Source organism: Pseudomonas sp. NFACC13-1, from assembly GCF_900104425.1.
In the GTDB taxonomy this organism is placed as follows: domain Bacteria; phylum Pseudomonadota; class Gammaproteobacteria; order Pseudomonadales; family Pseudomonadaceae; genus Aquipseudomonas; species Aquipseudomonas fluorescens_AA.
Genome location: NZ_FMXV01000011.1, coordinates 57,672 through 113,692, shown reverse-complemented (window position 1 = coordinate 113,692; position 56,021 = coordinate 57,672). Strand labels below are relative to the sequence as shown.

At 61.7% G+C, this 56,021-nt stretch carries 54 protein-coding genes, 1 tRNA gene and 3 pseudogenes (2 of these 58 cut by a window edge); 40 read left to right on the top strand and 18 right to left on the bottom strand.

Going from position 1 to position 56,021, the window contains the following annotated elements; genetic code table 11:
* Together BLQ55_RS15600 and BLQ55_RS15595 are read right to left on the bottom strand one after the other, a co-directional pair.
* On the bottom strand, positions 1–322 hold the 5' portion of the coding sequence (locus BLQ55_RS15600) for a peroxiredoxin (protein WP_092255000.1). It extends 152 nt beyond the left edge of the window; the window shows 322 of its 474 coding nt (coding positions 1–322); it begins with the start codon at positions 320–322; the stop codon falls past the left edge of the window.
* Positions 323–332: 10 nt separating this feature from the next.
* The gene (locus BLQ55_RS15595) at positions 333–893 is read right to left on the bottom strand and encodes a glycine cleavage system transcriptional repressor (protein ID WP_003184325.1); all 561 of its coding nucleotides are present in this window, start codon (positions 891–893) and stop codon (positions 333–335) included.
* Between the two features lie 315 nt (positions 894–1,208).
* Between BLQ55_RS15595 and dapA the strand changes: the two genes are divergently transcribed.
* The 5 genes from dapA (at position 1,209) to BLQ55_RS15570 (ending at position 4,897) form a co-directional block, all read left to right on the top strand.
* A complete protein-coding gene (gene dapA / locus BLQ55_RS15590) occupies positions 1,209–2,087 on the top strand; it encodes a 4-hydroxy-tetrahydrodipicolinate synthase (protein ID WP_060738759.1) in 879 nt (292 codons plus the stop codon).
* 17 nt (positions 2,088–2,104) lie between these two features.
* Complete coding sequence (gene bamC / locus BLQ55_RS15585; protein WP_092254997.1) at positions 2,105–3,220, top strand: outer membrane protein assembly factor BamC; 1,116 nt, start codon at positions 2,105–2,107, stop codon at positions 3,218–3,220.
* Between the two features lie 4 nt (positions 3,221–3,224).
* Positions 3,225–3,983 (top strand): MBL fold metallo-hydrolase, encoded by a 759-nt coding sequence (locus tag BLQ55_RS15580; RefSeq protein ID WP_060738757.1) that lies wholly within the window; start codon positions 3,225–3,227, stop codon positions 3,981–3,983.
* A gap of 27 nt (positions 3,984–4,010) precedes the next feature.
* Entirely contained in the window at positions 4,011–4,724 is a 714-nt protein-coding gene (gene purC / locus BLQ55_RS15575) for a phosphoribosylaminoimidazolesuccinocarboxamide synthase (protein WP_057449754.1), read from the top strand.
* An 83-nt stretch (positions 4,725–4,807) separates the two neighbouring features.
* Positions 4,808–4,897 (top strand) — tRNA-Ser (locus tag BLQ55_RS15570).
* Between the two features lie 445 nt (positions 4,898–5,342).
* Here the strand turns inward: BLQ55_RS15570 and BLQ55_RS32540 are convergent.
* A pseudogene (locus tag BLQ55_RS32540) lies at positions 5,343–5,499 on the bottom strand (short-chain dehydrogenase); the annotation flags it as partial.
* A gap of 186 nt (positions 5,500–5,685) precedes the next feature.
* Between BLQ55_RS32540 and BLQ55_RS32895 the strand changes: the two are divergent.
* The 3 genes and pseudogenes from BLQ55_RS32895 to BLQ55_RS32535 all read left to right on the top strand — a co-directional run.
* Positions 5,686–6,507: pseudogene (locus tag BLQ55_RS32895) on the top strand (MCP four helix bundle domain-containing protein); the annotation flags it as partial.
* A 69-nt stretch (positions 6,508–6,576) separates the two neighbouring features.
* Positions 6,577–7,365, top strand: coding sequence for a methyl-accepting chemotaxis protein (locus BLQ55_RS32890; protein ID WP_371128537.1), 789 nt, complete (start codon positions 6,577–6,579; stop codon positions 7,363–7,365).
* A gap of 13 nt (positions 7,366–7,378) precedes the next feature.
* Positions 7,379–7,483: pseudogene (locus BLQ55_RS32535) on the top strand (dioxygenase); the annotation flags it as partial.
* A 53-nt stretch (positions 7,484–7,536) separates the two neighbouring features.
* On the opposite strand, the gene BLQ55_RS15555 reads toward BLQ55_RS32535, so the two are convergent.
* The 3 genes from BLQ55_RS15555 to BLQ55_RS15545 all read right to left on the bottom strand — a co-directional run bounded on the left by BLQ55_RS15555 (position 7,537) and on the right by BLQ55_RS15545 (position 9,210).
* Positions 7,537–7,905 carry a cupin domain-containing protein gene (locus BLQ55_RS15555; RefSeq protein ID WP_092204441.1) on the bottom strand — a complete coding sequence of 123 codons (369 nt, stop codon included), beginning with the start codon at positions 7,903–7,905 and terminating at the stop codon, positions 7,537–7,539.
* Positions 7,906–8,004: 99 nt separating this feature from the next.
* A complete protein-coding gene (locus BLQ55_RS15550; protein WP_092254994.1) occupies positions 8,005–8,811 on the bottom strand; it encodes an AraC family transcriptional regulator in 807 nt (268 codons plus the stop codon).
* A 207-nt stretch (positions 8,812–9,018) separates the two neighbouring features.
* On the bottom strand, positions 9,019–9,210 hold the full coding sequence (locus tag BLQ55_RS15545; protein WP_092204443.1) for a YegP family protein: 192 nt from the start codon (positions 9,208–9,210) through the stop codon (positions 9,019–9,021).
* A gap of 297 nt (positions 9,211–9,507) precedes the next feature.
* Here BLQ55_RS15545 and BLQ55_RS15540 point away from each other — a divergent pair, with 297 nt between their 5' ends.
* The 6 genes from BLQ55_RS15540 to BLQ55_RS15515 all read left to right on the top strand — a co-directional run bounded on the left by BLQ55_RS15540 (position 9,508) and on the right by BLQ55_RS15515 (position 15,302).
* Entirely contained in the window at positions 9,508–10,476 is a 969-nt protein-coding gene (locus BLQ55_RS15540) for a glycosyltransferase family 2 protein (protein WP_092204444.1), read from the top strand.
* A gap of 2 nt (positions 10,477–10,478) precedes the next feature.
* Positions 10,479–11,189: a class I SAM-dependent methyltransferase gene (locus BLQ55_RS15535; RefSeq protein WP_092254991.1), complete on the top strand. Its 711-nt coding sequence runs from the start codon at positions 10,479–10,481 to the stop codon at positions 11,187–11,189.
* A 44-nt stretch (positions 11,190–11,233) separates the two neighbouring features.
* On the top strand, positions 11,234–11,569 hold the full coding sequence (locus BLQ55_RS15530) for a GtrA family protein (RefSeq protein ID WP_092255083.1): 336 nt from the start codon (positions 11,234–11,236) through the stop codon (positions 11,567–11,569).
* Entirely contained in the window at positions 11,566–13,650 is a 2,085-nt protein-coding gene (locus BLQ55_RS15525) for a DUF6311 domain-containing protein (RefSeq protein WP_092254988.1), read from the top strand. The genes BLQ55_RS15530 and BLQ55_RS15525 overlap by 4 nt, the downstream gene beginning before the upstream one ends.
* Before the next feature lie 259 nt (positions 13,651–13,909).
* On the top strand, positions 13,910–14,833 hold the full coding sequence (locus tag BLQ55_RS15520) for a LysR substrate-binding domain-containing protein (RefSeq protein WP_092204447.1): 924 nt from the start codon (positions 13,910–13,912) through the stop codon (positions 14,831–14,833).
* A gap of 103 nt (positions 14,834–14,936) precedes the next feature.
* Positions 14,937–15,302, top strand: a complete 366-nt coding sequence (locus tag BLQ55_RS15515; protein ID WP_092204448.1) for a 5-carboxymethyl-2-hydroxymuconate Delta-isomerase — start codon at positions 14,937–14,939, stop codon at positions 15,300–15,302.
* Here BLQ55_RS15515 and BLQ55_RS15510 read toward each other — a convergent pair.
* Complete coding sequence (locus BLQ55_RS15510; protein WP_092254985.1) at positions 15,296–16,237, bottom strand: LysR family transcriptional regulator; 942 nt, start codon at positions 16,235–16,237, stop codon at positions 15,296–15,298. The genes BLQ55_RS15515 and BLQ55_RS15510 overlap by 7 nt on opposite strands.
* Positions 16,238–16,773: 536 nt before the next feature.
* On the opposite strand from BLQ55_RS15510, the gene BLQ55_RS15505 reads away from it, so the two are divergent.
* The 6 genes from BLQ55_RS15505 (at position 16,774) to BLQ55_RS15480 (ending at position 23,267) form a co-directional block, all read left to right on the top strand.
* Positions 16,774–18,141: a glutamine synthetase family protein gene (locus tag BLQ55_RS15505; protein WP_176814222.1), complete on the top strand. Its 1,368-nt coding sequence runs from the start codon at positions 16,774–16,776 to the stop codon at positions 18,139–18,141.
* A gap of 164 nt (positions 18,142–18,305) precedes the next feature.
* Positions 18,306–19,955 carry a phosphoethanolamine transferase gene (locus BLQ55_RS15500; RefSeq protein ID WP_092204451.1) on the top strand — a complete coding sequence of 550 codons (1,650 nt, stop codon included), beginning with the start codon at positions 18,306–18,308 and terminating at the stop codon, positions 19,953–19,955.
* Positions 19,956–20,023: 68 nt separating this feature from the next.
* Positions 20,024–20,665 (top strand): class I SAM-dependent methyltransferase, encoded by a 642-nt coding sequence (locus tag BLQ55_RS15495; protein ID WP_092204452.1) that lies wholly within the window; start codon positions 20,024–20,026, stop codon positions 20,663–20,665.
* A 121-nt stretch (positions 20,666–20,786) separates the two neighbouring features.
* Positions 20,787–21,920, top strand: coding sequence for a ribonuclease D (gene rnd / locus BLQ55_RS15490; protein ID WP_092254979.1), 1,134 nt, complete (start codon positions 20,787–20,789; stop codon positions 21,918–21,920).
* On the top strand, positions 21,917–22,210 hold the full coding sequence (locus BLQ55_RS15485) for a YcgL domain-containing protein (protein WP_092204454.1): 294 nt from the start codon (positions 21,917–21,919) through the stop codon (positions 22,208–22,210). Before rnd ends, BLQ55_RS15485 begins: the two co-directional genes overlap by 4 nt.
* A gap of 124 nt (positions 22,211–22,334) precedes the next feature.
* Positions 22,335–23,267, top strand: coding sequence for a D-2-hydroxyacid dehydrogenase (locus BLQ55_RS15480; protein WP_092254976.1), 933 nt, complete (start codon positions 22,335–22,337; stop codon positions 23,265–23,267).
* Between the two features lie 164 nt (positions 23,268–23,431).
* Here BLQ55_RS15480 and BLQ55_RS15475 read toward each other — a convergent pair whose 3' ends face one another.
* Positions 23,432–24,025 carry a nitroreductase family protein gene (locus tag BLQ55_RS15475; protein ID WP_092204664.1) on the bottom strand — a complete coding sequence of 198 codons (594 nt, stop codon included), beginning with the start codon at positions 24,023–24,025 and terminating at the stop codon, positions 23,432–23,434.
* A gap of 159 nt (positions 24,026–24,184) precedes the next feature.
* Here BLQ55_RS15475 and BLQ55_RS15470 point away from each other — a divergent pair, with 159 nt between their 5' ends.
* Complete coding sequence (locus tag BLQ55_RS15470; RefSeq protein ID WP_092173122.1) at positions 24,185–24,634, top strand: YcgN family cysteine cluster protein; 450 nt, start codon at positions 24,185–24,187, stop codon at positions 24,632–24,634.
* 32 nt (positions 24,635–24,666) lie between these two features.
* Positions 24,667–25,896 carry a hypothetical protein gene (locus BLQ55_RS15465; protein ID WP_092254973.1) on the top strand — a complete coding sequence of 410 codons (1,230 nt, stop codon included), beginning with the start codon at positions 24,667–24,669 and terminating at the stop codon, positions 25,894–25,896.
* Between the two features lie 105 nt (positions 25,897–26,001).
* Here BLQ55_RS15465 and BLQ55_RS15460 read toward each other — a convergent pair whose 3' ends face one another.
* The 4 genes from BLQ55_RS15460 to BLQ55_RS15445 all read right to left on the bottom strand — a co-directional run bounded on the left by BLQ55_RS15460 (position 26,002) and on the right by BLQ55_RS15445 (position 28,221).
* Positions 26,002–26,379: a YgaP family membrane protein gene (locus BLQ55_RS15460; RefSeq protein WP_092204662.1), complete on the bottom strand. Its 378-nt coding sequence runs from the start codon at positions 26,377–26,379 to the stop codon at positions 26,002–26,004.
* Positions 26,380–26,455: 76 nt separating this feature from the next.
* Positions 26,456–26,926, bottom strand: coding sequence for an RNA methyltransferase (locus tag BLQ55_RS15455; RefSeq protein ID WP_003198862.1), 471 nt, complete (start codon positions 26,924–26,926; stop codon positions 26,456–26,458).
* A 184-nt stretch (positions 26,927–27,110) separates the two neighbouring features.
* On the bottom strand, positions 27,111–27,485 hold the full coding sequence (locus BLQ55_RS15450) for a YajD family HNH nuclease (protein WP_003184246.1): 375 nt from the start codon (positions 27,483–27,485) through the stop codon (positions 27,111–27,113).
* A 49-nt stretch (positions 27,486–27,534) separates the two neighbouring features.
* A complete protein-coding gene (locus BLQ55_RS15445; protein ID WP_018607541.1) occupies positions 27,535–28,221 on the bottom strand; it encodes a spermidine synthase in 687 nt (228 codons plus the stop codon).
* Between the two features lie 72 nt (positions 28,222–28,293).
* Here BLQ55_RS15445 and BLQ55_RS15440 point away from each other — a divergent pair, with 72 nt between their 5' ends.
* On the top strand, positions 28,294–28,581 hold the full coding sequence (locus tag BLQ55_RS15440) for a hypothetical protein (RefSeq protein WP_092254970.1): 288 nt from the start codon (positions 28,294–28,296) through the stop codon (positions 28,579–28,581).
* 130 nt (positions 28,582–28,711) lie between these two features.
* On the opposite strand, the gene BLQ55_RS15435 is transcribed toward BLQ55_RS15440, so the two are convergent.
* Together BLQ55_RS15435 and BLQ55_RS15430 are read right to left on the bottom strand one after the other, a co-directional pair.
* Positions 28,712–29,185, bottom strand: coding sequence for a cyclic nucleotide-binding domain-containing protein (locus BLQ55_RS15435; protein WP_057449793.1), 474 nt, complete (start codon positions 29,183–29,185; stop codon positions 28,712–28,714).
* A 116-nt stretch (positions 29,186–29,301) separates the two neighbouring features.
* The gene (locus BLQ55_RS15430) at positions 29,302–31,356 is read right to left on the bottom strand and encodes a S9 family peptidase (RefSeq protein ID WP_092254967.1); all 2,055 of its coding nucleotides are present in this window, start codon (positions 31,354–31,356) and stop codon (positions 29,302–29,304) included.
* Between the two features lie 135 nt (positions 31,357–31,491).
* Here BLQ55_RS15430 and BLQ55_RS15425 point away from each other — a divergent pair, with 135 nt between their 5' ends.
* The 7 genes from BLQ55_RS15425 (at position 31,492) to BLQ55_RS15395 (ending at position 37,392) form a co-directional block, all read left to right on the top strand.
* The gene (locus tag BLQ55_RS15425) at positions 31,492–31,989 is read left to right on the top strand and encodes an MFS transporter (protein WP_092204658.1); all 498 of its coding nucleotides are present in this window, start codon (positions 31,492–31,494) and stop codon (positions 31,987–31,989) included.
* Between the two features lie 32 nt (positions 31,990–32,021).
* On the top strand, positions 32,022–32,798 hold the full coding sequence (locus tag BLQ55_RS15420; RefSeq protein ID WP_053120116.1) for a class II glutamine amidotransferase: 777 nt from the start codon (positions 32,022–32,024) through the stop codon (positions 32,796–32,798).
* Between the two features lie 12 nt (positions 32,799–32,810).
* Positions 32,811–33,353 (top strand): DUF2937 family protein, encoded by a 543-nt coding sequence (locus BLQ55_RS15415; protein WP_018607553.1) that lies wholly within the window; start codon positions 32,811–32,813, stop codon positions 33,351–33,353.
* A gap of 316 nt (positions 33,354–33,669) precedes the next feature.
* Complete coding sequence (locus BLQ55_RS15410) at positions 33,670–34,956, top strand: MFS transporter (protein ID WP_092204657.1); 1,287 nt, start codon at positions 33,670–33,672, stop codon at positions 34,954–34,956.
* 65 nt (positions 34,957–35,021) lie between these two features.
* Positions 35,022–35,774, top strand: coding sequence for a 5-oxoprolinase subunit PxpA (locus BLQ55_RS15405; protein WP_092254963.1), 753 nt, complete (start codon positions 35,022–35,024; stop codon positions 35,772–35,774).
* Positions 35,771–36,475 (top strand): 5-oxoprolinase subunit PxpB, encoded by a 705-nt coding sequence (pxpB, locus tag BLQ55_RS15400; protein ID WP_092254960.1) that lies wholly within the window; start codon positions 35,771–35,773, stop codon positions 36,473–36,475. The genes BLQ55_RS15405 and pxpB overlap by 4 nt, the downstream gene beginning before the upstream one ends.
* Entirely contained in the window at positions 36,472–37,392 is a 921-nt protein-coding gene (locus BLQ55_RS15395) for a 5-oxoprolinase subunit C family protein (protein WP_060738729.1), read from the top strand. Before pxpB ends, BLQ55_RS15395 begins: the two co-directional genes overlap by 4 nt.
* 104 nt (positions 37,393–37,496) lie before the next feature.
* Here the strand turns inward: BLQ55_RS15395 and BLQ55_RS15390 are convergent, their stop codons facing one another.
* The 3 genes from BLQ55_RS15390 to BLQ55_RS15380 all read right to left on the bottom strand — a co-directional run bounded on the left by BLQ55_RS15390 (position 37,497) and on the right by BLQ55_RS15380 (position 40,843).
* The gene (locus BLQ55_RS15390; protein WP_003198888.1) at positions 37,497–38,675 is read right to left on the bottom strand and encodes a vWA domain-containing protein; all 1,179 of its coding nucleotides are present in this window, start codon (positions 38,673–38,675) and stop codon (positions 37,497–37,499) included.
* 34 nt (positions 38,676–38,709) lie between these two features.
* The gene (locus tag BLQ55_RS15385; protein ID WP_003184225.1) at positions 38,710–39,555 is read right to left on the bottom strand and encodes an AAA family ATPase; all 846 of its coding nucleotides are present in this window, start codon (positions 39,553–39,555) and stop codon (positions 38,710–38,712) included.
* A gap of 211 nt (positions 39,556–39,766) precedes the next feature.
* A complete protein-coding gene (locus BLQ55_RS15380) occupies positions 39,767–40,843 on the bottom strand; it encodes a DUF748 domain-containing protein (protein WP_092254957.1) in 1,077 nt (358 codons plus the stop codon).
* Positions 40,844–40,990: 147 nt separating this feature from the next.
* On the opposite strand from BLQ55_RS15380, the gene cysK reads away from it, so the two are divergent.
* The 3 genes from cysK (at position 40,991) to BLQ55_RS15365 (ending at position 44,333) form a co-directional block, all read left to right on the top strand.
* Positions 40,991–41,965, top strand: coding sequence for a cysteine synthase A (cysK, locus tag BLQ55_RS15375; protein WP_092204651.1), 975 nt, complete (start codon positions 40,991–40,993; stop codon positions 41,963–41,965).
* A 226-nt stretch (positions 41,966–42,191) separates the two neighbouring features.
* On the top strand, positions 42,192–43,130 hold the full coding sequence (locus BLQ55_RS15370; RefSeq protein WP_092254954.1) for an aspartyl/asparaginyl beta-hydroxylase domain-containing protein: 939 nt from the start codon (positions 42,192–42,194) through the stop codon (positions 43,128–43,130).
* 339 nt (positions 43,131–43,469) lie between these two features.
* On the top strand, positions 43,470–44,333 hold the full coding sequence (locus tag BLQ55_RS15365; RefSeq protein ID WP_092254951.1) for a DMT family transporter: 864 nt from the start codon (positions 43,470–43,472) through the stop codon (positions 44,331–44,333).
* 121 nt (positions 44,334–44,454) lie between these two features.
* Here BLQ55_RS15365 and BLQ55_RS15360 read toward each other — a convergent pair whose 3' ends face one another.
* The gene (locus BLQ55_RS15360) at positions 44,455–45,363 is read right to left on the bottom strand and encodes a DMT family transporter (protein WP_092204648.1); all 909 of its coding nucleotides are present in this window, start codon (positions 45,361–45,363) and stop codon (positions 44,455–44,457) included.
* 130 nt (positions 45,364–45,493) lie between these two features.
* Here BLQ55_RS15360 and aceK point away from each other — a divergent pair, with 130 nt between their 5' ends.
* From aceK to BLQ55_RS15325, 7 genes are all read left to right on the top strand, one after another.
* On the top strand, positions 45,494–47,215 hold the full coding sequence (aceK, locus tag BLQ55_RS15355) for a bifunctional isocitrate dehydrogenase kinase/phosphatase (RefSeq protein WP_092204647.1): 1,722 nt from the start codon (positions 45,494–45,496) through the stop codon (positions 47,213–47,215).
* A gap of 206 nt (positions 47,216–47,421) precedes the next feature.
* Positions 47,422–51,333: an ATP-dependent RNA helicase HrpA gene (gene hrpA / locus BLQ55_RS15350; RefSeq protein WP_092255081.1), complete on the top strand. Its 3,912-nt coding sequence runs from the start codon at positions 47,422–47,424 to the stop codon at positions 51,331–51,333.
* Between the two features lie 337 nt (positions 51,334–51,670).
* A complete protein-coding gene (locus BLQ55_RS15345) occupies positions 51,671–52,792 on the top strand; it encodes a beta-ketoacyl-ACP synthase III (RefSeq protein ID WP_092254948.1) in 1,122 nt (373 codons plus the stop codon).
* A 189-nt stretch (positions 52,793–52,981) separates the two neighbouring features.
* Positions 52,982–53,593 (top strand): RNA polymerase sigma factor, encoded by a 612-nt coding sequence (locus BLQ55_RS15340; protein ID WP_092254945.1) that lies wholly within the window; start codon positions 52,982–52,984, stop codon positions 53,591–53,593.
* Entirely contained in the window at positions 53,587–53,823 is a 237-nt protein-coding gene (locus tag BLQ55_RS15335; protein WP_018607575.1) for an anti-sigma factor family protein, read from the top strand. Before BLQ55_RS15340 ends, BLQ55_RS15335 begins: the two co-directional genes overlap by 7 nt.
* A 292-nt stretch (positions 53,824–54,115) precedes the next feature.
* Entirely contained in the window at positions 54,116–55,426 is a 1,311-nt protein-coding gene (locus tag BLQ55_RS15330) for an OprO/OprP family phosphate-selective porin (RefSeq protein WP_092254942.1), read from the top strand.
* Between the two features lie 198 nt (positions 55,427–55,624).
* Positions 55,625–56,021, top strand: partial view of an RHS repeat-associated core domain-containing protein gene (locus tag BLQ55_RS15325; protein ID WP_256326587.1) — the 5' end (the start) only. 707 nt of this gene lie beyond the right edge of the window; 397 of the gene's 1,104 nt are visible here — the first part of the coding sequence; its start codon is at positions 55,625–55,627; its stop codon lies off the right edge, out of view.

Sequence of the window (56,021 nt, the reverse complement as noted above, 5' to 3'; positions counted from 1 at the left end):
TCAGCTTGATCACGTCGAACAGCTGGCAGACCGTCTCGTCCTTGTCGCTGATCAGTTCGAACGGGAACTCCTGCTTGCACTTGAAGTTCTCGTGGGACTTGAGACTGTCCCGGGAGACGCCGAGCACTTCGGTGTTGGCGGCCTGGAATTGCGCGTACTGATCGCGAAAGCCCTGGCCTTCGGTGGTGCAGCCGGGAGTGCTGTCCTTGGGGTAGAAATAGATCACCACCTGCTTGCCCTTGAGGGCGGCGAGGCTGATGGTCTGCCCGCTGGTGGCGGGCGCCTGGAAATCGGTAACCGGCTGGTCGACGGCAACGGTCATGAACGCTTCCTTACATTGGGTTTTGTGGGCGCCACGGTTCGATCAGGGCATCCAGGTTCATCGCATCGGCGAAGTCCAGGAACTGATCGCGCAGCCAGCTGATCTGGGTGCCGGCGGGCAGGGTCACGGTGAACGTGGCGTTGAGCATGGTGCCGCCGGTCTGTGGGGCCTGATAGGTGTCGCAGGTCAGGTTCTCCAGCTCGACGTGGTGGTCCATGAAGAACTGGCACAGCTCGTTGATGATGTCCGGACGGTAGGCCGAGCTCACGTAGGCCACATAGGGCAGGGCCTGTGGACGGTTCTCCAGGGCGGCGCTGCGCACGACGTTGACGGTAAAGGCATGCTTCTTGGCCAGCACCGGCAGGCTGCCTTCCAGGCGCGCCAGGGCGTCCCAGCTGCCGGAGATCTCGAGCACGAGTGCACTGCATTCGCCATGGCGGGTCAGGCGTGAGGTCACGACGGCGCAGCGATTTTCATGGCTGGCGCGGCACAGGACGTTAGTCAGCTCCATGGGGTTGGCGCCAAGGGCACTGATAACAAGGAATTGTTCGCGGACTGTGGGGGTGGACATGCAGCATTCCTAAAGCGATGAGCGGTCGGTACCTTTGCCGCTCGACACAGCGCCCGGCCCGGGAAAACGAACGGCTCAAGCCTTGTGCCCGGGGTTGCGCTGCATTCCGCGACAGCGGGAAAGCACCAGGACAAACCCGGGATCGGGGCTTGTGGCGTCGAAAACGGAGGCTGGAAACCGGCGTATGAGCTTGTCGGTACCGATCAAAGCCTGAAGGGTAGCGAAAACCATCGCCCAGGGGAATGGTAGTTCGCTTGTACAAGCATCTTGGCGCCAGTACCATTACCGCTCTCTTTTTCCGGCAGGAGCGGTTTCATGATTGCGGGCAGTATGGTGGCACTGGTCACACCCATGGATGCACAAGGGCATCTTGACTGGGCCAGCCTCAGCAAACTCGTGGACTTCCACCTTGAGAACGGCACCCATGCCATTGTCGCCGTCGGTACCACCGGCGAGTCGGCAACCCTCGACGTCAATGAGCACATCGAAGTCATCCGTGCCGTGGTCAAGCAGGTCAACGGTCGCATCCCCGTCATCGCCGGTACCGGCGCCAACTCGACTCGCGAAGCCGTCGAGCTGACCCGCAACGCCAAGGAAGCCGGTGCCGACGCCTGCCTGCTGGTCGTCCCGTACTACAACAAGCCGACCCAGGAAGGCTTGTACCAGCACTTCAAGCACATCGCCGAAGCCGTCGACATCCCGCAGATCCTCTATAACGTTCCTGGCCGCACCTCCTGCGACATGCAGGCCGAGACCGTGATCCGCCTGTCCACCGTGCCGAACATCATCGGCATCAAGGAAGCCACCGGCGACATGAAGCGCGCCAAGGCCATCCTCGATGGCGTGAGCAAGGACTTCATCGTGCTGTCCGGGGATGATCCGACAGCGGTGGAGCTGATCCTGCTGGGTGGCAAGGGCAACATCTCCGTCACCGCCAACGTTGCCCCGCGCGAAATGGCCGACCTGTGCGAGGCCGCGCTCAAGGGCGACGCCGAGACCGCTCGGGCCATCAACGAAAAACTGATGCCGCTGCACAAGGACCTGTTCATCGAGGCCAACCCGATTCCGGTGAAGTGGGCCTTGGTCGAAATGGGCCTGATGCACGAAGGCATCCGCTTGCCACTGACCTGGCTGAGCACCCCCTGTCACGAACCGCTGCGGCAGGCCCTGCGCCAGTCCGGCGTCCTGGTTTAATTGAGGAAGTACAACGCATGAAGCGAATGGCCGGACTTTCCGCACTTGCCTTGATTATCTCCAGCACCAGCGGCTGCGGATGGATCTGGGGACCGGAAGGTTACTTCCGCGACCGTGGTAGCGATTACCTGCAAGCGCAACAGACTGCACCGATGCAACTGCCGCAAGACGTCAACATCGCCAAGCGCCTGGATCCGCTGCTGCCGATTCCGCGCAACGTCGCGGACGACAGCGTCAAGGGCGAATACGTCGTCCCTCGTCCGCAGCCGCTGTCGGCCGTGGCCGACGCCAGCGACTACACCCTGCAGAAGAGTGGCGATTCCAGCTGGGTCATGGGCCAGCATCCGCCAGCCGAAGTCTGGCCGGTGGCGATCCAGTTCTTCCAGGACAACGGTTTCCGCCTGGACGAACAGCGCCCGCAGACCGGCGAGTTCACCACCACCTGGCAGCGCTCCGATGAACTGTCCGCCGCCATGGCCAAGCGCTTGAGCGCCGCCGGTGTCGCGGCCGACAGCGAAACCCGCGTGCGGGTGCGTATCGAGCCGGGCGTGCAGCGCAACACCAGTGAAATCTATGTGGTCAGCGCCGAGCGTCCTGCCGGCAGCACCGCCGACGTGGCCTTCACCAACCGTTCGGTCAACACCGGCCTCGACGCTGCGCTGGTGGATGACATGCTCGCCAGCATGAGCCGTACGGCGGAGCAGGGTGGTTCGGTCTCGATGCTGGCATCCAAGGAATTCGATGCGCCGAGCCGCGTCAGCCTGAGCGAAGACGGCAGCGGCAACCCGGTGCTCAACGTCGGCTCCGACCTGGACCGTGCCTGGTCGAGCGTTGGTCGTGCGCTGGAACAGGGTGAGTGGCGCGTCGAGGACATCAACCGCAGCCTGGGCCTGTACTACATCAACCTCGCCGAGAAGGCCGAGAAGAAAGACGACAAGCCTGGCTTCTTCAGTGGCCTGTTCGGCAGCAAGCCGGACAAGGAAGAGATCGAAGCCCGGGCCGAGCGTTACCAGGTTCGCCTGAGCAAGGTCGGCGAAAGCGTCCAGGTCACTGTCGAGAAGAACATCAACACCGTGGCGCCGGCCGATGTGGCCCGCAAGGTATTGAGCGTGATTCAGGATAACCTGGGCTGATCCGATGCGTTTTGCCGTTCTCGGCAGCGGTAGCCAGGGCAACGGCACGCTGGTCGCCAGTGCTGGCACGTACGTGTTGGTCGATTGTGGTTTCTCCCTGCGGGAAACCGAGAAACGCCTGTTGCGCCTGGGTGTGCACCCGGCGCAACTGAGCGCGATACTTGTGACCCACGAGCATGCCGACCACGTGCATGGCGTGGGTTTGCTGTCTCGGCGCTACAATCTGCCGGTGTACCTGAGTCGTGGGACACTGGCAGGCCTGCGCAAGCCCATCGAGCCAGCCGGCTTCGTGGTCGGTGGCGAGCAACTGCGTATCGGTAGCCTGGACATCAGCGTGGTCAGTGTGGCGCACGATGCCCGGGAACCGACGCAATATGTATTCAGCGACGGCGAGCGGCGCTTCGGGCTGCTCACCGACCTGGGGTCGTATTGCGACAGGGTGATGGACAGTTACCGGGACCTCGATGCATTGATGATCGAGTCCAACCACTGCCGTGACATGCTGGCCCGTGGTTACTACCCGTACTTCCTCAAGCAGCGGGTAGGCGGGGAGCACGGACATTTGAACAACCACCAGGCCGCGTTCCTGGTGGCCGAGTTGGGCTGGCAAGGCCTGCAACATCTGGTCCTGGCCCATCTGAGCAGCAAGAACAACCTGCCGCAGCTGGCCCGGCAATGTTTCGTCGACACCCTCGGGTGCGACCCGGACTGGCTGCAACTGGCCGATCAAGATTCAGGGCTCGACTGGCGACATATCGCCTAGCCCACTACTTAGCAAGCGGAGCCCATCATGGAAAAACGTGAAGAACTCTACCGCGGCAAAGCCAAGTCGGTTTACAAGACCGACGACGCTGACCGCTTGATCCTGCTGTTTCGTAACGACACCTCGGCGTTCGACGGCAAGCGCATCGAACAGCTGGACCGCAAGGGCATGGTGAACAACAAGTTCAACGCCTTCATCATGCAAAAACTCGAAGCCGCCGGCGTGCCGACCCAGTTCGACAAGCTGCTGGGCGACAACGAATGCCTGGTCAAGAAGCTGGACATGATCCCGGTCGAATGCGTCGTGCGTAACTACGCCGCCGGCAGCCTGGTCAAGCGCCTGGGCGTGGAAGAGGGCATGAAGCTCAACCCCTACACCTTCGAGCTGTTCCTGAAGGACGACGCCAAGGGCGACCCGTTCATCAACGAATCCCACGTCGTGGCATTCGGTTGGGGCACCACCGAGCAACTGGCCCGCATGAAGGAATTGTCCCTCAAGGTCAATGAGGTGCTGACCAAGCTGTTCGACGACGCCGGCCTGCTGCTGGTGGACTTCAAGCTTGAATTCGGCGTGTTCAGCGACGGTTCCATCGTCCTGGGCGACGAGTTCAGCCCGGACGGCTGCCGCCTGTGGGACAAGGACACCAAGAAGAAGATGGACAAGGACCGCTTCCGCCAGGGCCTCGGTGACGTCATCGAAGCCTACGAAGAAGTCGCCCAGCGCCTGGGTGTACCGCTGTAATCGACGCAAGCATCTGATAGCACGGAAAAAAATTCGCTCGGGGGTTCGCTTCCGGCGAATGTGCTGGTATGATGCGCGCCACTGGAGAGATGCCGGAGTGGCCGAACGGGACGGATTCGAAATCCGTTGTACTGGCGACAGTACCTAGGGTTCAAATCCCTATCTCTCCGCCATTATTGAATACGACTAAGCCCCTGAAATGGTTGAACATTTCAGGGGCTTTTTCGTTTGGTTTGGCGGGCAAAGGACTCGCCATGACGCCGTCTCAGCCTCAGGAGATGGCCCATTAAATAGGATGCTGGAGAAAGATTGGGGCAGACCACAATTGTGAATTCATATGTAATCAGCCTGCCTCTAATCGTGTCCCCGTTCTCTGCTGATCCGCTTGTAATCGATCCGGGCAAGCCGGAGGGGCTTCAGCATCGTGAATGAGGCTCGCCCCTGACTAAATGGCCCTCTGTGAGAGTCTAATACCAGTCAGTTAACCCCCAAATCCGTGGGAGCAAAGCTTGCTCGCGATTGGGGTGAGCCAGTCGACAACGGCATTGACCGGTCTGCCGTCATCGCGAGCAAGCTTTGCTCCCACAGGTTGTGTGTCGTTCGATCCTTAGACTGGCATTACCTGTGAGAGGCCGGCTCCGCATCCAAGCGCCGAGCTATGACATCGAGTACGTCGCAGCCATCCCTAGGGAATGCAGCTCAGTTGTGCAAAGTCCTGGAGGACCACTGAGTCACTCGGAATGTCTCCTCGCATTGCGAGGTTCTCTAAAAGCTGGAGAAATCATCAATCAGATGATGAGTCAGAAAATTCTCTAAATTATGTGGGCGGGAAATGTCAGAAAACTCCCCGCAGCTATTGCCTCCCCCCGCCTTTTTTTATCCCGCACGACCCCCTCCGCAACCTGCATGATCACAGCCCAAGGCTTTGTAACAATTGGACTAATGGTCTATAGCTCAAGGCATGGCTGCCGATAGGCAAGTTAATCCCCATGAAAGGAGTCACCCCATGCCACGGTTTTTCGCCGATCTGGGCTTTCGCTGGAAAATCACTCTGCCCATTGGGTTTCTGGCGCTGTTGTTGGTACTGATGGGGTGGTCGGGCATGCGTGGCATCGGCCAGGTGACTGAATCGAGCACGCAGTTGACCAAGCGCTACCTGCCGGCCATCAGCCTGCTGCTCAACGCGGATCGCGATCTCTACCAGGCCTTTGTGGCCGAGCGAAGCCTGCTCGGGGGCAATGCCGGCAGTCATGCCGAGGCGCTGCGTGCCAGTCATCGGGACAATCTGAAGCAAGCTTATGATCGTGTGCAGAAATATGCCGCGATGCAACCCAGTGCCGAGGCGTTGGCGCTGGTCAGTCAGTTCAACGATCGCTTTGCACAGTGGTCGCAGGTTTCGCGACAGGTGGTCGAGCAGGCCGCGAGCAATCCGCAGGCGGCCAGTGCGCTGAGTTTTGGTGACGGCGAAAGTAAGTTCGACACCATGCGTGATGCCATCGACAAGCTGGGTGAGCTGGAAGACGAAGCGTCGCTGCGCGAGGGGCAAGCGGCGATTGACCATGGCCAGGCGGTTGGGATACAGCAGGGCGGTATTCTGCTGATCGGCCTGCTGGGATGCATCCTGCTGATTGTTGTCTTGCCAATGGTCGTGCTGCGCCCCATGCGCCGCCTGTTGCATCGGGTCGAACAGATCGCCGAGGGCGGCGGCGATCTGAAAGGCCGTCTCGAAGTGCGTTCAGCTGATGAACTGGGGCAGCTTGGCAGTGCGTTCAACCGATTCCTCGATAAACTGCAACCGCTGATTGCCGAAGTGGGCCGGGTAACCGGCGAGGTCGATGCCGCGGCGCGCGCCATGGCCACGATGGCGGCGACCAACGATCGGTTGATCAGCAGCGAACATGCAGCCCTCGACCAGGTCAGTACCGCCGCGACCCAGATGAGCGCGGCTGTGCATGAGGTAGCCCATAACGCCGTGAACGCGTCGGACGCCGCGCAGCAAGCCAGTAGCCAGTCTCGCGACGGCACCGAGGTCGTCAATAACACCATCGAGTCGATCCGCCAGTTGGCCCAGGAAGTGGAGAGCGCTTCGGGCACGATCGAGGCACTGGCCCAGGAAACCTCCAGCATCGGCGCCGTGCTCGAAGTGATTCGGGGCATTGCCGAACAGACCAACCTGCTCGCGCTGAACGCGGCCATCGAGGCGGCACGGGCGGGTGAGCAAGGCCGCGGTTTCGCTGTCGTGGCCGACGAAGTCAGGGCCTTGGCGGCACGCACCCAGGACTCGACCAAGGACATTCAGGTGCGCATCGAGCGCTTGCAAAACGGTGTCGCCAAGGCCGTGCAAGCCATGCATGTGGGCAGCAGCAAGGCCCGGGACAGCGTCGAGCGCGCCGCAGGGGTCGATCAGGTGCTCAGCGGTACCAGCGGCTCTATCCAGCGGATCAACGACATGGCCGCTCAAATCGCCAACGCGTGTGAGGAGCAGAGCAGTGTCACCGAAGAGATCGCCCGCAACATCTCCGACATCCGCGACTTGTCCAACGAAGCGGCATCCAATTCCGCCCAGAGCATGCAGGCCAGTCAGCAGCTTTCGAGCCTGTCGAGAAACCTGGCGGAACTGACCGGCCGCTTCCGCACCTGAAGCCGGTGGTGTCGTGTCTACTGACGACCTCCTGGAAGCCCTGCATCAGCAGGGCTTTGTCCTGATGCCCGGTGTGTTGGATGCCGGGCAGATCGCCGACCTGTGTTGGCCGATCGATGCAGGTGTGTTGGGCGACCACCAGGAAGCTGAATACGATTGAGCCTGGCTCAGTCAGATCCAGACGTCGTTGACCGCCGTTCGCTCATTGGTTTCTTCGCCGGTATTGATCACGCCGCGAGGCTCGATCAACAGCAGTTTCACTTCCCGGGCGGCGCTGGGCTTATGTTCCACACCTTTTTTGACCACGTACATCTCGCCCGGGCCAATCGTCACTGCGCCGTCGCGAAAGTCGATACGCAGCTCGCCCTCCAGCACGATGAAGGTTTCATCCGTATCGGCATGGGCGTGCCAGATGAAGTCGCCTTCGAGCCGGGCGAGCTTGAATTGGTAGTCGTTCATTTCGGCCACGACTTTCGGCGTCCACTGTTCCTGGAACAGGGTGTATTTCTGGGCGAAGTTGATGGGGGCGTAACGGGTCATCGAGGCATCTCCTTGGTGGGTGGTGCGTCCTACTTTATTGTTCGAACCAGCGTGCGTATTGGATGATCGTGCAGCTTTTTGCGCTGCCAGGTCGCTGTCTTAGCGCAGCATGTTCAGCCAGCGTGCCGGTGAAATACCGAAGGCCTGGGTATGCAACCGGGTCATGTGGCTCTGATCGAAAAAACCACAGGCCAGGGCCACTTCGCTCAATGGCGTACCGTGGAAGGCCAGGCGCCGGGCTTCGCTCAAGCGGCGCTGGGTGATGTAGCGGTAGGGGCTGGTGCCGTACAGCGCCCGGAAATCCCGGGACAGACTCCATCGGTCCCTGCCGCTTGCCTGCACCAGATCGTCCAGGGTGATCACCTGGTCGAGGGCATCGTGGATGAACAGACGGGCACGTTCCGCCGCCGGGTAGTCGATCAGCCGCCGTCCGCGCCTGTTGCCCGCCGCAACGTCGAGGGCCTGGGCCACATCGTAGATGGCGTCCTCTTCCTCCAGCGGGTCGAGGGGATGATCCAGGCTGTTCAACAATCGACGGGTCGCGATGTTGAGGTGAGGATCGCTGGACAATCCACCTTCGATGAAAGGCAGCGGCTTGCCCCCCAACACCTGCTGGATCACCGACGGCTCTATATAGAACATCCGGTAGCGAAAGCCATCGCGGGTCCCTGCTTCGCCATCGTGCACCTCGTCCGGGTGCAGGACGATGGTGCCGCCGGGTTGGCTATGACGCTTGCTGTGGCGATAGTTGAAGCTCTGGACGCCCGAAAGCGTGATGCCGATGGCGTAGGTGTCATGGCGATGGGTGGTGTAGCCGTGCCCGCTGAAGTAAGCCTCGATGCGTTCCATTTTCCTCGATTCGGGCGCCCGCACCAGCCAGTCGCGGTTGTGGGTGGATCGAGTCATTGCACCGGCCTCCTGTTTTCGTCCGTATACCCTACCTGCCTGGCAACCATCGTCACAGCAAAAAAAGAATCGGTGTAGGCGCTGTCGAGTGCAACGAGGCTGCGATCTTTTCCCTGACACTTGAATCTCAAGCGAAAGATCAAGATCAAGATCAAGATCAAAAGATCGCAGGCTTCGCCAGCGCCTACGGACCCCGCCTGGCGCTGTTCAGATTTCTTTTACGGGCGTCTCGTCATGGACGTTCTTGATCAACCTGACGGCGTGAAGGCAGTCACTCTTGTTCACATAGGCTTCGCCACTGGCGATCGTTTCGTGGTTGCCGGCTCTCAAGCGCCAGCGCCATTGGCCTTTTCCGGTGCTCGGGGTGCCTCGGGTCTGTCGATAGATTTCAAAATACATCGGTTCGCTCCCTGCGATTCATTCACTCAAGACATGCGTTGAACATGTGGCTGCAAGCCTAGCCAAGTGGTTGGTTTTGGCTATGGGAAATTCGTTTCCATTGGTTATCAGATATTGCTGGGCAGGGGCCCTGATCGGAAGTTAGACCGTTTCCAGGGGGAAAGTCATGTTGCGAACATGTAGTCGGCTGAAGTTCTGACTTGATCCTTGCGTTGCCCTGCCTGGTCCTGCTTAATACGGTTCGACGCCCAGGGCCGGAAGCCCGATGGGACTGACTATAAGAAAAAGAGCCATCAAGTGACTGAATATCCAGGAGCGGATCTGCAAGGTCGTCTAGCGCTTTCGCTCGTCATTCCGGTCTATAACGAAGCCCAGTCCATCGAATTGTTCATGGCCAGGATCGAGCAGGTCTTTGCCCGTGAATCGCTGGTGAGCCTGGAACTGGTGTTCGTTAACGACGGCAGCGTGGACGATACGTTGGCGCTGCTGCTGGACAGGCAGAAGGCCGACCCGCGTATCCGCATCGTCGACCTGAGTCGCAACTTCGGCAAGGAAGCAGCATTGAGCGCCGGCCTGCAAGCCGCCCGTGGCCAGGCGGTGGTGCCGATCGACGTCGATTTGCAGGACCCTCCCGAAGTGATCCTGGAAATGATCACCCACTGGCGCAACGGCGCCGAAGTGGTGCTGGGGCATCGGATCAATCGCGACTCCGACTCCTGGGCCAAACAGGTTTCCGCCAACGGGTTCTACCGGCTGCACAACAAAATCGCCGACCACAAGTTGCCGGAGAATGTCGGCGATTTCCGCTTGATGGATCGCTGTGTGGTCGATGCCCTTCTAACCTTGCCTGAATCGCGCCGCTTCATGAAAGGGCTGTTTGCCTGGGTGGGGTTCCGGACCACCCACGTGGACTACGTCAGGCCTGAGCGGTCCGCCGGTGAAAGCAAGTTCAATGGCTGGCGCCTGTGGAATTTTGCCCTGGAAGGCATCACCAGCTTCAGCACCGAACCGCTGCGTATCTGGACATACCTGGGGCTTTGCGTCTCGCTGGTGTCCTTTGCGTTCGCCATATTCATCGTGTTGCGGACCCTGATTTCCGGGGTCGACCTGCCGGGCTATGCCTCGCTGATGGTCGCGGTCACGTTCCTGGGCGGACTGCAACTGATCGGTATCGGCGTGCTGGGGGAATACCTGGGCCGCACCTATATCGAATCCAAGCGTCGGCCGGTTTTCCTGGTGCGACGCATCTATGACGCCAAGGACTGACCATGGACCTGAAGGAAACCGACATCCTCGGTCCCGATATCGAGCAGCATTGGTACTACCGATCGAAAGCGCGGGCCATGCTCCACCTGCTCAAGGGCACCTCGGCCAGTACGTTGCTGGACGTGGGCGCCGGCTCGGGCTTTTTTTCCCATCACCTGCTGACCCATACCGCAACGGCCCAGGCCTGGTGCGTGGACATCAGCTATCCGGCCGACTCCGACGCCAGCACCGCCGGTAAACCGGTCCGCTACCGACGCGCCATCGACGCGCTGGACGCCGACCTGGTGTTGCTGATGGATGTGTTGGAGCACGTGGATGATGACGTGGGCCTGCTCAAGGCCTACGTCGACAAAGTGCCGTCCGGCAGCCGCTTCCTGATCACTGTGCCGGCGTTCCAGTTTCTCTGGAGCGGGCATGACGATTTTCTCGAGCACAAGCGCCGCTATACCCTCAGACAACTGGAAAGCGTCGTGGCGCAGGCCGGTTTGCGGGTCCAGCAAGGGGCGTATTACTTCGGCCTGGTATTTCCCATTGCCGCCGGCCTGCGCCTGTTGCAGCGCAAGGCCTCCGGGGCACCGGCCAAATCGCAGCTTGCGCGGCATCATCCGCTGGTCAATGGCGTGTTGAGGGCATTGTGCAGCCTGGAGCGTCCGTTCATGGGAGCCAATCGTATCGCCGGCCTGACAGTATTCTGCCTGGCGCAGAAGCCGTGACCTGGACGCACTCGCCGCTGCTGCGACGTGCCTTGCGCTTTGCCATGACCGGCCTGCTCGTCACCGCGGTCCATGGGGTGGCTGCGGTGCTGTTTGTGCACCTGATCCTGGCCAACCCGCCACTGGCCAACGGTTTCGCCTTTGTCGTGGCGACCGTGGTGTCGTACCTGATCAACACCCTCTGGAGCTTTTCCAGCCGCTTGCATGGTCGCACCCTTGGCCGTTTCGTGGTGGTATCGATCGGCGGGTTCTGGCTGGCGATGCTGGTGGCCTGGGTAGCCCAACGTGCCGGCCTGGATTACCTGGCGGGCATCGCGGCCGTGGCGCTGATCATCCCCGCGTTCACCTTCATCCTGCATAATTTCTGGACGTATCGATGACCGTTCGCGGCAAGCATCACCTGGTTTCCTTGTTGCCCATACTGCTGGGGACGCTGGCGTTCCTGCTGGTGATCGGCCCGCGGGTGCTGGACCCGACGAACATCGCCTGGTTGGGGGAGGGCGATGCGGCGACCCATTACATGGGCTGGGCGTTTTTTCGCAGTTCGCCCTGGACCTTTCCGTTGGGCATGAACCCTTCCTATGGGTTGGAGTTGGGCAACGGCATCATTTTTTCCGACTCCAATCCGCTGCTGGCATTTGTGTTCAAACCCTTCAACGCCTGGCTTCCCGAGACGTTCCAGTATTTTGGCCTGTGGTTGCTGGCCTGTTTCATCCTGCAAGCCTGGTTCGCCTGGAAACTGGTCGGCCTGCTGACGCCGTCACTGTGGATCAGGCTGTTGGGAGCCGGGTTGCTGGTGTTTTCGCCGCCGATGTTTCTGCGCATGGGCGGGCATCTGTCGCTGTCCGGACATTTCCTGATCCTGGCGGCCTTGTACCTGGCGCTGCGGCCCGGTCTGCAAAAACGCCGGCTGGCCTGGGGAGGGCTGTTGGCCGCCACCGCGCTGGTACACGCTTACCTGTTGGCCATGGTGGCGTTGATCTGGCTGGCCGACCTTGCAAGCCAGGCCAGCAAGGGCCGGCTGTCCCGGCGCGATGCCTGGATCGAGCTGGGTGGTTTGCTTTTGCTGGTTGCGTTCTGCTGCTGGCAGGCGGGTTATTTCAGCGTGGGTGGCGGGACCGTGGCGGGGGGGTATGGGCTGTATCGCTTGAACGTGATGTCGCTGGTCAACCCCGGCGGCTGGTCACACACCTTGCGCGACATGCCCCAGGGCCCCGGGGACTACGAAGGTTTCAATTACCTGGGATTGGGCGTCATCATGCTGGCGATCTGCGCTGGCGTGGCATTGCTGCAAGGCAACACCGGTCTGGCGAATGCCGTGCGCCACAGGCGACTGTTGCTGTTGGCATTGATCGGGCTGACGCTGTTTTCGCTGACCAACCACGTCGGCATCGGCATGCTGAATATGCACTACTGGCTGCCCAAGCCCCTTGAGCTTCTGGCAAACGTCTTTCGCGCGGCCGGTCGAATGTTCTGGCCAGTGTTCTACGCCATTGTATTTGCTGTCATCTTCGCGGTGATCCGCGGCAATAAGCCACGGGCCGCGGCGTGTCTGCTGGCCATCGCCCTGGTAGTGCAAGTGCTGGATACCCGCGCGGGGTGGGCCGGCCTGCGTCAGAGCCGGATGGTGCCGGCGGCCTCGAGTTGGCCCACGGCCATGAACGATCCGTTCTGGGCCAGTGCGGCCCGTCATTATTCGAAAGTCCGGACGCTGTTGCCGCAGAATCAGCCGGACAACTGGCTGCTGACCAGCCAATACGCCCTGGTGCATGGCCTGGAAACCGATGGCGTGTACCTGGGACGCATGAGCGACCGGGCGATCGAGCGAGCCCAGCGACGCGCCGATCAGATGCTTGCCAGCGGCCAGTACGCAGCCGATTCGCTGTACATCCTCGACCCTCGCGCCGCGCTCCAGGCGGCGAAAACCGTCAACCGCCAAACCGACCTGTTGACCCGTATCGACGGCCTCGTGGTGTTGGCGCCGGGCTGGAAAACCTGCGCCCAATGCCCGCCGTTTGCCGACGAAACGCTGGACGTGCAGGTCAAGCTCGGTGAGCGCCAGGTGTTCAGCCGAATCAACGCCATGTTGACCGAGGGCTGGGGGCGCGTTGAAGAGTGGGGCACCTGGTCTGAAGGGCCCGAGGCTGAGGTCGTTTTGCGCATACCGCCAGAAGCGCGGGCCATTTCGATCGAAGCGGCGGCGTTCGTGCAGCCCTCGCACACGCGCCAGCGGGTGGAGGTCTCGATCAACGGTATTGAGGCGCTGTCGACGCAGTTCACACGCCTGCAGGACAACACCCTTGAACTGCCCTTGACACCGGCCATTCGCGAAACGATTGGCGCGGATGGGCGGTTACGCGTGCGTTTCCAGTTGCCTGATGCCATCAGCCCCGAGGCGCTGGGGTTGGGGAGCGACAAGCGAGTCATGGCGCTGGGACTGAAATCATTGACCGTAAGGTAGGTCTTCTTCACTTGGGTCAGCGATTGCTTCGCTGGACCGCGCCCGTAGGAGCTGTCGAGTGCAACGAGGCTGCGATCTTTCCCAAGACGCTTGAGTCTCAAGCAGAAGATCGCAGCCCTCGGCAGTTCCTACAGCCCCGCGTGGAATCAAGGACCAATGCTTTGGCTGGTATTGCGCAGATGCTTCGCCTTTTTGCGCATAGACGTGTGGCCCCCGGCATTTCTACACTGCATCCAGTCAAGGAATCGGGGGGCAGGGGATGAACCGCAACGAATTGCGCAAGGCCGACATCAACCTGATGGTGGTTTTCGAAACGTTGATGCTTGAGCGCAACGTGACGCGGGTGGCGGAAAAATTGTTCCTGGGCCAGCCGACCATCAGCTCGGCCCTCAATCGCTTGCGCAAGATGTTCAACGACCCGCTGTTCATTCGCGTCGGCCACCGCATGGAGCCGACGGCCCGGGCCGAGGAAATCATCCAGCATCTCTCGCCGGCGCTCGATTCGCTGTCGGTGGCTTTGAGCCTGACCCACGATTTCGATCCCGCCAACAGCACCATGACGTTTCGCATCGGCCTGTCGGACGACGTCGAGTTCGGCCTGTTGCCGCCGCTGTTGAGCAGCCTGCGGCAAGAGGCGCCGCAAATCGTGTTCGTGGTCCAGCATGTCGATTACTGGCGCATCCCTGATTTGCTGGCGTCAGGCGACATCACCGTGGGCATCAGCCAGACGCGCGGCCTGCCGGCCAACGCCAAGCGCAAACTGTTGCGACACATTCAACCGCGCGTATTGCGTGCCGATGCATCGGACACGCCGCTGACCCTGGACGAGTACTGCTCGCGACCTCATGTGCTGGTGTCCCATACCGCCAACGTCGCCGGGTTCGCTGATGAATGGCTGGCCGAGATCGGACGCACGCGCAAGGTCGTGCTGTCGGTGCCGCAATACAGCGCATTGCCGGCGTTGCTGGCCGGCACCGACTTGATCGCCAGCCTGCCGGACTATACCGCCGTCGCCATGGCCGCTTCTGGGCACCTGTTCAACGAACCCTTTCCTTTCAAGACCCCGACCCTGGATTTGTCCATGGTCTGGCTGAGCCATGTCGACAGTGACCCGGCCGAGCGCTGGTTGCGGTCGCGGCTGGAGGCCTTCATGGGCGAACGCGTGCCCTTGACAGAGCCCTGACACCGGCCTGGGGCGAAACAAAACCTGCCTGAACGAATAAAGTCGAGGTAAGGTTATGACGGCTGAAACCCCCTCGTCATATTTTCGAATCGGAGTCGAACACATGCCTCACCTGCACATGGAGTACACCGCCAACCTGCCCGAGCTGAAGGCCGAGGTCGCACTGCTGCGAATGAACAATACACTGGTGGCCTCCGGTCAATTTTCCGCCGAGCACGACATCAAGAGCCGGGCCGTGAAGCTCAAGACTTTTCGGGTGGGCACAGGGATAGGCGAGCAGGGTTTCGTGCACGTGAAACTGGCCTTGATCAGCGGACGCTCGCCAGAAATCAAGAAACAATTGTCCGATAGCCTGCTGGCGGTGATCCAGGACCTGGGGCCATGGCCGGCCGGGGTCAGCGTGCAGCTGTGCGTGGAGATCCTCGACATCGATCGGGACTCGTATGCCAAGGCCTTGATCGGTCAATGACGATCAGGCGTCGCTTGGGCGCAGGCCTTGATGATCTGTTCGCGTAGCCAGGCGTTGGCACTGTCCTGATCGAGGGCCAGGCTCCACTGCATGTTCAAGGTAAACCCTGGCAGCCCCCTGGGCACTTCGTGGTGATTGAAAATCGCCTCGTTGGCCAGCAGTTTCTGGATGCGGCGGGGCAGGGTCAGGATGAAGTCGGTGCCAGTGATCATCTTCAGTGCGGCACTGTAGCTGTTGGCGCGAGCGGCGATTTGCCGGTGATGCGCCTGCTGCGACAACCAGCCATCCACCATGTTGGTCGCTGACGCCCAGGGCGTCGGAAACACGTGTCGACGCTGTACGAACGATTGAAGGCTCAGTTGCGTCTCAAGCGGCGTCGCCCGTTTATCCACGACGCAGACCAGGTCCTCCTGCAACAGCTGCCGGGATTTGAAATCGGTATGGTTGCTGTGGAAGTTCGGGCCGAAGCAGATCACCAGGTCCAGGCTGCCGTCGCGTAACTCTTCGGCGGGAATGTCGGCCTCGAGCTTGTGCACGTTCACCGCCACCGGCAGATTGGCGTAATCGAAGCCTTGCAGCAGTTGCGGCAGGATCAGGTGTTCGAAATATTCCGGTGCGCAGATATTGAAGGTAACGGCTTGTCGGGTCGGATCAAAGGTTGGCCTGCCGGCATGGCACAGGTTGATGCTTTGCAAAATGCCGCGCACATGATCGTACATGCCCTCGGCCTTGCAGGTGGGGCGCATGCCGGTGCGGGTGTTGATAAACAGTTCGTCTTCGAAGCAGGTTCGCAGTTTCTTGAGGCAATAACTGACGGTTGACTGGCTGACACACAATGCCTCGGACACGCCGGTGACACTGCTTTGCTCGTACACGGCGCTAAACACCATGAGGTCCTGCATGTCGAGCTTTCTGAGGGCGTTACTGTTCAGCATCCGTTCTGTCTCTCGCTGTGCTCCTTGCGCGGATCTTGCGCAAACCAGGCTGATGATCCTAACGGAACGATGGTGCCAGGAGAATGCCGGGCAGGCGCTTTCATGGTCGGGAACGGGACAGATAATGTAGGGAACACGACGTGTCGATCAATGGCCGATTCGTTTGCCTATGTTTAGTTTGCGCCGATCCAAGCTCCAGCAAATCCAGGTTTAACCGTCCAGGGCGCCGTGGGACGCTTGCCCGATGTGCTTCCTGTGATGCGCTCATGGACGGTTCGCCCCTGGCATTCCAATACCCTTCATACGCCGCGGTCGATCCGGTCGGCCGGTTCGCGCCTGCCATGGCCCCAGCCCTTGGTGCGTTGCCTTCCGAGTTGGCCTTTTGGGCACTCTGGCATTGCCGTCATGCGCGCCCTCCAGATACTCGTGTTTCCTGTTGATCACTGATCGTGCTCGCACAACGGCGAGCACCCATTGACGGCGCTTTGCCGCCCGTCCGACATGGAAATACGAGCCTTCTCATGAGCCTTGCGAAAATTTCTTTTGCCCCCGTGCAAGACGCCTTGGCGTTCCTCGCGCAGAACCCCGATATCGAGCTGTTCGAGTTGTTCATTCTCGATAACAACGGCGTGCCTCGGGGCAAGTTGTTGCATCGGGACGAGTTGCTGGCGGTCTACGAAAGCGGCCGGCCACTGCCCAGTACGATTCTCGGGCTGACCATCAATGGCGACGATGTGGAAAACTCCGGGCTGGTATGGGACGTCGGAGACATCGATTGCCGCGCCTATCCCATCAGCGGCAGCTTGCAGCGCATGCCGTGGCGCTTGATTCCCTCGGCCGCGGTGCAGGTCAGCATGCATCCCCAGGAAGGTGGACCGGCGACCATCGCCGATCCGCGTTATTTGCTCAGCCAAGTGATCGAGACCCTGCAGGCCGACGGTTATTACCCGGTGATGGCGGCGGAACTGGAGTTTTATCTGCTGGATGCGCACCGCGACGATCAAGGCCGGCCGCAGCCAGCGCGGGACGCCGACGGTGGAAGACCGCGTGCCACACAGGTCTATGGTTTACGCGAACTGGAGCAGATCGAGCCGTTCCTGGCCGACCTGTACGCCGCCTGCAAACTGCAAGGCATCCCGGCCCGGACCGCCATTTCCGAATACGCACCAGGGCAAGTGGAGATCACCCTCGAACATCGCAGCGATGCCTTGCAAGCCATGGATGAAGCGGTGCGTTACAAACGACTGGTCAAGGGCGTGGCCCACAAGCACGGCATGCAGGCGTGTTTCATGGCCAAGCCGTTCGATCATTTGGCAGGCTCCGGCATGCACATGCATGTCAGTCTGGCGGACCGCGAGGGGCACAACCTGTTTGCCAGTGAAGCCGGCGATGGCACGCCGCTGCTGCGCCATGCGGTGGGCGGGATGCTCGACACCCTGCTCGATTCGCTGTTGATGTTTTGCCCGAACGCCAACTCCTACCGGCGATTCCAAAGCAACAGCTACGCGCCGCTGGCGGCGACCTGGGGCGTGGACAACCGCACCGTGAGCCTGAGAGTGCCGGGTGGCCCGGCATTCTCGCGGCACATCGAGCATCGTATCTGCGGCGCCGATGCCAACCCTTACCTGGCCGCGGCGGCGATTTTGGGCGGCATTCATCACGGCATACGTGAACAGTGCGATCCCGGGAAACCTGTGGAAGGCAACGGCTATGCCCAGGTGATCGAACCGCTGCCCACCGACTGGCTCACCACCCTGCGTGCGCTCGAGGCTTCGGCCTGGGCGCGGCAGGCGTTTGGCGAGGCGTTCCTGGGTGTTTATCTGTCGGTCAAGCGCGCCGAATACCGTCAGTTCATGGGGGAAGTCGGCGAGCAGGATTGGCGCTGGTATCTGCATCAGGCCTGAAACAGATGCCTGGCTGGCTCCTTAAATAATTATTTAATAGCAACTTTTTCACGAAAAATTGATGGTGGGCTACCTAAAGTTTGTGTTGCCGTAGGAAACGATTTTTTCATGTTTGCTGCGGCACTTCTTTTTCCAAGAGCAACTTCAGGAAGCCGTCAACCATCATGCTGACCATTAAAGCCGTGCGCCCCGAGTGGGTGACGCTGGCCGCCAGTGCCTTTTTGTTAGTGGGCTTCAACATCGTGCTCTGGCAACACTTGCTGGCGATCACCACGGCTGATGCCCGGGGCCTGCTGATGTGCGCGGCGTTTGGCGTGATGATTTTCTGCGCGTTCAACCTGGTGTTGACGCTCGTGGCCTTCCGTCCGCTGCTCAAGCCCGTGTTGATGCTGCTATTCCTGATCAGCGCTGGCGTGGCATATTTCATGGCCCAATACGGCGTACTGATCGACGCCGGCATGTTGCGCAACTTCGCTGAAACCAATGCCACGGAAGTCCGTGACCTGTTGTCGCTGAAGTTGTTTGTCTATATCGGCTTATTGGGTGTCTTGCCAGGCTGGTTGTTGTTCAAGACCCCGATCAACTACCGTAGTTGGCCCAAGGAGTTATTAAGTAAGTTGCTGGTCGGCGTGGCCTCGGCCGCCGTGATCGGCCTGGTCGCCCTGGCCAACTACCAAGGCCTGTCTTCGTTGTTTCGTAACCACCACGAATTGCGGTTGATGGTCGTGCCGAGCAACTACATCGGTGCTTCATTCGGTTACTTGCGTGAGCAGGTCGCGTCGGCCAAGCAGCCCTTCATCACCGTGGGCGAAGACGCGAGCCGCAACCCGGCCTGGCAAACCCACGGTCGCAAATCCCTGACTGTCCTGGTGGTGGGCGAGAGTGCCCGGGCCGAGAACTTCGGCATCCTCGGTTATAACCGCGACACCACGCCGACACTGGACAAAGAGGCTGGCCTGATCGCCTTCACCGACGTGCATTCCTGCGGCACCGAAACCGCTGTGTCGGTGCCCTGCATGTTTTCCAACATGGGACGCAAAAACTACGACGCCAGCAAGGCCAAGAATGAAGAGGGCTTGCTGGACGTGCTCAAGCGCGCCGGGCTGGAGGTGATCTGGCGAGACAACCAGTCCGGCTGCAAGGGCACCTGCGATCGGGTCACGCTGCAGGATGTCAGCAATCTCAAGGACCCGGCCCTGTGCGCCAACAGTGAATGCCGCGACGAGATCCTGCTCCAGGGCCTGCAGCACTTCATCGACACGCTCGACAAGGACACGGTACTGGTGCTGCACCAGATGGGCAGTCACGGGCCGGAGTACTTCAAGCGCTATCCCAAGGAGTACGAGCATTTCACCCCGGTGTGCGAAAGCAACGCGCTGAACAATTGCAGCCGCGAGAGCATCGTCAATGGCTACGACAACACGCTGGTGTACACCGACCACGTGCTGTCGACCCTGATCGACCTGCTGCGGGCCAATCAGGACAAGGTCGACACGGCCATGCTGTACCTGTCGGACCACGGCGAGTCCCTGGGCGAATACAACCTGTTTCTCCATGGCACGCCCTACATGCTCGCCCCGGAGCAACAGAAGCACGTGGCGATGCTGGCCTGGTTCTCCGACAGCTACCAGAAGTCTTTTTCGGTCGACACCCATTGCCTGCAACTGAGTCGGGAAAAGCCCTTGAGCCAGGACAACCTGTTTCACTCGATGCTCGGGCTGCTGGAAGTCAACAGCCAGGTCTACAACCGGGACCTGGACCTGTTCGCCAACTGCCGCGGCGCGGTCATCGACGGCGTGCTCGCCCGGGAATGATCGCCTCCACCTTTTTTTCACGCCGGGTTGTTTAACCTGTCCCCATTCATTCCCCAAGAGCCGTTTGTATGTCCGGGCAGCCCCCTTCCACCGTCGAGCTTGAGTTCGCCAGGCAACACGACCGGGAGCACGCGCAAGTGTGCTGCCAGCCGGCGCCTCGGCGCCTGCGCCTGGCGTTCTGGCGTGACGAGCACATGGTGCGCAATGCCCTGAAGGTGGCGGGCGAGCCGGGGCTGGTGTTGGATGTGGCCTGTGGGGCAGGGCGGTTCTGGCCGGTACTGGCCGAGCATGCCAACCGGGTGATCCTGGCGGCGGACCCGTCGCCGGACATGCTCGAACATGCGCTCACCCACCATGGCGGCGCGTTGCTCCAGCGGGTCAGGACCTTCCCGAGTTCGGCCTTCACCCTCGGGCTGTCGGCCAACGCGGTGGATTGTATTCTCTGCCTGCAGCTGTTTCGCCACGTCAGTGCCAGCGAGCATCGCCTGGCGCTGTTGCGTGAGTTTCATCGGGTCAGTCGCGACACGGTGATCGTTTCGGTGCAAATCGAAGGACGCCTCAAGATCGGCCAGGCCCCACGACGGAGCATGGCCGACAAGGCTGATGTCGAAGCCGAGTTCCGCCAGGCCGGTTTCAGCGTGCTTTGGTACCAGGATTTCCTGCCCGGTTTTGCGCTGACGCGAGTTTATGTGTTGCGTAAGACCGGTTAATTCTTGATGTAGGACTATTCTTGCTTTTTCGCAGGCGATTTCTCTCAGGCGGCCGCTCTATGGATGCTCGCAATCGCCAGCGGCGATATATACTGCGCGCCATTCTTCAAGGGAGAGCCGTGTGGCCATCGATATTCACTGGATTCGCGACAACGATAGCCTCGGTCAGTTTTGCGCCGAGTGGCAGCAATTGCCATTCGTCGCCCTCGACACCGAATTCATGCGGGTCGACACCTTTTATCCCATTGCCGGTTTGCTGCAGATCGGCGACGGCAAGCGTGCCTACCTGATCGACCCCTTGACCATCGACAATTGGCAGCCCCTGGCCGCCTTGCTGGAAAACCCGGCGGTGCTCAAGGTGCTGCACGCCTGTAGCGAAGACCTTGAAGTGCTGCTGCGCCTCACTGGCAGCCTGCCCGCGCCGCTGTTCGATACTCAACTGGCCGCCGCCTACCTGAACCTGGGGTTCTCCATGGGCTATTCGCGGCTGGTGCAGGACGTGCTGGGCATCGAGTTGCCCAAGGGCGAGACCCGTTCAGACTGGTTGCAGCGGCCCCTGTCCGAGACGCAGATCAGCTACGCGGCAGAGGATGCCGTGCATCTGGCAGAGGTTTTCGTACAACTGCGCCCGAAGCTTTCCGACGAAAAATACCGCTGGGTCCTGGAGGATGGCGCCGAACTGGTGGCTAACCTGCGTCGCGAAGTCGACCCGTACGAGGTCTACCGCGAGGCCAAGCTGGCCTGGAAACTGTCCCGGGCTCAGTTGGCCGTGCTGCGCGAGTTGTGCGCTTGGCGCGAACGCGAGGCGCGGGCCCGTGACCTGCCGCGTAACCGCATCATCCGCGAGCATTCGCTGTGGCCCCTGGCCCGCACCCAGCCGGATAACCTCGGCGCGCTGGCGAAGATCGAAGACATGCACCCGCGTACCGTGCGCCAGGACGGCCAGTTTCTGCTGGACTTGATCCAGCGCGCCGCCAGCATTCCGCCCGAGCAATGGCCGCCGGCCGTGGCCGAGCCGTTGCCCCTCGAGGCTTCCGCCCTGGTCAAGCGCCTGCGGGCGTTGGGACAGGCTGAAGCCGAGCGCCTGGAGATTGCTCCAGAGCTGATGCTGCGCAAGAAAACCCTCGAAGCGCTGATCAAGAGCGGCTTTCCCGAGGGCCCTTATCAATTGCCCGATTCGCTGCGTGGCTGGCGTCGCGAATTGATGGGCCAGGCGCTGCTCGACAGCCTGGCCACTGCCGGAGAACAGCCTTGAAACGTATCTGCTCCATCTACCGCAGCTCGAAGAAAAACGAGATGTACCTGTATGTGCTCAAGAGCGATGCCTTGAAGCGAGTACCCGAGCCCTTGATGGCCGCCTTTGGCAAGGCGATCCATGCCTTCGACCTGGTGCTGAGCCCCGAGCGGGAACTGTCCCGGGAAGACATCGGCAAGGTGCTGGAAAACCTCGACACCCAGGGCTATCACTTGCAGATGCCGCCGGCCGAAGACGAGTACATCGAGCATTTGCCCGAAGAGTTGCTGCGCCGCAACGACCCGGTCTGACGGCAGTGGGGGCACCTGTCCTGGGTGCCTTTTGTAATACTGGAATGGTTTATTGACGACGATCGCAGGGATGGAGCGACACTCTGCCGGCGCTCGTCTGCACTGTTTTTGAAAGGTTTGATTCATGCGCGTTCTGATTGCCGAACACGATCACTCGGTGTATGCCCAGCTTCTGCGTCAGGCTGCACCCGATATTGAAGTCCTGACCAGCGGCGATTCCGCCGAACTGTCGCGACTGGCCGCCGATTGTCCGGTCTGGCTTGGCCAGCCTGATCTGCTGGCCACCCTGTTGCGTCAAGGCCACCAGCCCCGTTGGCTGCAATCGACCTGGGCGGGCATCACGCCGTTGCTGGCCGATGGCTTGAGCCGCGATTACCGCCTGACCCGGGCGGTGGGCATTTTTGGCCAGGTGATGGCCGAGTACGTGCTCACCTACATGCTCGGCCATGAGCGCGAGGTGCTGGCCCGGTTGGTCAGCCAGGTCGAGCGCAAGTGGGACAACCGCCAGGGGCAAGGCCTGGCCGGGCGCAAGGTGTTGATCGTCGGGACGGGGGACATCGGCCGGCGCGTGGCGCAGTTCCTGGTACCGTTCGGCGTGCAGCTGTATGGCATCGCCAGCGAAGCCAGGACATTGGCACCGTTTATCGAAGTCGGGGCGTTGAAGGACTTGCCTCGTCTGGTGGGCGAAATGGATTACGTGATCAATTTGCTGCCCAATACGCCGGACACCCATGACATCTACGACGCGGCGCTGTTCAAGCAATTCAAGCCGAGCGGGTTGTTCATCAACGTCGGTCGCGGCGTGGCGGTGGTGGATGCGGACCTGGTGCAAGCCTTGAAGGACGGACACCTGGCCGGTGCGGTGATCGACGTCTGCCGCCAGGAGCCATTGCCACAGCGCCATCCGTTCTGGACTGCCTGGGGGCTGCTGCTGACCGGCCACAGCTCGGCACCGACCTCGCCACCAATGATGGTGCAATTGTTCCTGGAAAACCTGCGGGCCTACCAGGCGGGCGAAGCGCTGCGCGGGGAAGTGGATTTCAGCCGGGGTTACTGAAGCCCATTTTCAGTGGTCACAAAAAATGTGTTCGCCACAGATCGAAATGTGGGAGCGAGCTTGCTCGCGATAGCGGTGCTTCAGTCAACATCAAAGTGGCTGACCTGACGCCATCGCGAGCGAGCTCGCTCCCTCAGTGGGTTTTCAGTGGGCACAGAATAGGGTTACAGGGTGAAGTCGCCTTCGGCCACCAGTTCGCTCAATGGCCGGCGCGGGCTTGGAACTTCGCGGGCCTGGAGGTATTCGGCCAGGGTCGATTTGTCCCCCAGCTTGCCAATCGCTACGGCGGCGTGCAGAGCGTAGCCTTCCGGGATCTTCAGTTCCTTGCGGGTCAGTTCCTGGTCGAAACCGGCCATGCCATGGGTGTGCCAGCCGCTGAGGCTGGCTTGCAACGCCAGGTGGCCCCAGGCCGCGCCGGTGTCGAAGGTGTGGCTCTGCGCCGGGGTTTCCTCCGTGGCCCCGGGCACCGCGAAGGTGGTTTTCGAGATGACGATCACCAGCGCCGAGGCGTGTTGGGCCCAGCCGCGGTTGAATTCGTTGAGCAAACCCAGGAAACGCTCCCAATTCGGCGTGTCGCGCCGTGCGTACAGGAAGCGCCATGGCTGCGAATTGTAGGCCGAAGGGGCCCAGCGCGCGGCTTCGAAAAAGCTCAGCAAGGTTTCTTCGGCAATGCTTTCGCCGGTAAACGCGCGGGGCGACCAGCGTTCGATGAACTGAGGGTGGATCGCGTAATCGGCAATGCGGGAATTGGCGCTCATGGGCTCACCTGGCTCGAGTTTGGAAAGACAATGCAGCAACCTACGTCCCGGCGCCCGGCCTGACAAGCCCCTGCCTACCGACAGTCGCCAATGCTTGGCCTGAGGAGGTCCCGGCACTAGACTGTCGGCCTTTCACTACCTGATGTTGATGCTTGAGCCATGGCCGCCAAAGTCGAACCGTTCTGGATACGCAAAACCCTCGATCAGCTCGATCCACAGGAGTGGGAATCGCTGTGCGACGGCTGTGGCCTGTGCTGCCTGCAAAAGCTCGAAGACGAAGACGACAACAGCGTCTACTACACACGCATCGCCTGCAAACTGCTGGACCTGAAAACCTGCCAGTGCACCGACTACCCTAATCGCCGTGAGTTCGTGCCCGATTGCATCCAGCTCACGCCGGGCAAGGCCGATGAGTTCAAATGGTTGCCGCCCACCTGCGGTTATCGGCTGGTCAGCGAAGGCAAGGACTTGCCGTTGTGGCACCACCTGGTCTGCGGTGATCGAGAGGCCGTGCACCACGAACGCATTTCCCAGTCCGGGCGCATGTTGGCCGAAGGCAGCGTGCCGGAAGACGATTGGGAAGATCATCTGATTTTCCGCGCCGGCTGAACCACCGGACGGTGCACCACCAGGGAGAACCCATGGCTGCAGGATTGAAATGGATGCTGGCAGCCGGGCTGCTGGCGGTGTACGGGCCGCTGTGGGCGGCGCAGAAAGTCGACCTGGATTACCACGTGCACCTGTTGCCACAGAGCGATCAGGCCGAGGTGCGCCTGACCCTGGCCCGAGGGGCGGCGGTGCGCAGCCTGGATTTCGACCTCGGCGACGGCAGCCGCTACAGCGATTTCAAGGCCGACGGCCAATGGCAGCTCACCCCCGGCAAGGAGGCGCGTGGCGTCTGGCGTCCGGCTACCGACAAGGCCAGCCTGAGCTACCGTGTGCGCATCAGCCATGCCCGCAAGAACGCCACCTTCGAAACCCGCATGACCCCGACGTGGGCGTTGCTGCGCGGCGACGATCTGGTGCCGGCGGCCAAGCTCGACCAGCAGGATGGCGTCGAACTGGTGGCCCGTCTTGAGGTGGAATTGCCCGATGGCTGGAAAAGCATCGAGACCCCCTGGCCGCGTATCGGCAAACAACGCTTTCGCATCGATAACCCCTCGCGCCTGTTCGACCGCCCCACTGGCTGGATGCTCGCCGGCAAACTGGGCAGCCGCCGCACACGCCTGGGCGAAACCGAAGTGACGGTGGCCTCGCCCCAGGGCCAGGGCATGCGCCGGATGGATGTGCTGACGCTGCTGACGTTCGTCTGGCCGCAGGTGCAAGCGTTGGTGCCGCGTCATCCGGCCAAGTTGCTGATCGTCGGCGCCGGCGATCCGCTGTGGCGTGGTGCCCAGGCCGGCCATGACTCGATTTACCTGCACAGTCGACCGCCGCTGGTCAGCGAGCGGGGCAGCAGCCCGTTGTTGCGGGAGTTGGTGCAGGCGCTGGCCCGGGTCAATGATCAGGATCGTAGCGACTGGATCAGTGAGGGGCTGACCGAGTACTACGCCATTGAACTGCTACGCCGCGCCGGCGGCCTGAGTGATGAGCGCTACCAGACCCTGAACGACCGGCTCGCCCGCGAGAGCAAGGGCGTCACCACCTTGCGCGGCGAGCAGATCGGACCGGCGGCGGTGGCCAAGGCGGTGTTGCTGTTGCAGGAACTGGACCGCGAGATTCGCCTGAAAACCCGCAACAAGCGTTCGCTGGATGATGTGTTGCAGGGGGCGATGCGGTTGGAGACGGTCGATACCAAGGAGTTTGTGCAGCTCAGTGAGAGCGTTCTGGGTGGGGCCTCTACTGTACTGGATACCCGGTTACTTCAGTGACACCGCTTTCGCGAGCAAGCTCGCTCCCACATTGGACTTTCGGCGTTCACAAAACCTGTGGGAGCGAGCTTGCTCGCGAAGGGGTCATCAGCGGCGCTGCAAAAATCAGAGCCCAGCCTTCGGCGAAACCAGCGAATCATTCCCGGTCACCGTCGCCGTGCCAGTCGCCGCCTCGGCATTGGCCTTCAGGCGACTCAGTTCCTCACCGGCCTCCTCGATACGGGCACGGGCGCTGTGCATATTCTGGCGATTCTTCTCCAGCAGGCTCTTGGCCGAGCAATGCCCGGTGATGCCCCGCGCCAGGGCCATGCCGCCGATCGCCAATTGAGCCAGACCAATCACCCCACCACGCCGCAAGCCCTTGCCCATCATCAGCACACCGCCGGCCAGTGAGCCAATGCGTTCCCAACCATGCACGTTTTGCGGCGGACGAGATTGGAAAGGGGTGCTCTCGATCGGCTCGAACGGATTGTTATCGCTCATGATCTGTCTCCAGTATGGGGTTGGTATAAAACTGACTGCCCGAGCGATTGCCTTGTTCAATCGAGTTTTGCACCGATCAGCGGAATTGCGGCCCCGAACGGGTGTTGTTGCCTTTGGCCATGCGGTCGTACAGCACGACGTTGACGGTGGCGGCCAGGTTCATGCAACCGGTGGTGGGGATGTACACCACGTCCTCGCACCAGTCGCGGATGTCCTTGTCCAGCGAACCGTCCTCCGGGCCGAAGATGTACAGCGCCCGGTCCGGGTGGGTGTATTCGGGCAGGGGGCGAGCGCCTTCCACCAGTTCCACAGCCACTGGCACACAGCCCAGGGGCAGGATTTTCTTCAGGTCGTCGATACCGATCAGCGGGATGTCGTAGTGGACTTTCTTGGTGTCGGTGACGAAGTCGGCGGCGCGCTCGTAGCGCTTGCCGGTGTAGAACACTGACGCCACGCCGTAGCAACCGGCGGCACGCATGACCGAACCGACGTTTTCCGGTGACTTGGGGTTGAACAGACCGATGCAGCTATAGCGTTTGTTGGCCACGGGCGGGGTGCCTTTGGGGAAAAGGCGCGATTATACGGGGAATGGGGGAGGGTGGTCAGGTTCGAGATGTGTGGTGTCTGTTTGATCGCCATCGCGAGCAAGCTCGCTCCCACACTGGATTTCGGCGTTCACAAAACCCTGTGGGAGCGAGCTTGCTCGCGATGGCGGCCTGACAGGCTGTAAATTACTCGTCTTTCTTCATCAACCCGGCCAGCGCGGCGAAGGGGTTGTGGGTCGCCTTGGCGATTTTCGGGGTGCTCAGGGAGCCGTCGCCGAAGTATTGCTGGTCGGTGTAGCGCGAGTGCTCGTTATCGTGGCAGTACAGGCACAGCAGTTCCCAGTTGGAACCGTCCTGGGGGTTGTTGTCATGGTTGTGGTCGCGGTGGTGGACGGTCAGTTCGCTCAGGCGCTTGCCGGAAAACTCACGGGCGCAGCGGCCACAGACATGGGGGTACATTTTCAGGGCTTTGTCGCGGTAGCCCATCTCCCGGTCGCGCTGGGCATCGGCGAGGATGCGGTCCAGCTTGGCGGTGTTGGACGGTGGCGTTGACGAACTCATGGGTTCACCTTTGTAGATAAAGACTGATGACGGTTGGGCACAGTTTAGCTTAGCCCTTGAGTTTCTCGGCAATCCAGATGGTGTGGCGGGTGCCTTTGTTGCCATGGGCGAACACTTGCACTTCCTCGGCCTTGAAGCCGGCTTTCTTCAGCTTGTCGGAGAACTGCCGGTCAGCGCTGGCCGACCACACCGCCAATACGCCCTTGGGCCGCAGGGCCTTGGCGCAGGCAGCCAGGCCACCGGCCGAATACAGCCAGCTGTTGGCTTTCTGGGTCAGGCCTTCCGGGCCGTTGTCGACGTCCAGCATGATCGCGTCGAAACCCTGGGGCTCGGCTTGCAGCACCTTGGCCACGTCTTCCATGCGGATCACCGTGCGCGGGTCTGCCAGCGGTCGCCCGGCTTTTTCACCCAAGGGGCCACGGTTCCACTCCACCACACCGGGCACCAGCTCGGCCACCACCACTTCGGCGGTCTTGCCCAGGTGCTTGAGGGCCGAGGCGAGGGTAAAGCCCATGCCGAGGCCGCCGATCAGCACGCGCGAGCCAGGACGACCGGCGACCTTGCGGCAAGGAATCTCTGCCAGGGCGTCTTCGGAACCGTGCATGCGGGTGTTCATCAACTGCCCGCCGTCGCCGCCCTGGATCTTGATGACGAAGTCTTCGCCGTACTCGAACAGGCACAGGGCACCGCCGTTATCAGGGATGGGTGTGGTGTCGAGCAGAACGAAACGTTTCATGGAAATCTCGTAGGAGGGCAAACCGCGCGGTAACGACTAGCCTTAAAGCAGACAATAGCCACGGAGCCATTGATGAAGTGCATCATTCTAACGGCCATTGCCCTGGCGGCGCTCTCAATAAGTTGCGCCCAGGCTCAACAACCGACGATTCCGGTCAACCCGCCCAGCATCCCGGGCTCGCCGGGCACCGCCACCCCCATGCCGTATCCGCCGGTCACGCCCAACGGTGTGCCCAAGGTGGGCACCGGAAGCGGTGGGCCGCCCTTGCTGCCGCCTATTGAAATGCCCAAGCCGCCCAAGGACCTGCCGATACCGGGCATGGAGCCGAAGCCGGTGAAGGCCAAGTCGCCGGGGGGGTAAATCGACAAGACGACTCAATAACCTGTGGGAGCGAGCTTGCTCGCGATAGCGGTGTGTCAGTCGACTTCAATGCTGGCTGATCCGCCGCCATCGCGAGCAAGCTCGCTCCCACAGGGTTTATGTGTTGTTGTCAGACCTGCTGCGACAACAACTGTCCATCGGCCATGCGCAGGCGCTTGGACAGGGAGACGGCGAGGGCGCGGATGATCTTGGCGGCGATCTTGGGGGCGTCGTTGAGCATTTTTTCCAGGGAGTCCTTGCCCAGATTCAGCAACTGGCAATCACTGGCGGCGATGCAACTGGCCGAGCGCCGTTCGCCGTCGAGCACGGCCATTTCACCGAAGGCCCGACCGCTGCGCAGCGTGGCGATGGTCACGGGTTGGCCGTCGGGACCGGTTTTCTGCACGGCCACCTGGCCGGTGTGGATGATGCACATGAAGCTGCCGGCATCGCCCTCGTGGAAAATCGCTTCGCCCTCGGCGATGGCGCTGATGCTGAAGTAGCCCGACGCGGCGGCGAAGTCGACGGGCAGCAACTGGTCGAACAGACCGCAGTCCATCAGCCAGTCGCGGATTTCTTTGTTCAGTAAGGTCGGTTCTGACATGTTGGCACGGTCTTTTTCTTGTGTCTGCTACGGGTTTGGATTGAAGAGGAACCCTTGTTATTTGATCTGGGATGCCCAGCGCATGGAGCTAAGACCCGGCCATCCCACAGAGTTCCTCAGCCCAACCCCAAAACCTTCAAGACAAATGCATATTCGAGCGCTACGTCACGCAATCCCTGGTAGCGCCCGCTCATTCCGCCGTGGCCGGCACCCAGTTCGGTCTTGAGCAGCAGGGGGTTGTCATCGGTCTTGGTGGCGCGCAATTTCGCCACCCACTTGGCCGCTTCCCAGTACTGCACGCGACTGTCGTTGTAACCGGCGATCACCAGCAGCGCCGGGTACGCCTGGGCGCGTACGTTTTCGTACGGGGCGTAGGCCCGGATCCGATCATAAACGTCCGGTTCCTCAGGATTGCCCCATTCGTCGTATTCGGTGACGGTCAGCGGCAGGTCCGGGTCGAGCATGGTGTTGAGCACATCGACGAACGGCACCTCGGCAATCGCGACCTTGAACAGCTCCGGGCGTTGGTTGAGCACCGCGCCGATCAGCAGGCCACCAGCGCTGCCGCCGCTGATCGCCAGTTGTTCGGCGGTGGTGAAGCCGTTGGCGATCAAATGCTCGGCACAGGCGATGAAATCGCCGAACGTGTTGTGCTTGTGTTCCTGTTTGCCGGCGCGATACCAGGCTTCCCCCAGCTCTCCGCCGCCCCGCACATGGGCGATGGCAAACGCCACGCCACGGTCGAGCAGGCTCAGCCGCGCATGGGAAAACCACGGGTCGAGGCTTTCGCCGTAAGCGCCGTAGCCGTACAGGTACAGCGGCACCGGCCGGCCGAGGGCTTCGCGCTTGACCACCAGGCTGATGGGCACTTGTGTGCCGTCTGGCGCCGTCGCCCACAGCCGTTGGCTGACGTAGGCATCGGCGTCGAACGGGCCCAGTACCGGGGTTTGCTTGAGCACAACCTGTTTGCCGCTGGCCAGGTCCAATTGACGGATCTGGGCCGGACGGTTCAGGGCCTCGTAGCGCAGGCGGATGCGGTCGCTGACGAATTCCAGGCTGTTCTGCACATGCAGGCTGTAGGCCGCGTCCGGCAACTGCACCCGATACGCCGGCAAGTCCTGGGGATGCACCTCGATGATCGGCAGGCCGCCCTCACGCAGGCTCAAGGTCATGGCCCCGGCGTTCAGGCTCAGGCCGTCGATCATCACCGTATCGCTGTGGGGGATCAGGTTCTGCCAGTCGGCCTCGGTCGGCGCCACGCCGGTGTCGGCGGCCTGGTACAGGGCGAAGTTGATCCCGTCGCGATTGCTGCGGATCAACCAGGTCCATTGGCCATCGAGCAGGCCGTGGTCGACGTCGTATTCGTGGTTTTCCAGGCGTGGCGCCAGGCAGGTGAAGGGCTGTTGCGGTTGCGCGGCGTCCAGTACCCAGACTTCGCTGGTGGTCTTGCTGCCCAGGGACAGGATCAGTTGCTTTTCCGAGCTCGAACGATAGCAATGCAGGAAGAAACGCCCGTCCGGCTCATGGAACACTTCTTCGGCGGCGGTGCCGTCCAGGCGATAGCGCCAGAGTTTGTGGGGGCGGTGGGTGTCGTCCAGCTCACCAAAAAACAGCGTCAGGCTGTCGTTGGCCCAGGTCATGCTGCCGTCGCAATTGTCGAAGGACAGTTCACTGACCTTGTCGTTGGACAATTCCTTCACGAACAGGGTGTAGATCTCGTCGCCCGTGGTATCCAGGCTGTAGGCCAGGCGCTGGTGGTCGGGGCTGATGCTGAAGGCGCCCAGGGCAAAGAATTCGCCGCCGGCCAGCGCGTTGGGGTCCAGCAGCAGTTGTTCGTGGCTTTCGTCCACGCTCAGGCTGTCGTCGGCCGGGCGTGGGCAGCGGTAGTGGCGCGGGTACTCGTCACCGGCCGTGGTGCGGGTGTAATACAGATATGGGCCCCAGGGCGAGGGCAGTGACAGGTCGGTCTCGAGGATCCGGCCCTTGATTTCCTGGAACAGGGTTTCACGCAGTTCGGCCTGATCGGCGAGTTGCGCCTCCTGATAGCTGTTTTCCGCCTTGAGGTAGTCGAGCACGGCGTCGGTGTCGCGCTCTTGCAGCCAGGCGTACGGGTCAACACCGGCGTCCCTGCGGGCAATCGGGGCGTTGGAAACGTGGGCAGATAGGGACATGAAAGGCTCTCGAACGTTGTACGAAAAGGGACACGCGGCCTGGACAGAAGCCACCACACAGGCCATTCGCCAGACGCCGGGGCAGCCTGACGCGCGAAAAGCCGTTACTATAAGCGTCTCTTTGCCTGCCTTGCCATGGACACCATGACCGAGAATGACTATCTGATCGCCTGGGGCCTCTACGCCTTCGCTGCCCTGGGCTGCCTGCTGGTGTGGATGCGCATGACCCGCTGGATGTGGCGCTGGTTGCGCGAACCGCTGCGCTTGCTGATGGCGGTGTTGCTGTTCAGCCCCACCATCGTCGACCCGGTGAAGGACAAAGTCGCCCCGGCCTTGGCCATTGTCGCCCTGGACATCCTGTTCAAGGTTGGCAACAACGTCTGGCGGGCGGCGTCCGATCTGCTCATGTACGGCATGATCGCCTTCGGCCTCTATTTGGTGGTCGTGCTGATCCGCTTCCCCATCGAGCGCGCCGCCAACGCGCGCAAGGAACGGGCGGCCGCCGCCAAAGCCGCCGCCGCGGCCGATGAGCCAGAGGACGAACCACCGTTCGGCGTGGCCGGTGACGACCGCTACGGTCGCCCGCCCGTGCCGAGCAACCCCCAGCGTTCGCGTATCGAACCGCGCCTGTAAGCAGGCCTGCCCCTTGAAGCGAGAGTTCGAGCATGTGTGAGTTACTGGGCATGAGCGCCAATGTGCCGACCGACATCGTGTTCAGCTTCACCGGGCTGATGCAGCGCGGTGGCAAGACCGGGCCGCACCGGGACGGGTGGGGCATCGCCTTCTATGAAGGTCGTGGCCTGCGCCTGTTCCAGGACCCGGCCGCCAGCAGCGAATCGGAGGTGGCGAACCTGGTGCAGCGCTATCCGATCAAGAGCGAAGTGGTGATCGGGCATATTCGCCAGGCCAATGTCGGTAAAGTCTGCCTGTCCAACACCCACCCCTTCGTGCGCGAGTTGTGGGGCCGCAACTGGTGTTTTGCCCACAACGGCCAGCTGGCCGATTTCCAACCGGGCGTGAGCTTCTACCGCCCGGTGGGCGACACCGACAGCGAAGCGGCCTTCTGCGATTTGCTCAACCGCGTGCGCCAGGCCTTCCCGGAGCCGGTGGAGGTAGAACAGCTGCTGCCGTCGTTGATCGAGGCCTGCACCGAATACCGCAGCAAAGGCGTGTTCAACTGCCTGCTCAGCGATGGCGACTGGCTGTTCTGCTACTGCTCGACCAAACTGGCCCAGATCACCCGTCGCGCGCCGTTCGGCCCGGCGCGGCTCAAGGACGTGGATGTGATTGTCGATTTCCAGGCGGAAACCACGCCCAACGACGTGGTCACGGTGATCGCCACCGAGCCCTTGACCGAAAACGAAACCTGGACCCGCTACGAACCGGGCCAATGGAGCCTGTGGCGACGCGGCGAATGCGTCAGCCATGGCCGGACCGAATAAGGACGTCACGCTATGTTGCTCAGTTATCTACGGCTGGTGTTGTTCGCGGTGGGCCTGTTGGTTGGGGTCCAGGTGCCGGGCTTCATCAATGATTACGCCAAGCGGGTCGAGGCTCACCTGATCGAGGCGCAGACCGGCCTGCAAGGTTTCCAGGGCACCGCCAACCAGTTCTTCAAGGGCGACATGCAGGCCCTGGTGGCCCATTACCGCGCCAGCGAGGACCCGATCTTTCGCAGCGATGCCGACAGCCTGAACACCTTGCTCGTGCGCCAACAGGCCCTGGACAAGCAATTCCAGGCCATGCAAGGGCCGTGGTACATCCGCCTGCTGCAAGTGGCGCTGGCCGCCGATCCGGACATTCGCAAGGAAACCTGGAACGGCTACAGCTACCAGATCCTGCTGACCCCCGAGGCCATGGTCTGGGGCATCAGCGGCGCGATGTTGCTGTCGTTCGGCCTGGAGTGCCTGTTCCGCCTGATCGACTGGGTGGTGCTGGGTGGCAAGCGCCTGCGTCAGGGGCGGCCGATTGAAGAGCGGGATCTGCGGGGGTTGTAAAACCGCCGCCGGCTTCTGTGGCGAGGGGATTTATCCCCGCTGGGGCGCGAAGCGGCCCCTTACAAGGCCACCACATGTGTCAGGCGGATCATTTCTATTGCTGCATTGGGGGGCTGCTTCGCAGCCCAACGGGGATGAATCCCCTCGCCACAACGGTGTTCAGCCAGGCCCGGCGTCTAACCCAATCAAGTTTTTCTTATGACCCAGCCAGGGTTTTATTCGTTGGACGGGATCGGCCACGCGCTCAAGAATCGGGGCAACGGTCTCCACGTCAGCGTCGTCGAGACTCACAACAATAAAACCGTGGAGAACCCCCATGAGTGCACCCGACACGCTCGGCGTCCCCCAACCCCAGGCCCGTTCTGGCCCGTTCGATTGGTATCGCAACATCAACCAGCAGGAACGTCGCACTTTCTGGAGCTGCAAGATCGGTTACGCCCTGGACGGCATGGACACCCAGATGCTCAGTTTCGTGGTGCCGACCCTGATCGCGATGTGGGGCATCACCACCGGCCAGGCAGGCCTGATCCACACCAGCACCTTGATCGCTTCGGCCATTGGCGGCTGGCTGGCGGGCATTCTCTCCGACCGGATCGGTCGGGTGCGCACCCTGCAACTGACAGTGCTGTGGTTTGCCTTCTTCACCTTCCTGTGCGGCTTTGCCCAGAACTACGAACAACTGTTGATCGCTCGCACTTTGATGGGCTTCGGCTTTGGTGGCGAGTGGACCGCCGGTGCGGTGTTGATGGGCGAGGTGATCCGTGCCAAGGACCGCGGCAAGGCCGTGGGCATGGTGCAGTCGGGCTGGGCGCTGGGCTGGGGCCTGACGGCGATCCTGTATGCGCTGCTGTTCTCGGTGCTGCCGCCGGAAGACGCCTGGCGCGCCCTGTTCATCCTCGGCATCGTGCCGGCGGTGTTCGTGATTTTCGTCCGCCGACTGGTCAAGGATCCAGACGTCTATAACCAGACCAAGGCCCGGCTGACGCCGGAAAACCCAGCGAAGTTCTACGAGATTTTTGCCCCCGGCATTCTCTTCACCACCCTACGCGCCTCGCTGCTGACCACCGGTGCCCTGGGCGGTTACTACGCCATCACGTCCTGGCTGCCGACATTCCTGAAAAATGAGCGCGGCCTGAGTGTATTGAGCACCGGCGGCTACCTGGCGATGGTGATCGTCGGTTCCTACGTGGGTTACGTCATCAGTGCCTATTTGAGTGACATCCTGGGGCGCAAAAAGAACTTCGTCCTGTACGCCGTCGGCTCCTTCACCATCGTCCTGCTGTACACCCAGGTGCCGGTGAGCAATAACGTGATGCTCTGGCTGGGCTTCCCCTTGGGGTTCTTCGCGTCGGGCATGTTCAGCGGCATGGGCTCGTTCCTCACCGAACTGTTTCCTACGCGCATTCGTGGTTCGGGCCAAGGCTTCTGCTACAACATTGGCCGGGCGGTGGCGGCATTGTTCCCGCTGTTGATCGGTATTCTGAGCCAGAAGGTGCCGCTGAGCGTGGGTATCGGGGCGTTCGCAGCGGTGTCCTATGGCGTGGTGATCCTGGCGGCCCTGAGCCTGCCGGAAACCCAAGGCAAGCAGTTGGAAGCCGAGTAACTGATAACCTGTGGGGTACGTGCCCCACAGCTAAATAAAAGAAAGAACCTACAGGAGCGTTCACCGTGAACCGCCTGCTATTGAACTGCGACATTGGCGAAAGCTTCGGCAACTGGACCATGGGTCTGGACGCCGAGGTGATGCCCTTCATCGATTGCGCCAACATCGCCTGCGGTTTCCACGCTGGCGACCCGAGCATCATGCGCAAGACCGTCAGCCTGGCCCTGAGCCACGGCGTGCGGATCGGCGCGCACCCGGCCTATCAAGACCTGGCGGGCTTCGGCCGCCGTTCCATGGCCTATGGCGCCCAGGAATTGCAGGACTTGCTGCATTACCAGATCGGCGCCCTCGACGGCATCTGCCGGGCCCAGGGCGGGCAGGTCAGCTACGTCAAACCCCACGGCGCGATGTACAACGACATGATGGCCAACCCGGCGCAGCTGCGCGCGGTGATCCAGGCTGTCGCGGCCTATGATCGGCAACTGCCGCTGATGCTCCTGGCGACCCGGGACAACAGCGCCGCCCAGGCCTTGGGCGACGAGTACGGCCTGACCCTGTGGTTCGAAGCCTTTGCCGATCGTGCCTACGACAGTGCCGGCCGCCTGGTTTCGCGGCAAGCGCCGGGCGCGGTGCACCACGATCCCGAGGTCATTATCGGGCAGGCCCTGACCATTGCCCGCGGCGATGCGTTGACCGCCAGTGATGGCAGCGCCTTGCACCTGAAGGCCAATACCTTGTGCGTGCACGGTGACAACGCCAGCTCCGTGGCGGCCGTGCAACGCATCCGCGAAGCCCTGGACCGGCAGCGTGCGCCATGAAACCACGCTTGGAAGTGGTGGCGGTGGACTGCCTGATGGTGCGCCTGTTCGACGAGATCGCCGAGGCCAACATGCCCTGGATGCTCGCCGCCAGCGAGCGCCTGCGTGCGGTGTTTGCCGAACATCTGATCGATCTGGTGCCGTCCTACACCACCTTGATGGTGCACTACGACTTGCTCGCCCTGGACCCGGCCCAGGCCCGCGCATTGATCGGCGAGGCGCTGCATGACCTCTCCCCGGATGCCCGGACCGCCGGCCAATGTCACGTGCTGCCGGTGTGGTACGACCTTAGTGTCGGGCCGGAACTGGCGCTGCTGGCGAGCCGCGGCGGCTTGACGGTCGCCCAGGTGATCCGTCGCCACAGCGAACGCGAGTACCAGGTGTTTGCGCTGGGCTTCGCGCCCGGCTTCGCCTTCATGGGGCTGGTGGACGAAGCATTGGCTGCACCGCGCCTCGACACGCCGCGCAAGCGCGTGGCCGCGGGCAGTGTCGGCATCGCCGAACGCCAGACCGCGGCGTATCCGGTGGTGTCGCCCGGTGGCTGGAACCTGATCGGTCGCACCCCGGCCAGATTGTTTGATCGTGAGCGCGACGGCTACAGCCTGATGCAGCCGGGGGACACGGTGCGTTTTGCCCCCGTGGACCGTGCCGAATTCATCGCGCTGGGTGGCGACGACACAGCGTTGGAGACCCAGGCATGAGCCGGTTGTTGATTGAGGCCAGCACACCGCTGTGCCTGTTGCAGGACGCCGGCCGTTTCGGCGTGAGGCACCTGGGCGTGACCCAGGGCGGGGCGGCGGACTGGCTGTCGATGGCCTGGGCCAATTGGATGCTCGGCAATGGCCTGGACGCGGCGGTAGTGGAGATTACCCTCGGCGGCTTTACCGTGGTGGCCGAAGAGGATTGCGTGCTGGCGCTGGCCGGGGCGGACCTGGGCGCGCGAATAGACGGCCAGGGCGTGGCATCGTGGCGCTTCTTCAGCCTGCGCAAGGGCCAGGTGCTGGCGCTCACCCAGCCGGTGCTCGGTGCCCGGGCTTATCTGGCGGCCCCTGGCGGTTTCAATGCGCCTGCGGTGCTGGGCAGCCGGGCGACGGTGGTGCGCGAGGAACTCGGTGGGCTGGATGGACGGGGGCGGGCGCTGAGTCGCGGCGCGCACTTGAGCTATTCGGGCACGGCGACGCCTCGGCCCATGCCGCACACGCGGATTCCGGATTTCCAGCAGGCGCAGCCGCTGGACCTGATCCTGGGGGCGCAGAATGGCGCGTTCAGCGGGCAGAGCCTGTTCGACGCGTTCAACACCCCGTGGACGCTGGACAGTCGCGCCGACCGCATGGGCATGCGGTTGCTGGGCACGGCGCTGGAGTATCAGGGGGCGGCGATGATTTCCGAAGGTATCCCCCTGGGCGCTGTGCAGGTGCCGCCGGACGGCCAGCCGATCGTGCTGCTCAACGACAGGCAAACCATCGGCGGTTATCCACGCTTGGGCGCCCTGACACCGTTGGCCCTGGCCCGGCTGGCGCAATGCCTGCCGGGGGCACAGGTGCGGTTGCGGCCGGTGGTGCAGGAGGTTGCGCATCGGCAGCAGGTGGAGTGTTTGCGTAGTTTTCTCGACCGCTAAAAGCATCGCGAGCAAGCTCGCTCCCACAGGGGGTCTTCAGTGTGACGAAGATCCAGTGTGGGAGCGAGCTTGTTCGCGATGAGGCCCTAAAAGGGCGCCAAAGATCACTTGGAAAGAAACCGCATCCCTTCCTCCAACCCCCGCAAGGTCAGCGGATACATCCGGTCTTCCACCAACTCGCGCACGATGTTGGTCGAGGCGGTGTAACCCCAGGTGTCCTTGGGGTACGGATTGATCCAGATGAGCTTCTTGTACTTCTCCATGAAGCGCTGCATCCACACATAACCGGCTTCTTCGTTCCAGTGTTCGACGCTGCCGCCGGCCTGGGTGATTTCATAGGGGGCCATGGCGGCGTCGCCGATGAAGATCACTTTGTAGTCGGCACCGTACTTGTGCAGCAAATCCTGGGTCGAGGTGCGCTCGGAAGTGCGGCGCAGGTTGTTCTTCCACACCGATTCGTAGACGAAGTTGTGGAAGTAGAAGTACTCCAGGTGCTTGAACTCGGTCTTGCAGGCCGAGAACAGTTCTTCGCAGATCTTCACGTGGGCATCCATCGAACCGCCGATGTCGAACAGCAGGAGCAACTTGACGGTGTTGCGTCGCTCCGGGCGCATCTGGATGTTCAAGAGGCCGGCGTCCCGGGCGGTGTGGTCGATGGTGCCGTCGATGTCCAACTCTTCGGCCGCGCCCTGGCGGGCGAACTTGCGCAGCCGGCGCAGGGCGATCTTGATGTTACGGGTGCCCAGCTCCACCTGGTCGTCCAGGTTCTTGTACTCGCGTTGGTCCCAGACCTTCACGGCCTTGCCCTGGCGCTTGCCGGCGTCGCCGACCCGAATGCCCTCGGGATTGAAGCCGCCGGAGCCGAACGGGCTGGTGCCGCCGGTGCCGATCCACTTGTTGCCACCGGCATGGCGTTCCTTCTGTTCTTCCAGGCGTTTCTTGAACTCTTCGATCAGCTTGTCCAGGCCGCCCAGGGACTGGATCTGTGCCCGTTCCTCATCGGTCAGCGAGCGCTCGAATTCCTTGCGCAGCCAGTCCTCGGGAATCAACGCCTGGAGGTGGTCGTCGAGTTTCTCCAGGCCGTTGAAGTACGCAGCGAACGCCCGGTCGAACTTGTCGAAATGCCGTTCGTCCTTTACCAGAATCGCCCGGGACAGGTAATAGAACTCGTCCATGTCGGCGAAGATCACCCGCTGTTTCAGCGCGTTGATCAGATCCAGCAGTTCACGCACCGACACGGGCACCTTGGCGGCACGCATCTCGTTGAACAGATTAAGCAGCATGGCAATCGCCCTCGCTCTTGTTGGACGAAGAGGATCAGCGGGTGCCGCGACGGCTCATGAACGCCAGGCGCTCGAGCAGTTGCACGTCCTGCTCGTTCTTGACCAGGGCGCCGGCCAGCGGCGGGATGGCCTTGGTCGGATCACGCTCGCGCAGCACCGCTTCGCCAATGTTGTCGGCCATCAGCAGCTTGAGCCAGTCCACCAGTTCGGAAGTGGAGGGCTTTTTCTTCAGGCCCGGCACCTTGCGCACGTCGAAGAACACGTCCAGCGCTTCGCTGACCAGGTCCTTCTTGATGTCCGGGTAATGCACATCGACGATTTTCTGCAGGGTGACGCGGTCCGGGAAGGCGATGTAGTGGAAGAAGCAGCGGCGCAGGAAGGCGTCCGGCAGTTCCTTTTCGTTGTTGGAGGTAATGATGATGATCGGGCGCTGCTTGGCCTTGATGGTTTCATCGGTCTCGTAGACGTAGAACTCCATCTTGTCGAGTTCCTGCAACAGGTCGTTGGGGAACTCGATATCGGCCTTGTCGATTTCGTCGATCAGCAGGATCACCCGCTCTTCGGACTCGAACGCTTCCCAGAGCTTGCCCTTCTTCAGGTAGTTGCGCACGTCGTGGACCTTGTCCACGCCCAGTTGCGAGTCCCGCAGGCGGCTGACCGCGTCGTACTCGTATAGGCCCTGGTGAGCCTTGGTGGTGGACTTGATGTGCCAGGTGATCAGGCGCGCGCCGAAGGACTCGGCCAGTTGCTCGGCCAGCATGGTCTTGCCGGTGCCCGGTTCGCCCTTGACCAGCAACGGCCGCTCCAGGGTAATGGCGGCGTTCACGGCCAGTTTCAGGTCATCGGTGGCCACATAGGCGCTGGTGCCTTCGAACTTCATCTGCAATTCCTCGAACGGTGTCGCCGGCCTGGCGAGGCGGGGCGCACGAAATAGATATCGTGCCCGACTATAACGCGAGGCCCCGCCGACTGTGAACGCAGACGCTGTATTCAGTCTCTGAATGGGGCGTCACATGTTGACTCAGTCTTGGCGTATTTCGATGGGGACTACCCACTCCCGTGGCGAGGGGATAAATCCCCTCGCCACGGGCCTAGTCGGTCGAAGGCGGTGGCTGTTCATAACGGGCGTTGAAGGCCTGGACGAAACCGTTGCGCAGGATCTGCAGGAAAGCTTCGAAGGCGCTGATATTCTGCTGGTGGACATTGCCGCTGAGTTCCACCCGGGTGGCGAACTGGTTCTTGCGCTGGTTCTTGAGGGCTGTCTCACCCGTGCCGACCAGCGCTTCCCAGACCGAGCGGAAGATGTTCTTGTTCTTGTTTTCCACGTCCTGCTGCCAATCGAACACGTCGACATCACGCAGCAGTGGCTTGATGTAGCCGCTGAGTCGGGCGTTGTCGGCTTCGGCCTCGACCACCAGGTCGCCGTGGCCGGCATTGAAATCGAACTTGCCATAGGCGGCGGCGAAGTCGTTCAGGCGCTTGAGTTCGATGTTCGTGGCCCGCAGGCGGAAATCGAAATCTTCGAAATTGCTCAAGGGGTCGAAGGTGGCTTGCATTTCCAGGGGCGCATGTTCGGCTACCAGGGCTTTACCCTCGAAGCGGGCGTCGCGCTTGCCTTGGGTGTCGACCACGTTGGTCAGGTTGTAGAAGCTGGCGTTGACGTCGGTGGCCTGCAGGTTGACCGGTGGCTTGGAGTTGAAATTGCGAAAGGTGACCTTGCCATCCCTGATACGCACTTCGTTGAAGGTGATGGGCAGCAGTTTGCCCAGTTGCTCGCGCCAATTGGTGCCCCGGCCGGTCTGGGAGTTCTGCCGGTTGGCTCCGCCGTCGACGAAGTTCACCTCGGGGCGGGCGAATTCCACCTCGGCCACCACCGCGTGGTCGTACCACAGCGAGTGCCAGCTCACCGACAGGTCCACCAGCGGTGCGGTGACGAACGGCACCGGGACCTTGCCGTCGACCTTGACGATTTCCAGGCCGTTGATCCGGTAGGCACCGCGCCACAGGGCCAGGTCCACGTCGGTGATCCGGCCGCGATAATCGCCCATATTGGCCAGTTTATCGTTCAGGTAGTCGCGTACCAGGTAAGGCAGGGCGAAATGCAGGGCCACCAGCACCGCGACGAGGGTGGCGAACACCCACAGTGGCCAGCGATATCGACGCTTCATGTCAGTCAGTCTCCAGCGTTTGTTGGGGGAGCGCCTTCTAATGCCATTGACTGTCGCAACAACGGGAACGTTCGGTGCAACTGGACGCCCGTGGGCAACAGGCATACCTTTAAAGGCTTAAATTCTCGCCGCATCAAGGACCCAGCCATGAGTCGTATATTCGCTGACAACGCCCATTCCATCGGCAATACGCCACTGGTGCAGATCAACCGCATTGCCCCGCGCGGTGTGACCATCCTGGCCAAGATCGAGGGGCGCAACCCAGGGTATTCGGTCAAGTGCCGGATCGGCGCGAACATGATCTGGGACGCTGAAAGCTCGGGCAAACTCAAACCGGGCATGACCATCGTCGAACCGACCTCGGGCAACACCGGGATCGGCCTGGCGTTCGTGGCCGCCGCCCGTGGCTACAAACTGATGCTGACCATGCCGGCCTCCATGAGCATCGAGCGCCGCAAGGTACTCAAGGCCCTGGGGGCGGAGCTGGTGCTCACCGAACCGGCGAAGGGCATGAAGGGGGCCATCGAGAAGGCCGCCGAGATCCTGGCCAGCGACCCTTCCAAATACTTCATGCCGCAGCAGTTCGATAACCCGGCGAACCCGGCGATCCACGAAAAAACCACCGGCCCGGAAATCTGGAACGACACCGACGGCGCAGTGGATGTGCTGGTGGCGGGCGTGGGCACCGGCGGAACCATTACCGGGGTTTCGCGGTATATCAAGAACACCTGTGGCAAACCGATCTTGTCGGTGGCGGTCGAGCCCGAGGTTTCGCCAGTGATTACCCAGGCGATGGCGGGCCATGAGATCAAGCCCAGCCCCCACAAGATCCAGGGAATCGGTGCCGGGTTCGTGCCGAAGAACCTCGACCTGTCGATCGTCGACCTGGTCGAACGGGTCACTGACGAGGAGTCCAAGGCCATGGCCCTGCGCTTGATGCAGGAGGAGGGCATCCTCTGCGGGATTTCCTGTGGGGCGGCGATGGCCGTGGCTGTGCGCCTGGCGGAAAAACCGGAAATGCAGGGCAAGACCATCGTCGTGATCCTGCCGGATTCGGGCGAGCGGTACTTGTCGAGCATGTTGTTCAGTGATCTGTTTACCGAGCAAGAGACTCAGCAGTAACGGTGAATGGACTTCGAGGGTGGAGGGACCTTGTTGTGGTGAGCAGGAAGTTGATCAGCGTCAGCCAAGGTTCAGGCCGTGCATGTTAAGAAGGACATTGTTGCGTAATCCTCAACAGTGAATGTCGTGCCGGGCGGTTCCCTGGCCTGGCCACGATCTGTAACATGGCCGGCCGCTGCGTCGGGCTGATGGCGTTGCGTAGTTGTTTTGGACAAGGAGTTATGAAATGACCGTTTCGTTTGTCGCCAAGGCCTCGGTGTTGCTGCTGTTTCTGGGCAGTACGCTTTATGTGCATTTGCGTGGCAAGGCACGCTTGCCGGTATTGCGCCAGTTCGTCAATCACTCGGCGCTGTTCGCCCCCTATAACGCCTTGATGTACCTGTTCTCCGGCGTGCCTTCGAAACCTTACCTGGATCGCAGCAGATTCCCCGAGCTGGATGTGCTCAAGGACAACTGGCAAGTCATTCGCGACGAGGCCATGCATTTGTTCGACGAGGGTTACATTCGTGCCGCCGAGAAGAATAACGACGCCGGTTTCGGCTCGTTCTTCAAGAAGGGGTGGAAGCGTTTCTACCTCAAGTGGTACGACAAACCGCTGCCGTCGGCCGAGTTGCTCTGCCCTAGGACGGTCGAGCTGGTCAGCCGGATTCCCAACGTCCGGGGTGCGATGTTTGCCCTGTTGCCCGGTGGCAGCCATCTGAATCCCCATCGAGACCCCTTCGCCGGTTCGTTGCGTTATCACCTGGGGCTGTCCACGCCCAATTCCGATGACTGCCGGATCTTCGTCGACGGTCAGATCTACGCCTGGCGCGACGGCGAAGACGTCATGTTCGATGAAACCTATGTGCACTGGGTCAAGAACGAAACCCCACAGACCCGTGTAATCCTGTTCTGCGATGTCGAGCGGCCCCTGAAAAGCCGGCTGATGACCCGCCTCAACCGCAGCATCAGTGCGTTTCTCGGCCGCGCCACCGCGCCGCAGAACCTGGAGGATGAACACGTCGGCGGCATCAACCGGGCCTATGCCTGGAGCAAGACGTTCAGTGACGGCATCAGCGGCCGGGTCAAACAGTTCAAACGCAAGCATCCCAAGGCCTACCGGGTGATGCGGCCGGTGTTGGCGGTGGCGGTGCTGACGGCGCTTGGCTATTGGTTGTTCGTTTAAATATTGCGTAGTCCATCGAGTGCTGGTTATAGTCAGCGCTCTTCGGGTTTTCGAACCCACCCTTCAAGAGATCGGCTCATGCCTGCATCCCCTGTCATCGCGGTCGTGGTTCCAGCGTTCAACGCTGGCGTCGTGCCGTGTGGGAATCAGCAGCCTGTGCAGATCGGTCAATACCCCCCACCTGTCAGTAGCTCATCGGTGTACGCCGTCGTATCACCGCCGGGTGTTGGCATTCAGGGCTGATCGGCAACGGTTGCCATCCCCTGTGCCCGCCTGAAAAAAACTACTGGACTTCAGCTTCGGCTGAGTTGGCTTTTTGCCTGACTACAGGTGGTATCCATGTTTTCCCTTTCCAAAAACGCCTTATTGGCGGCGGCTTCCACGAGCCTGTTCGTTTTGCTGTGGAGCAGCGGGGCGATTTTTTCCAAGCTGGGCCTGGCCCACGCTTCCCCCTTCGCCTTTTTGCTGATCCGTTTTGCCATCGCGCTGTTCGCGTTGGTGCTGTTGATCCCCGTGCTCAAGTTCAAGCTGCCCAAGACCGGCAAGCCGATGCTGTACGCGGTGACCACCGGGCTGGTGCTGCTGGGCGCCTATCAGATTTTTTATCTGCTGGCGCTGCAAATGAGTGTCACGCCCGGGGTCATGGCCACCCTGATGGGCGTGCAACCGATCCTGACCGTGGTGCTCATGGAACGTCAGCGTTCCTGGTCGCGGATGTTCGGCCTGGTGCTGGGCTTGGTCGGGTTGGTCATGGTGGTGTACCAGGGCATCGGCCTGGCCGGCATGTCCCTGACAGGGATGGTGTGCGGGTTGCTGGCACTGGTGAGCATGACGGCCGGTTCCATCATGCAGAAGCGCATCACCGACAACCCACTGGGCACGCTGCCGGTGCAGTACCTGGCCGGGTTGGTGTTGTGCGCGGCGTTCGTGCCGTTCCAGCCGTTTCACTTCGAATACAGCACGGGGTTCTTCGTGCCGGTGTTGTGGATGGGGCTGGTGGTGTCGGTGCTGGCGACGTTGCTGCTGTACCGTTTGATTGCCCGTGGCAACCTGGTCAATGTCACCAGCCTGTTCTACCTGATGCCGGCGGTGACGGCGATCATGGACTACCTGGTGTTCGGCAACCGGCTGGCGTTGTTGAGCTTGCTGGGCATGGCGCTGATCATCGTGGGGTTGGTGTTTGTGTTTCGTAAGAGCCGCTAGCCTTTAGCTGTTCGCTGGTTGTACCACCGCCATCGCGAGCGAGCTCGCTCCCACAGGGTTATGCGCAGCCCTCTGTGGGAGCGAGCTTGCTCGCGATGGCCTATTCAGCCACACCGATGAACTACCGGGCAGGCGCTTCAGCCGGTTTCACCACCCCAGGTTTCAACACCAGCCACAACGCCGCCGCAATCAACACCCCGCCATACAAATGCGCCATCCCCAACGGCTCATCCAGCAGCAACGCCCCCCACAACACGCCGAACGGCGGGATCAGGAACGTCACGGTCATGGATTTGACCGGGCCGATGGAACTGAGCAAGCGGAAGTAAAGAATATACGCCAGGGCCGTGCACACCAGGCCCAGGCCCAGCAGTGACAACCAGACGCTCCAGCCACCCCAGCTGGCCGGCGGCTGGCTGATGACGCTGTAACCAAACAGCGGCAGCAAGAACACCGTGGCACCGAACATGCTGCCCAGGGCCGAGAGGCGGCTGTCCAGGCCTCCTTGGTGATCGAGCCAGCGTCGGGTGAGGAAACCGGCAAAGCCGTAGCAGGTCGTGGCCAGCAGGCAGGCGAGGGCGCCCATCAACAGTTGCAGGTCGAAGGCCACCGGGCCGGCGCGGGTCAGGATGCCAACGCCGAGCAGCCCCAGGAAGACGCCGCTGACCTTGGCCAGGGTCAATTGTTCGCTGAAGAACAAGCCGCCGATCAACACCCCCATCAATGGCGTGGTGGCATTGAAAATCGCCGAATAACCGGCCGGGAGCACCTGGGCCGCCAGCGAATAAAAGGTAGCCGGAATGCCCGAGTTGATCAGGCCCAGCACCATCACGACTTTGAGCTTGCCGCGAAAATTCCAGTCGACGCGCATCAGGGCCAGGATCGCCAGCAGCCCGACGAAGGCGATGGACACACGAAAGAATGCAGTGGGGAGGGTGCCAATGACGGGGGCGATGATGCGCATGAACAGGAAGCTGGCCCCCCAGATGGCGGCCAATGACAGTAAACGCAGGATATCGACGAGGTTCACGAGCCACTCCTTCCTTGATGGGGTGGCAAGTGTCGCCGCCCTGCATAGCGATGGCAATGGTTGCGTTGGCGCGTGATTGGCCTCTAAGCTCAGTCGCCAATAACAAGCATGACCCGCCGAGGTTTACCCTATGCCGCAGCCATGGCCCGCTCTCGAAATCGCCCGTTCGATCCTCGACGGCTTCGACGATTACCGTGAGCATTTCCGGCAGATCACCGACGGCGCTCGCGCCCGGTTCGAGCAGGCCCTGTGGCTGGAGGCCCAAGCGGCGTCGGCGGCGCGGATCAATTTGTATGAAGAAAAAGTCTTCGAAACCGTCGCCAGGCTGCACAAGGCCTTCGATGACGAAACGCTGATGGATGTGGGCTGCTGGCCGCTGGTCAAAAGCGCCTACATCAGCCTGATCGACCTGCGCTTCGACGATGAACTGTCGGAAACCTGGTACAACTCGATCTTCTGCGGGCTGTTCAGCCACGATCTGATCAGCGACGGCACCATGTTCATCCACACCACCCGCCCCAGCCTGCGCCGGGCCCGTGCCGCCCAGACCCGCACCTACAAGCCCCAGGGGCAGTTGGACCGGATGCTGGCGAGCGTGTTCGCCGACTACCGGTTCAGCGAGGACTACGGCGACCTGCCAGGCGACCTGCAACGCCTCGAAGCGCAGTTGCGCGAGAACCTGCCGGACTGGGTCTGCAAGGACCCGGAACTGACGGTGGAGTTGTTTTCCTCGGTGCTCTACCGTAACAAGGGCGCCTACCTGGTGGGCCGGATCTTCACCCGCGACGACCAATGGCCGCTGGTGATCCCGCTGCTGCACCGCGAGGGCCGGGGTATCCAGATCGATGCGCTGATCACCGACGAGGCGCAGGTGTCGATCATCTTCTCGTTCACCCGCTCGTACTTCATGGTGGACGTGCCGGTGCCGGCGGAATTCATCGGCTTTCTCAAGCGCATCCTGCCGGGCAAGCACATCGCCGAGTTGTACACCTCCATCGGCTTCTACAAGCATGGCAAGTCCGAGTTCTACCGGGCGCTGATCAACCACCTGGCGAACACCGACGACCAGTTCATCATGGCCCCCGGCGTGCGCGGGATGGTCATGAGCGTGTTCACCCTGCCGGGCTTCAACACGGTGTTCAAGATCATCAAGGACCGCTTCTCGCCGTCGAAAAACGTCGACCGGGCCACGGTGATCGAGAAGTACCGACTGGTGAAAAGCGTCGACCGGGTCGGGCGCATGGCCGATACCCAGGAGTTCGCCGATTTCCGCTTTCCCCTGAGCAAATTCGAGCCGGCCTGCCTGGAGGAACTGTTGGAAGTGGCGCCGTCCACGGTGTCGGTGGAAGGCGAGACGGTGCTGATCCGGCACTGCTGGACCGAACGCCGGATGACGCCCCTGAACCTCTACCTGGAAAACGCCAACCCGGACCAGGTGCGCGAGGCGCTGGAAGACTACGGTCTGGCGATCAAGCAACTGGCGGCGGCCAATATCTTCCCCGGCGACATGCTGCTCAAGAACTTCGGCGTGACCCGCCACGGTCGGGTGGTGTTCTACGACTACGATGAAATCTGCTTTCTCACCGAAGCCAATTTCCGCCACATCCCCGAGCCCCGCACCCCGGAAGATGAAATGGCCTCCGAGCCCTGGTATTCCATCGGGCCGCTGGACGTGTTCCCCGAAGAATTCCCTCCGTTCCTGTTCGCCGACGCCGGGCAGCGCAAGCTGTTCGACCAGTTGCATGGCGAGCTGTACAACGCCGACTACTGGAAAAGCCTGCAAGAGGCGATCCGGGCGGGGAAGGTGATCGATGTGTTCCCGTATCGGCGCAAGGACCTGGACAGTGAGTAACCCCTAACTCTGCGCAAAACCCTGTGGGAGCGAGCCTGCTCGCGATGGCGGTGGATCAGCCAGCATTAATGTCGACTGACACACCGCCATCGCGAGCAGGCTCGCTCCCACAAGGGAACCGCGGGGCAGACTGCCATGTGTCGGCGCCGCGCGCGCAAATCTGCGACAATCCGCCCCTGCATAAACCGACGACCCTTGCGTACCTGATGACTGACCAAGCCCCCGCTATCGACAAGCTGCTGAAAAACCTCGACCACGCCATGCTCGCCGACCGTCACAGGTTGCGGCGCCAACTGCTCGAGCTGCGCAAGAAGCCCGACGAGGCCAAGCTGGCCCAGTGGGTGACGCGCATGCAGGCGTCGTGCGACCAGGTGCTGGCGCGCAAGGCGAGCCTGCCGGTGATCCGCTATGACGACAATCTGCCGATCGCCGCCAAGCGCGACGAAATCAAGCAGGCATTGCTCAAGCATCAGGTGCTGATCATCGCCGGCGAGACCGGGTCGGGCAAAACCACGCAGTTGCCGAAGATCTGCCTGGAAATCGGTCGCGGCCAGCACGGCTTGATCGGCCACACCCAACCGCGCCGGATCGCCGCCCGCAGCGTCGCGAGCCGTGTCGCCGAAGAACTGGCCACGCCGTTGGGGGCGCTGGTGGGTTATCAGGTGCGCTTCGAGGACCAGAGCGACGCCAACACCCTGATCAAGCTGATGACCGACGGCATCCTGCTGGCCGAGACCCAGAACGATCGCTACCTCGAGCGCTACGACACGATCATCGTCGACGAAGCCCACGAACGCAGCCTGAACATCGACTTTCTGCTGGGCTACCTCAAGACCCTGCTGCCGCGCCGCCCGGACCTCAAGGTGATCATCACCTCGGCGACCATCGACCTGGAGCGTTTCTCCAAGCACTTCGATGACGCGCCCATCGTGGAAGTCTCGGGCCGCACCTTCCCGGTGGACACCTGGTATCGCCCGCTGACCCTGGAGCAGGACGAGGAGGGCAACCGGGTCGAGGACGACTTGACCGTCGACCAGGCGATCCTCGCCACCCTCGATGAAATCGCCGCCTACGAGCGCAGCGAGCGTCGCAGTCCTGGGGATGTGCTGGTGTTTCTGCCGGGCGAGCGGGAGATTCGCGACGCGGCGGAGATGCTGCGCAAGGCCCAGCTCAAGCACACCGAGATCCTGCCGCTGTATGCGCGGTTGTCGCCGGCCGAACAGCAGCGGATCTTCCAGTCCCACCCGGGCCGTCGCGTGGTGCTGGCGACCAACGTCGCCGAAACCTCGCTGACGGTGCCGGGCATTCGCTACGTGATCGACAGCGGTACCGCGCGCATCAGCCGCTACAGCTACCGGGCCAAGGTCCAGCGCCTACCCATCGAAGCCATTTCCCAGGCCAGCGCCAACCAGCGCAAGGGGCGTTGCGGGCGGGTCGAGCCGGGGATTTGCGTGCGGTTGTACAGCGAGGAAGATTTTCTTGGGCGGCCGGAGTTCACCGATCCCGAGATCCTGCGCACCAACCTGGCGGCGGTGATCCTGCAGATGCTGCACCTGCGCCTCGGCGAGATCACCGATTTCCCGTTCATCGAGCCGCCGGACGGCAAGGCCATCAGCGACGGTTTCAACCTGCTGCAAGAACTCTCGGCGGTAGACCGCAACAGTCAGCTGACCCCGCTCGGTCGGCAGTTGGCGCGCCTGCCGGTGGACCCGCGCATGGGCCGCATGCTGCTGGAAGCGGCGAAGCTGGGCAGCTTGCAGGAAGTGTTGATCGTCGCCAGCGCCATGTCGATCCAGGACCCGCGCGAACGTCCGCCGGAGCGTCAGCAGGCCGCCGACCAGGCCCACGCCCAGTGGAAGGACCCGGATTCGGACTTCGCCGGGCTGGTCAACCTGTGGCGCGGTTTCGAAGAGCAGCGCCAGGCCTTGACCGCCAGCCCGCTGCGCAACTGGTGCCGCAAGAACTTCCTCAATTACCTGCGCCTGCGCGAATGGCGTGACTCCCATCGCCAGTTGAGCCTGATCTGCCGCGACATGCAGTTGAGCCTCAATAAAGAATCGGCGGATTACCCGAAACTGCACAAAGCGGTGCTCTCGGGCTTACTCAGTCAGATCGGCCAGAAAACCGAAGAGGGTGATTACCTCGGTGCTCGCCAGCGGCGGTTCTGGGTCCACCCCTCGTCGGGCCTGGGCAAGAAGCGGCCGCAGTGGCTGATGACCGCCGAGTTGGTGGAAACCACCAAGTTGTACGCGCGTATGGTGGCCAAGATCGAGCCGGACTGGATCGAGCCGCTGGCCGGACACCTGATCAAGAAAAACCACTTCGAACCCCATTGGGAGAAGAAGCGCGGGCAAGTGGTGGCCTATGAGCAGATCACCCTGTTCGGGCTCATCGTCGTCGGCCGGCGGCCGGTGCACTACGGTCCGGTGGACCCGGTGGTGTCCCGTGAGCTGTTCATCCGCGAGGCGCTGGTGCGCGGCGAGATCCAGTCCAAGGCCAAGTGCCTGGGCGCCAATACCCGCTTGCTGGAGCAACTCGACGAACTGGAAGCCAAGGCCCGTCGCCGCGACATCCTGGCGGACGAGGAAACCCTGTTCGCGTTCTACGATGCCCGTTTGCCGGCCGAGATCCACCAGACCGCGACGTTCGACAGCTGGTACCGGATCAACAGCCAGAAAGACCCGCAATTGCTGATCATGCGCGAGGAAGACGTGTTGGCCCGCGAGGCCAGCGAGGTCACCGCCACGCAGTACCCCGACACCTTGCGTGTCGGCGACCTGACGTTGCCGCTGAGCTACCACTTCGAGCCCAACCACCCCCGCGACGGCGTGACCTTGCGCGTGCCGGCGCCGTTGTTGCCGATGCTGCCGCCGGAGCGCCTGGAATGGCTGGTGCCGGGGATGATCGAGGCCAAGTGCATCGCCCTGGTGCGCAACCTGCCCAAGGCCCTGCGCAAGAACTTCGTGCCGGTACCGGACTTCGTCAAAGCGGCGCTGCAACGTATCACCTTCGCCGAAGGCTCGTTGCCGCAGTCCCTGGGCCGTGAGTTGCTGCGCATGACCGGGGCGCGGGTCAGCGATGAAGCCTGGGCCGAAGCGGCCCAGCAGGTGGAAAGCCATCTGCGCATGAACCTGGAAATCGTCGACGGCCAGGGCAAGTTCCTCGGCGAGGGCCGCGACCTGGCCGAGCTGACGGCACGCTTTGCCGAGGCCAGCCAGGCGGCCTTGGCCGTGCCGCAAACGGCAAAAAGCCAGGCACCGGTGGAGGCGAAGGTCTTCGCACCGGTGGCCGAGAAAACCCAGCAGAAGATCGCCGGGCTGTCGATGACGGTCTATCCGGCACTGGTGGAAGAGGGTGGCGTGGTCAAGGAAGGGCGCTTCCCGACCCCGGCCGAAGCCGAATTCCAGCATCGCCGCGCCTTGCAGCGCTTGCTCATGCAGCAATTGGCCGAATCGGCCAAGTTCCTGCGTGGCAAGCTGCCGGGGCTGACGGAGCTGGGCCTGCTGTACCGCGACTTGGGCCGCATCGACGGCCTGGTGGAAGACATCCTGCTCGCCAGCCTCGACAGCTGTGTGCTCGAAGGTGAAGCGAGCCTGCCCCGCGACGGCGCCGCCCTGGCTGCCCTGGCCGAGCGCAAGCGCGGCGGCTGGACCGAACACGCCGAACGCCTGGCGAAGCTGACCCTGGACATCCTCAAGCTCTGGCATGGCCTGCAAAAACGCTTCAAGGGCAAGATCGACCTGGCCCAGGCCGTGGCGCTGAACGACATCAAGCAGCAGCTCAGTCACCTGGTGTACCCGGGCTTCGTGCGGGAAACCCCGCATCAGTGGCTCAAGGAGTTGCCGCGCTACCTCAAGGCCATCGAGCAACGCTTCGAGAAGCTGGGCAGCCAGGTGCAGAAAGACCGGGTCTGGAGCGGCGAACTGTCGAACCTCTGGGCCCAATACCAGGCCCGCGCCAGCAAACACGCCCAGGAAGGCAAGCGTGACCCGCAACTGGAGTTGTACCGTTGGTGGCTGGAGGAATACCGAGTGTCACTGTTCGCCCAGCAACTGGGCACCAAGGTGCCGATTTCCGACAAGCGCCTGGGCAAGCAGTGGGGGTTGGTGGAGGGTTGATCAAATCCAGATGACACCATGACCCCCTGTGGGAGCGAGCCTGCTCGCGATAGCAGAGTATCAGCCACCACATCGGTCACTGACAAACTGCTATCGCGAGCAGGCTCGCTCCCACAGGGTGTTTTATTTCGTCAGTAAGGGAGAATGGGCCAAACCCCAGCGTTTATGGCAAACTTCGCGCCTATAAATGCCGGTTCCGTGGTTTTGAGCTTCAAGGCCACGGGCGGATCCGGAATAAAGCGATGCCAGGGCTGCTTCCCCGGATGGGAAAAGTCCCTTTGTGTATTGGTACGTCGGTGCCAATACTTTCTGCCTGAACAGATCAGAGACACGACCCATGCATAACGTCGTCATCAGCGGCACCGGCCTTTACACCCCGGCCAACAGCATCTCCAACGAAGAGCTGGTGCAATCTTTCAATACCTATGTCGCGCAATTCAACGCCGACAACGCCGATGCCATCGAGCGGGGTGAAGTCGAGGCATTGACCGAATCGAGCGCCGCGTTCATCGAAAAGGCCTCGGGCATCAAGAGCCGCTTTGTCATGGACAAGGACGGCATTCTCGATCCGCAACGCATGACCCCACGCCTGCCCGAGCGCTCCAACGATGAGTGGTCGGTGCTCTGCGAAATGGCCGTCGGCGCTGCGAAACAGGCCCTTGAGCGCGCCGGCCGCACGGTCGCCGACATCGACGGCGTGATCGTCGCCTGTTCCAACCTGCAGCGTGCCTACCCGGCCATCGCCATCGAAGTCCAGGAAGCCCTGGGCATCGAAGGTTTCGGTTTCGACATGAACGTGGCCTGTTCCTCGGCGACCTTCGGTATCCAGGCCGCGGCCAACAGTGTGCAACTGGGTCAGGCCCGGGCGATCCTGATGGTCAACCCGGAAGTGTGCACCGGCCACTTGAATTTCCGCGACCGCGATAGCCACTTCATCTTCGGCGACGCGGCCACTGCCGTGATCATCGAGCGGGCGGACCTGGCGACCTCGCCGTATCAGTTCGACGTGGTCAGCACCAAGCTGCTCACCAAGTTCTCCAATAACATCCGCAACAACTTCGGTTTCCTCAACCGCGCCGCGGAAGAGGGGATCGGCAGCCGCGACAAACTGTTCGTCCAGGAAGGTCGCAAGGTGTTCCGCGACGTTTGCCCAATGGTGGCCGAACTGATCGGTACCCATCTGGAAGAAAACCAACTGAACGTTGGCGACGTGAAACGCTTCTGGCTGCACCAGGCCAACTTGAGCATGAACCACCTGATCGTGCGCAAACTGCTGGGGCGCGAAGCCACCGAAGCGGAAGCCCCCGTGATCCTCGACCGCTACGCCAACACCAGTTCGGCTGGTTCGGTGATCGCGTTCCACAAATACCAGGATGACCTGCCCAGCGGCTCGGTCGCCGTCCTCAGTTCCTTCGGTGCCGGGTATTCGATTGGCAGCGTGATTTTGCGTAAGCACTGATGACTGGCAATGGGATGTATTGTGGCGAGGGGATTTATCCCCGCTGGGCTGCGTAGCAGCCCCAAAGCAGGCAATGAATACATCCTGCTGCACCGCAATGGCAGATATCAGGGTCGCTTCGCAACCCAGCGGGGATAAATCCCCTCGCCACAGAAAAATCATCAGTCCTTCCAGGCAATGGGATGTTGAATGACGGTCACCGACGACACCCTCCTGCTCCAACGCCTCCTGGCCGGTGAACAGCAGGCCTACAGGGAACTGGTCAGCACCTACCAGAGCCCGATGCGTGCCGTGGCCTATGCCATCGTCGGCAGTCGCCATGTCGACGAAGTGGTGCAGGACGCCTGGCTGTCCGTGGTGCGCAATCTCAGTGGTTTCCAGGGGCGTTCCAGCCTCAAGACCTGGCTGTTGACCATCACGGCGAACGCCGCCAAGGGCCGCTACAAGCAGAATCGGCGGGAAGTGCTGCTCGATGACCTCCCGGCCCCCCACGGCACCCTCGGCGATGACCGTTTCGCCGCTGACGGCCATTGGCTGCTGGCGCCGTTCGCCTGGCACCAGGACACGCCCGAAGCGCTGCTCACGATGAGTGAATTGCGTGATTGCCTGGAGCACACGTTGCTCAGCCTGTCGGAACTGCAAGGCAGCGTGTTGACCCTGCGGGAACAGCAGGATCTGGAGCTGGACGAAATCTGTAATCTGCTGGGTATTTCGCTCTCCAATGTACGTGTGCTGTTGCATCGTGCCCGACTGAAGGTCTTCGCGACTGTTGAACATTTCGAGGAAACCGGCGAATGCTGACCTGCAAGGAACAAGTGGCGCGCTCCAGCGATTATCTCGATGGACAATTGAGCTTTCGTGAACGCCTGATGGTGCGTCATCACTTGATGTTCTGCCCCAATTGCCGACGTTTCATCCGTCAGATGCGCCTGATGCAGGCGACCCTCAAAAAACTGCCGCAACCACCGATTCCCGACCTGGATCACCTCGCCGAGAAACTCGCCGCCGAGCGTCGCAAAAACATCCGCTGACACCTGACACATCACCCCCTCCCTTTGTGGGAGCGAGCTTGCTCGCGATGGCGGCGCATCAGGCAACAAATCTGTCACTGATATGCCGCTATCGCGAGCAAGCTCGCTCCCACATGGGGGCTTGCCGTTGCGCTGGATATTCCCATTCGAAGTAAAAAGTTCCGCTGTCATAAAATCTTTATGTGATAGCAACTCGCCTGACACAACCGGTCGCCAAGATCCCCTCCCAACACCAGCGGGCCCAGTTCCGCGTGTTTTCTAACGCATAGACTACCAACAGGGGAATTCTTCGATGATCCGTAAGCACTTCGCAGGTGTTGCCGCCAGCGCACTGGCAATGGCAGTAACCGCCCAGGCTTTCGCCGGCACCGTCACCACCGATGGCGCCGATATCGTGGTCAAAACCAAGGGCGGCCTCGAGGTCGCTACCACGGACAAAGAGTTCAGCTTCAAGCTCGGCGGTCGTTTGCAGGCTGACTACAGCCAGTTCGATGGCATCTACACCGACAACGGCAAGTCGGCCGATGCCGCTTACATCCGCCGTGCGTTCTTGGAACTGTCCGGCGTGCTGTACACGGATTGGGCCTACACCATCAACTACGACATGTCCCACAACAGTGGCGACTCCGATAATGGCTACTTCGACGAAGCGTCCCTGGCCTACAACGGCTTCAAGCCGGTGTCGATCAAGGTCGGTCGCTTCGACCCCGACTTCGGCCTGGAAAAAGCCACCAGCTCCAAGTGGGTCACCGCACCTGAGCGTAACGCCGCCTACGACCTGATCGACTGGACCAACAGCCACCAGAACGGCCTGGGCATCCAGGCCTCCAGCACCTTCGCCGATTCGTTCTATGCTTCGGCCGGTGTGTTCAGCAAGGACACCGACGACACCGACGGCGACAGCGTCAAGCAAGTCAACGGTCGCTTCGTCTTCGCTCCGATGCACGAAGCTGGCAACGTGCTGCACTTCGGTCTGAACGTCGCCTCCCGTGACGTGTCGGACACGGTGTTCGATGCACGTTATCGTTCCCGCCTGGGCATGCGTGGCGTTGAAACCCTCGGCGGCAACGACGCCGGCCCTAACGGTAACCGTCCGGTACTGGGCGGCGCCAACAACTCGCCGGCCGGTTCCTACGACCGTGACACCGCGTTCGGTCTGGAAGCCGCTTTCGCCATGGGCCCAGCGTCGATCCAGGGTGAATACATCACTCGCAAGACCAAGGCTGATGCCGACGGCTTCGAAGACATCAAGGGCCACGGCTTCTATGTCCAGGGCGCCTACACCCTCACCGGTGAGTCCCGCGGCTATAAAGTCGGCAAGTTCGACGCCATCAAGCCTCAGAACAAGTCCATCGGTGCCTGGGAAGTGTTCTACCGCTTCGACAGCATGACCGTCGAAGACGACAACATCACCACCGCCAGCGCCACCCGTGACGTCGGCGATGCCGAAGCCAAGGTGCACAACCTGGGCGTGAACTGGTACGCCAACGAAGCGGTGAAAATCACCGGTGCTTACATCAAGGCTAAGACCGACAAGGTCACCAACGTCAATGGCGATGATGATGGCGACGGTTTCGTCGTCCGTGCCCAGTACGTGTTCTGAAACGCGCTGACTTGATATAGAGCTCTTTCTTCATCCGTTAAAGCTCCTTTTTCGACCCCGCCTCTGGCGGGGTTTTTTTTGAGCTGCATTTAGGTGAAGCACTGTATGGGCAGTCACCTGTCAACCCTGACAGTTTCGACGTGTCAGAAAAGCGTGTTTACTTTCTTCAGTCCCAATGGACTCATGTGGAGAGTCGTCATGGCGGAATCAGATAAAGCAGGTCAGCCTGGGTCCAATGGACCCGTCTCAAACAAGGGCGACAAGAGCGCCTGGCCGACCGAAACGGCTACTCGCTTCCACTATGACGCGCTTGATCGCTTGATCGGACGCACTACATCCGCCGGAAAGGAACAAGGATTCTACCGAAACGATGAGTTGGCGAACGAGCTCAGTGGGGCTGTCAGTACAACCTTCGTGCGTGTAGAGGGCGTTGTGCTCGCTGAATGCCAAATCGGTGGTGAGACTCATTCCAGATTGCTGATGTGTGATGACAAGAACAGCGTGTTGGGTGAGCTTACTCAGCTGGGACTCAAGGGCATCGCTTATTCACCGTACGGCCATCGTACCGATGAAGCATTATTGAGCAGCCACTTGG

Coding starts and splice junctions, on each gene's coding strand:
- BLQ55_RS15515 (WP_092204448.1), top strand. CDS start 14,937: ATGCCTCACCTGCACATGGAGTACACCGCCAACCTGCCCGAGCTGAAG.
- BLQ55_RS15425 (WP_092204658.1), top strand. CDS start 31,492: ATGGACACCATGACCGAGAATGACTATCTGATCGCCTGGGGCCTCTAC.
- hrpA (WP_092255081.1), top strand. CDS start 47,422: ATGACTGACCAAGCCCCCGCTATCGACAAGCTGCTGAAAAACCTCGAC.
- BLQ55_RS15340 (WP_092254945.1), top strand. CDS start 52,982: ATGACGGTCACCGACGACACCCTCCTGCTCCAACGCCTCCTGGCCGGT.
- BLQ55_RS15480 (WP_092254976.1), top strand. CDS start 22,335: ATGCGCGTTCTGATTGCCGAACACGATCACTCGGTGTATGCCCAGCTT.
- BLQ55_RS15335 (WP_018607575.1), top strand. CDS start 53,587: ATGCTGACCTGCAAGGAACAAGTGGCGCGCTCCAGCGATTATCTCGAT.
- BLQ55_RS15580 (WP_060738757.1), top strand. CDS start 3,225: ATGCGTTTTGCCGTTCTCGGCAGCGGTAGCCAGGGCAACGGCACGCTG.
- BLQ55_RS15460 (WP_092204662.1), bottom strand. CDS start 26,379: ATGAGCGATAACAATCCGTTCGAGCCGATCGAGAGCACCCCTTTCCAA.
- BLQ55_RS15440 (WP_092254970.1), top strand. CDS start 28,294: ATGAAGTGCATCATTCTAACGGCCATTGCCCTGGCGGCGCTCTCAATA.
- BLQ55_RS15465 (WP_092254973.1), top strand. CDS start 24,667: ATGGCTGCAGGATTGAAATGGATGCTGGCAGCCGGGCTGCTGGCGGTG.
- BLQ55_RS32890 (WP_371128537.1), top strand. CDS start 6,577: ATGGCCACGATGGCGGCGACCAACGATCGGTTGATCAGCAGCGAACAT.
- dapA (WP_060738759.1), top strand. CDS start 1,209: ATGATTGCGGGCAGTATGGTGGCACTGGTCACACCCATGGATGCACAA.
- aceK (WP_092204647.1), top strand. CDS start 45,494: ATGCCGCAGCCATGGCCCGCTCTCGAAATCGCCCGTTCGATCCTCGAC.
- BLQ55_RS15395 (WP_060738729.1), top strand. CDS start 36,472: ATGAGCCGGTTGTTGATTGAGGCCAGCACACCGCTGTGCCTGTTGCAG.
- BLQ55_RS15330 (WP_092254942.1), top strand. CDS start 54,116: ATGATCCGTAAGCACTTCGCAGGTGTTGCCGCCAGCGCACTGGCAATG.
- BLQ55_RS15435 (WP_057449793.1), bottom strand. CDS start 29,185: ATGTCAGAACCGACCTTACTGAACAAAGAAATCCGCGACTGGCTGATG.
- cysK (WP_092204651.1), top strand. CDS start 40,991: ATGAGTCGTATATTCGCTGACAACGCCCATTCCATCGGCAATACGCCA.
- pxpB (WP_092254960.1), top strand. CDS start 35,771: ATGAAACCACGCTTGGAAGTGGTGGCGGTGGACTGCCTGATGGTGCGC.
- BLQ55_RS15410 (WP_092204657.1), top strand. CDS start 33,670: ATGAGTGCACCCGACACGCTCGGCGTCCCCCAACCCCAGGCCCGTTCT.
- BLQ55_RS15365 (WP_092254951.1), top strand. CDS start 43,470: ATGTTTTCCCTTTCCAAAAACGCCTTATTGGCGGCGGCTTCCACGAGC.
- BLQ55_RS15390 (WP_003198888.1), bottom strand. CDS start 38,675: ATGCTGCTTAATCTGTTCAACGAGATGCGTGCCGCCAAGGTGCCCGTG.
- BLQ55_RS15555 (WP_092204441.1), bottom strand. CDS start 7,905: ATGACCCGTTACGCCCCCATCAACTTCGCCCAGAAATACACCCTGTTC.
- BLQ55_RS15380 (WP_092254957.1), bottom strand. CDS start 40,843: ATGAAGCGTCGATATCGCTGGCCACTGTGGGTGTTCGCCACCCTCGTC.
- BLQ55_RS15430 (WP_092254967.1), bottom strand. CDS start 31,356: ATGTCCCTATCTGCCCACGTTTCCAACGCCCCGATTGCCCGCAGGGAC.
- BLQ55_RS15545 (WP_092204443.1), bottom strand. CDS start 9,210: ATGTATTTTGAAATCTATCGACAGACCCGAGGCACCCCGAGCACCGGA.
- BLQ55_RS15520 (WP_092204447.1), top strand. CDS start 13,910: ATGAACCGCAACGAATTGCGCAAGGCCGACATCAACCTGATGGTGGTT.
- BLQ55_RS15495 (WP_092204452.1), top strand. CDS start 20,024: ATGTCCGGGCAGCCCCCTTCCACCGTCGAGCTTGAGTTCGCCAGGCAA.
- BLQ55_RS15475 (WP_092204664.1), bottom strand. CDS start 24,025: ATGAGCGCCAATTCCCGCATTGCCGATTACGCGATCCACCCTCAGTTC.
- BLQ55_RS15370 (WP_092254954.1), top strand. CDS start 42,192: ATGACCGTTTCGTTTGTCGCCAAGGCCTCGGTGTTGCTGCTGTTTCTG.
- BLQ55_RS15415 (WP_018607553.1), top strand. CDS start 32,811: ATGTTGCTCAGTTATCTACGGCTGGTGTTGTTCGCGGTGGGCCTGTTG.
- BLQ55_RS15510 (WP_092254985.1), bottom strand. CDS start 16,237: ATGCTGAACAGTAACGCCCTCAGAAAGCTCGACATGCAGGACCTCATG.
- BLQ55_RS15445 (WP_018607541.1), bottom strand. CDS start 28,221: ATGAAACGTTTCGTTCTGCTCGACACCACACCCATCCCTGATAACGGC.
- BLQ55_RS15550 (WP_092254994.1), bottom strand. CDS start 8,811: ATGACTCGATCCACCCACAACCGCGACTGGCTGGTGCGGGCGCCCGAA.
- BLQ55_RS15450 (WP_003184246.1), bottom strand. CDS start 27,485: ATGAGTTCGTCAACGCCACCGTCCAACACCGCCAAGCTGGACCGCATC.
- BLQ55_RS15385 (WP_003184225.1), bottom strand. CDS start 39,555: ATGAAGTTCGAAGGCACCAGCGCCTATGTGGCCACCGATGACCTGAAA.
- purC (WP_057449754.1), top strand. CDS start 4,011: ATGGAAAAACGTGAAGAACTCTACCGCGGCAAAGCCAAGTCGGTTTAC.
- BLQ55_RS15525 (WP_092254988.1), top strand. CDS start 11,566: ATGACCGTTCGCGGCAAGCATCACCTGGTTTCCTTGTTGCCCATACTG.
- BLQ55_RS15595 (WP_003184325.1), bottom strand. CDS start 893: ATGTCCACCCCCACAGTCCGCGAACAATTCCTTGTTATCAGTGCCCTT.
- BLQ55_RS15500 (WP_092204451.1), top strand. CDS start 18,306: ATGCTGACCATTAAAGCCGTGCGCCCCGAGTGGGTGACGCTGGCCGCC.
- BLQ55_RS15420 (WP_053120116.1), top strand. CDS start 32,022: ATGTGTGAGTTACTGGGCATGAGCGCCAATGTGCCGACCGACATCGTG.
- bamC (WP_092254997.1), top strand. CDS start 2,105: ATGAAGCGAATGGCCGGACTTTCCGCACTTGCCTTGATTATCTCCAGC.
- BLQ55_RS15345 (WP_092254948.1), top strand. CDS start 51,671: ATGCATAACGTCGTCATCAGCGGCACCGGCCTTTACACCCCGGCCAAC.
- BLQ55_RS15470 (WP_092173122.1), top strand. CDS start 24,185: ATGGCCGCCAAAGTCGAACCGTTCTGGATACGCAAAACCCTCGATCAG.
- BLQ55_RS15530 (WP_092255083.1), top strand. CDS start 11,234: ATGACCGGCCTGCTCGTCACCGCGGTCCATGGGGTGGCTGCGGTGCTG.
- BLQ55_RS15535 (WP_092254991.1), top strand. CDS start 10,479: ATGGACCTGAAGGAAACCGACATCCTCGGTCCCGATATCGAGCAGCAT.